The sequence below is a fragment of the Bradyrhizobium sp. SZCCHNR1098 genome (genome assembly GCF_032489375.1).
GTDB lineage: Bacteria > Pseudomonadota > Alphaproteobacteria > Rhizobiales > Xanthobacteraceae > Bradyrhizobium.
In genome coordinates this window covers 1-55,000 of sequence record NZ_JAUEXY010000004.1, presented here as the reverse complement: position 1 = coordinate 55,000, position 55,000 = coordinate 1, and the positions used below count along the sequence as shown (strand labels likewise).

The following is a 55,000-nucleotide window of genomic DNA, read 5'->3' as shown; positions in this document are numbered from 1 at the left end:
CGACAAGCAGATCGAAAACGTGCTGGCGTCGCAGAAGGACATGGATGCCGTCACCGATAAGCTTCCCGAGAACGCGCCACCGGACCAGAAGGTGGTGACGCAGCTCGATGGCGTCGCCAAGAAATACGGTTTCGCCAGCTATGACGATTTCAACATCGTCGTCGACAACATCAGCCTGGTCATGGGCGGCATCGATCCGAAGACGAAAAAGTACGTCGGTCCCGAAGCCGTCATCAAACAGCAGATCGATCAGGTCCAGGCCGATAACAAGATGAAGCCCGACGACAAGAAGCAGGTCCTCAACGATCTGAACGCGGCGCTGAAGGCGAAGCCGCCGGAGGTCGAGAACAAGGGCAACATCGATCTCGTCGTCAAATATTACGACAAGCTCGCAGCTGCCTTCGGCGAGGATGACAACTGAGCCCCGGACGTCACGTGATCTCAGAGCCCCGGCCGTCGGTCGGGGCTTTTTATTGACCGCGAGAGGGGTGAGGCTCGGGAGTGAATCAGCGCGCGAACGCCATTTCCATCCCTTTGCGGGTCGCGACGATATCGCTGTCCATGTTGTCCACGTCGACGTCGCCCCACCGCACGACTGCACCATGAGCAACGTCGTCTTTGAGCTTCACGCGATGCGCCAATCCGATCGGCAGCGCCCCAAGCTGGAGGCTTGTACGCGCCGGAATCACCTTACCCCAGACCGTGTAGCCGCCCTCACCATCGAGCATCTCGCCGGCGCGCAGGTCCTTCTTGGCGACGGCGACGACGTCGCCGCGGAAACCGAGCGGCTGTCCGGTCGGCTCGCGCCGCAGCGCCGCCGACAGCACCGAGACGTTCAGCTCCAACCCGATCAGGTGATAGGGCTTGTACATCGCCGCATAGCGGCCGCTGGAGTCCGTCTTCAGGCCGTATTGGCGGAAGCAGTCCGCTGCGTAGTCGTTCGGCGCCTCCAGCACGACATAGACGCCCCAGCGCAGATCGCGAAACACCGGCCGTCCGTCGCGTTCCAGCGATGACACCACTTCGACCATGCCCGATCGTTCCAGCACGCCGCCGCGGTCGCGCGGGCGCAGGACATGGGGCAGATCATCGACACCGCAGGGTGGAAACAGCAGTCCGTCCGTGGGCACGTCGAGCCCGGTCGCGTTGGCGATCGCGGCCATCTCGATGGCCGACTTGGTGCCGTCGAGGAAGGAATTGAACATCTGCGGATTCATGCCGGCAGACTGTGCTTCGCCCGCCGTCAGCCCGTAATGCTGCCAGACGCCGTCCGGCGTCACGTCGTGATAGGCCGGCAGATATTTCGTGCCCTTGCCGGCCGCGACCACGTGGAAGCCGGTCGCGCGTGCCCAGTCGACGAGCTCGGCTGTCAGCGCCGGCTGGTCGCCATAGGCCAGCGAATAGACCACGCCCGCCTTGCGCGCCTCTTCCGCAAGAAGCGGCCCGGCCAGCACGTCGGCCTCGACATTGACCATCACGATGTGCTTGCCAGCCTTGATCGCGGCGCGCGCATGGCGGATGCCGGCAGCAGGATTGCCGGTCGCTTCGACAACGACATCAACGCCGCCACCCGTCGCCTTCGAACCATCGGGGCTGAAATTCGTGCGCGCGATCAGCTCGGCGCTCCAGCCGACCGTCCGGCACGCGTCGCGGGCGCGCTCGGGATCGAGGTCGATGATGACGGGGACCTCGAGGCCCGCGACATGCGGTACCTGCGCCAGAAACATCGAGCCGAATTTGCCGGCGCCGATCAGTGCCACGCGGACGGGCTTGCCGGAGGCATTGCGCGCTTGGAGGAGGGCGTGGAGGTTCATTGGAGAATTCCAGCGTTTCTTGGAGGCGCGGTAGGGCGGCTATCAGTTTCCCCGTCATGGCCGGGTCAAGCCCGGGCATGACGACATTTTTCGTGGCGAGTGCTGTGCTCTACTCCGCCGCTTCGCGATGCGCCCGCGCCAGTTGTAGCAGCGCATCGTCCGGCAGCGTCACAATCGGCGTGAAGTCGCGATGCGCGATGTAGTCGGGCCGCGTGGGCGTGCGGATATGGTTCGAGACGGCATTGAGCGTGAGGTACACGATCTTGCGCGGGTAGGGCGTGATGTTGCCGGCCGAGCCGTGCACCAAATTGCCGTGGAACATCAGCATGCCGCCCGGCTTTCCGGTTGGCGCGACGATGCCGCCTTCCGCGACCAGCCGCGTCACCGTCGCCTCGTCCAAGGTCCACAATGGATAGGACGTCGTCGCGAGATCGTGCGACGCCTCGAGGTCGCCGGCATGCTGGCTGCGCGGCACCAGCATCAAGGGGCCGTTGATCGGCATGACCTCGTCGAGGAAGATCGCGATGTTCATCGCGCGCGGTTCCGGCATGCCGTCGTCGCGCTTCCAGGTGCCGTAGTCCTGGTGCCATTGCCAGACATCGCCGGTGAAGGCCGATTTGGCGTTGATCTTGAACTGATGCATGTAGACCTTCTCGCCGAAGATCTGCTCGATCGGCTCGATCATGCGCGGATGCGCCGCAAGCACGCGGAAGGCGTCGTTGTAGAGATGGGCGGCAAACGCCGTGCGCGGCGCGCCGCTCCTTTCGCGCCAGACCTCGGGCCTGTTGGCGGCGTAGATCGCCTCCGCCTCGTGGGCGAGGAACGCGGTCTCCTCCGGGCTGAACAGCTCGGGCAGGAACAGCCAGCCCTCGCGGTTGAAGAATGCAATCTGCTCCGGCGTCAGCTTCATGGCCTTCTCCCTCGCCTTGGTTTCCTCGGATGAGGCGCCCGCTCTTTGCGCCGGGCTGCCCCTGCGCCGTGCTCCCATCCTTTCGGCCTGCCGATGGGCATCACGGTGCTTCCGCTGTCGACATTGGCAGAATCCGGGTGGATCGCAACATTCTCCAAGCCTAATTTGACTGGCAGATGATACGGGGCAGATCGACGATGGAGCCCACCATGTCTGACCACTTCTACGCACTTTTCGAGACCGCGATCGGCACTTGCGCGATCGCCTGGGGACCGCGCGGAATCAACGCGGTGCAACTGCCGATGGGCGGCGTCGCGCAGACCCGGACCCGGATGCAGCAGCGCCACCCGGGCATCGCCGAGGATGAGCCGCCGGCGCATGTGCAGCGCGTCATCACCCGCGTCAAGGCGCTACTGGCCGGAGAGCCGGATGATCTCACCGACGTGGCTCTCGATCTCGACGGCGTCAGCGCATTCCAGCGCGGCGTCTACGACATCGCGCGCCGGATCCCGCCGGGCCGGACCCTGACCTATGGCGACATCGCCAAACAGCTCGGCGGCGTCGAGTTGTCGCGCGAGGTCGGTCAGGCGCTGGGCCGCAACCCGTGTCCCATCGTGGTGCCATGCCATCGCGTGCTCGCGGCCGGCAACAAGCCGGGCGGCTTCTCCGCCAATGGTGGCGTCGACACCAAGCTGAGGATGCTGGCGATCGAGGGCGCCGCGGTGAACCATACGCCCAGCCTGTTCGATTGACGGCAGAACGCTACTGGAAGGCGGGTTTGATCTCCGGCGCGGTTCGCTCTATGCGGTGGCGCGGTCTCGACCCCGCCAACCCATCTCCGAGCTGAGCGCGCCGATGAAAATTCCGACCCTTCCCTTCACCGTGACCGACTGGTCGGCCGTTCCCGTGACCGAGCATCCGGGAGAGCAGGGCACGGCCTATTGGCGGACGCTGATGATCGGCGACATCCGGGTGCGGCAGGTCGAGTACACGCCGGGCTATCTTGCCGATCATTGGTGCGATCGCGGCCACATCCTGCTGGTGCTGGAAGGCGAGCTCGAGAGCGAGCTCAAGGACGGCCGCAGGTTCACTCTGTCGGCGGGCATGAGCTATCAGGTCTCCGACTTCGGCGACGCTGCCCATCGGTCCTTTACGCCGAAAGGCGCCAAGCTGTTCATCGTCGACTGAGATCTGCGAGCGTTACACGGTCTCGCAGGCGAAGCCGTTGCCCTTGCGCCTGATACGCCCGACCGAGGGCGAGGGAAAATGGGCCGTGCAGCACAGCGTCGCCGTGTCGCAATAGCGATCGAGAAAGGTGCGCCGCGTCGCTGCGGCCTGCGCCGGATCGACGTCGAATTTCGGTGACAGCTCGGGAAGCCCAAGCTGCAGCGGCGAGTGCATCAGGTCGCCGGAGAACACCGCGTCGTCCTTGCCCTTGCCGACGGCGACCGCGACATGGCCGGGCGTGTGCCCCGGCGTCGGCAGCAGACGGACGTGATCGCCGATCGCGAATCCATCCTTCACGATGTCGGCGCGCTTGGCCTCGACCACCGGCAGCACGCTGTCGGCGAATGGAGGCACCTCGGTCTTGGCGTTCTGCGCCACCCAGTAATCATATTCGCGCTGCGCGAATACGTAGCGCGCATTCGGAAAGGTCGGCACCCAGCGGCCGTTGTCGAGCCGCGTGTTCCAGCCGACATGATCGGTGTGCAGATGCGTGCACATCACGACGTCGATGTCATCGACCGACACGCCCGCAGTCGCAAGCGCCCGGATGTAGGTGTCGTCGGTCTTCATGTTCCAGACCGGCCGCGCGCGCGGCTTGTCGTTGCCGATGCAGCTGTCGATCAGGATGGTGTGGTGAGGCGTCCTCACCACGTAGGACTGAAAGCACAGGATCAGCGTGTCCTGCGCATCGAGGGCACCGGCCGCCTGCAGCGCGCTGCGTTCCGCTGCCAGCATCTCCGGCGTCAGCTCCGGAAACATCTCGCGCGCCGGCAGGAACGTGGTTTCCTGCTCGATGATGCGATGAATGGTCACGTCTGCAACCGAGAATGTCAGCGTCACGTCAACTCCTGTTCGGTGATCAAGCCGCCGGCGGCACCGAGACCTTCACCGATTCCCGCTCCAGCATCTTGTTGTGGAACGCGTCGAGCGTCGGAAACGCCTTGCGCCAGCCGCAATCCGCAAACCGGAAATCAGCATAGCCGAGCACGCAGATGAGTCCGATCGAGACGATGTCGAACGGGCGCGTCATCAAGTCGGGCTGCGCATTGAAGCGCGCCATGCCCATCCAGGCTCTGTTCCAGTGGTCGTCGGACCACGCCTGCCAGCGCAGGCCCTCCGGGCGCACCATCGCCTCGTAGCGGCACAACAGCATCGAATCGAGCATGCCCTGCAGCATCGAATGCTCGCTCTTCACCTTCCAGCGCGAGGGACCCGATGCCGGAATGAGCTTGTTGCCGCCGGCGAGCTCGTCGAGATACTCGACGATCACATAGGAATCCAGGATCACGTCGCCGTTGTCGAGGATCAGCACCGGCAGCTTCTTCAGCGGCGTGATCTTCGAATACTCCTCATTGGCCTGGCCCGGCGTCACCGCTGCGGCCATGAATTCGATCTTGTCGATCAGCCCGAGCTCGATGGCGGCGATGCGCACCTTGCGGGCGAACGGCGAGGCGGGCGAGAAGGTGAGTTTCATCGACGTATTCCTGTTGGCTCGCGACAGATGGTTCTCCGTCATTGCGAGGAGCGAAGCGACGAAGCAATCCAGAGTCGCGCGTGGCATCCTGGATTGCTTCGCTTCGCTCGCAATGACGGTGGATGGTGTTACGCCTCGATGATTTCCTGGCGCTGCTCGCCGAGGCGCTCGATGCCGAGCGTGACGACGTCGCCGACGTTGAGGAAGGTCGGCGGCTTCATGCCCATGCCGACACCCGGAGGCGTGCCCGTGGTGACGATGTCGCCGGGCAGCAGCGTCATGAACTGCGAGACGTAGGAGATGCACTTCGCCATCGAGAAGATCATCGTCGCGGTGGTGCCGGTCTGGCGGCGCTGGCCGTTGACGTCGAGCCACATCGACAGGTTCTGCACGTCTGGAATCTCGTCCTTGGTGACGAGCCACGGGCCGACCGGGCCGAACGTGTCGTGCGACTTGCCCTTGGTCCACTGGCCAAGCCGCTCGATCTGGAAGTTGCGCTCGGAGACGTCGTTGCAGATCGTGTAGCCGGCGATGTGGTTCAGCGCCTCCGCCTCGGACACGTATTTGGCGCGGGTGCCGATGATGGCGGCGATCTCGACCTCCCAGTCGAGCTTGGTCGAGCCGCGCGGCTTCTCGACCTGATCATAGGGGCCGCACAGCGCGGTGTTGGCCTTGAGGAAGAAGATCGGCTCGGCCGGAATCGGGTTGCCGGTCTCCTTGGCATGGTCGGAGTAATTGAGACCGATCGCCACGAATTTCGAGATGCCGGTGACGGGGGCGCCGAGCCGCGGCTTGCCGGCGACGGCGGGCAGGGAGGCCGGATTGAGCGCGGCGAGCTTCTTCAGGGACTCCGGCGCATAGGCGGCGCCGTCGAGGTCCTCCACATGCGCTGACAGGTCGCGCAACTGGCCGGATGCGTCGATCAGGCCCGGCCTTTCCGCGCCCTTCTCGCCGTAGCGAACAAGCTTCATTGGTTTCTCTCCCTCAATTCGCTGGTATTCCAGAGCCCTGTCATGGAGCATGGCGGGAGGAAATTCAACCTCGCGGGCTATGCGTCGCCGCTGCCCTGTAATGCCTCGAAGCGGAAGGTGGCGCCGTCCCGCCGGATATGGCCGGCATGGAAATGGCCGCCGATCACCAGCGTCTCAGTGTCGGCAAAACGCGAGAACAGCGCCCGCCGGGTCGCGATCGCCTGCGCCGGATCGGAATCGACCGTCGAGCTCCAATCGAGATGCGCCATCTGGCAGGGATGATGGGCGACGTCCCCGGTGAGCAGGGCCTGCGCGCCATCCGAGCGGATGTGCAGGCTGACATGACCAGGGCTGTGGCCCGGCGTCGGGATCAGCGTGATCTCGTCGGTGATCACAGCCTCGCTTCCGACCAGCTCCGCACGTCCGGCCGCAACGATCGGCTGCACGGAATCGGCGAAGGTCGCGGTCTCGTCGGCGGCCTCGCTGTGATCGCGCCAATGCTCATATTCGCTGCGGCCGAAGACGTAGCGCGCATTGGCAAAGGTCGGGACCCAGCGGCCGTCGACCAGCCGCGTATTCCATCCGACATGGTCGACATGGAGGTGGGTGCAGATCACCATGTCGATGCTCTCAGGCGGGAGGCCAGCAGCGCTCATCGTCTCCAGGAACGGTGTCGCGCGGTTGTTCCACATTGGCACGCTGCGGCCCTGCTTGTCGTTGCCGAGCCCGGTGTCGACCACGATCCGCATCGTCGGTGTTTCCAGCACCAGGGTGTGGATCGACATCTTCAGCCGGCCTTCATCGGTCGCAAAATCGGGCGCGAGCCAGGACAGCTCGCGGATCGCCTCGGGCGTTGCCTGCGGCAGGATGAAGCGGGTGCCGCCGACAGTCTCCAGCTCGACGAATTTGGTGATCCTGACCCGGCCGATCGTCCAAGACATGCGCGCTTCCTCGTCGTATTCTTGATGCCGGTCACGATGCCGCGTGGCTTATTCCGGCGCAATGGATCAACTGCCCGGAACAAGCGTTGCTGCATTCCGTCCATGAGGAGAACGCCATGCCAGAGCTGACGATATCGCCCGAGAAGGTCGCCTTCCTGATCGAAAAGGCGCGCGAGTTCGACGTCAAGGAGCAGGCGACCGATGAGGAATCCGGCTCGAATGCCGTCGATGACGACATGGTCGACGTGCTCCAGGATAGCGGCGATGATCCTGTGGTGCGCGAGATCACCGGTTTCATCAACGCGATGACCGAGGACGAGCAGACCGATCTCGTCGCCTTGATGCGGCTCGGCCGCGGCGACGGCGATATCGACGAGTGGGACGATCTGCGCCGCGAGGCCGCCGGCCAGCGCGACCGCCACACCGCGCGCTATCTGCTGGGCGAGCCGATGCTGGGCGATCTGCTTGCGGAAGGTCTCGACGCCTTCGGCATCGACTGGACGGAAGGCCGCACCACGGCGGATTCGTCGAGCCCGAGCCAGCGCGACGAGGACGAGACCACGAAGCGGTAGGTCGTTCGGAAAGGTAGAGTCGCTGTATTCATAGCGCGGATGGCAAACAGAACTCACAGCTTTATTAGTTGGATTCGAATTCCTGTTGCGCCGGCACTGCGCTCCCTCGCCCCGCTTGCGCGGGAGAGGGTTGGGTGAGGAGGACTCTCCACAGACATCCGCGTTCGCGGGAGAGCCCCCCTCACCCGGATTGCATCTTGCCATGCAATCCGACCTCTCCCCGCAAGCGGGGCGAGGTGAAAGCCCGGGATTGGCGTAGCAGGTTTCCGCGCCAGACCGCCCAAGGAAGTCTGTCTTACAGCGTGCCTGGGAAGGCGCCGCCGTCGAGCAGGATGTTCTGGCCGGTGATGTAGCCGGCCTTGGCGCCGCACAGGAAGGCGCAGGCGAGTCCGAATTCCTCGGGATCGCCGAAGCGACCTGCAGGGTTCGTCTTGGCGCGGTCGGCGAGGATCTGCTCCGGCGTGACACCGCGCTTCTCGGCTTCGCCCTTTGCCGTCGAGAGCAGGCGGTCGGTCTCGAACGGCCCCGGCAGCAGCGCGTTGATGGTGACGTTGTTGATCACGGTCTTGCGCGACAGGCCGGCGACGAAGCCGGTGAGGCCGGCGCGGGCGCCGTTGGAGAGGCCGAGGATGTCGATCGGCGCCTTCACCGCGGCCGAGGTGATGTTGACGATGCGGCCGAATTTGCGCGCCATCATGCCGTCGACGGTCGCCTTGATCAGCTCGATCGGCGTCAGCATGTTGGCGTCGAGCGCCTTGATCCAGTCGTCGCGGGTCCAGTTGCGAAAATCGCCGGGCGGCGGGCCGCCGGCATTGTTGATCAGGATGTCCGGATCCGGGCAGGCCTTCAGCACGGCGGCGCGGCCCTCAGGCGTGGTGATGTCGCCCGCCACTTCCGTCACGGTGACGCCAGGATTGGCAGCGCGGATCTCGGCCGCGGTCTTTGCCAGCACCTCGGCGCCGCGCGCCGTGATCGTGACATGCACGCCCTCATTGGCGAGCGCGATGGCGCAGGCGCGACCCAAACCCTTGCTGGAGGCGCAGACGATGGCGCGGCGGCCCTTGATCCCGAGATCCACGATTGATCACTCCGATATGTCAGTGAGGCTGGAAGGACGATGCGCGCATTCTAGCCAACCGCATTGCCGCTGATAAGAGCAGCCGGCCTGTGCCGAATTGCATGGCTCGCCAGGGAGGGGAGAGGCGGCGTCGCCAGGTCGATCAGATGCGCCGTTCCTGCTTCAGCCGATCGATCAGGCTTGCGACCTCCGGAGGCAGCGAGCGGAAGCCGTTTGCGCCTGCGAGCGAGAGCACCGGACGCAGGCGTGAGCCCTCGAGGAAGCGCGGCTGACGCTCGGGTGGAACGATCCTGTCGAACACCAGCACCAGCGTGGTCGCGACCATGCCGGTGCGCACTGCGCCCAGCAGAGCGCCGCCAAGCCGGTCGCCGAAGCCGGCTTCGGAACCGATCGCCTCGTCGAGCAGGATGCGGCCGATCTTGCCCAGCGCCATGCCGATGACGACGAAGGCGGCGAAGAACTGCAGCCAGTTCTGTGCCAGCGGAGTGCCGTGCATGTCGCGCAGTTGCGGGCTCATCGCCGCGACAGCGCCCATCGCCAGCGGCATGGCGAGCAGGTAGGCCAGAATCGTGATGGCGCTGCGCAACAGCCCGGTCGAGAAGCCGCTGTAGACGGCAACCATCAGTGCTGCACAAGCGGCGAGGTCGAAAGCGTTCATGGGTGCTCCGCCGCGGTTGTAGGCCGGTCCGGTAAACGATTCCGGTTTGCGCTGTTTCAAATCGTCTGTATCAATGCGCTGCAACAAATGAGGAAACTGTGGGAGGGACCATGTCCGACCTGTTCGATGTCAGCCGCGAGGTGATCCTGATCACCGGCGCGAGCCAGGGACTCGGGCGGCAGTTCGCGCGGGTTCTATCGGCGCATGGCGCCGCCGTTGCGCTCGCGGCGCGCCAGACCGGCAAGCTCAAGGCGCTGGAGGAGGAGATCAGGGCGAGGGGTGGTCGCGCCGCCGCGGTCGAGATGGACGTGACCAGCACGACGTCGATCGCCAGGGGCATGGATGTCGCCGAAGCCGCGCTCGGGCCCATCACGGTGCTGATCAACAACGCCGGCATCGCGGTGGAGAAGCTCGCGGTCGAGCAGAGCGAGGCGGATTGGGACGCCGTGATCGGCGCCAATCTGAAGGGCGCCTATTTCGCCGCAACCGAAGCGGCGCGGCGCATGACGGCGCGCAAGGCCGGCGGCAACATCATCAACATCGCCTCGGTGCTCGGCTTCAGCGTCGTCAAGTTCATCTCGCCTTATGCGATCTCCAAGGCCGGCGTGGTGCAGGCGACCAAGGCGCTGGCGCTGGAGCTTGCGGCGAGCGGCATCCGCGTCAACGCACTGGCGCCCGGCTATATCGACACCGACATCAATCGCGACGTCTGGGAGACGCCTGCGGGCGAGAAGCTGATCAAGCGCATCCCGCAGCGGCGCGTCGGCCATGAGAGCGATCTCGACGGCGCAATCCTGCTGCTGGCGTCCAGCGCCTCGCGCTACATGACCGGCAGCGTTGTCACGGTGGACGGCGGCTTCCTACTGACGTGAGGCCCGGCTGATCGGCAGGTTGATTTCCTTCGATGGCGAGCGGTCTCAGCCTTTCAGCTCGCCCTTGATCATGTCGGCGGCCTTCTCGCCGATCATGATGGTCGGCGCATTGGTGTTGCCGCCGATCAGGGTCGGCATGATCGAGGCGTCGACCACGCGCAGGCCGGAGAGACCATGCACCTTCAACTTGGGATCGACGACGGCGAGTGGATCGTCGACGCCCATCTTGCAGGTGCCGACAGGATGGTAGACCGTATCGACGCGGGCGCGCATGACGGCGCGAATGTCGTCGTCGGTCCTGACGTCCGGCGTGAACAGGTCGCGCTTGCCGAGGCTGCGCATCGCCGGCGTCTGCATCAGCCGCAGCGTGGTCTTGTAGCCGGCCACCATGGTTTCGAGATCGTCGGCCTCGCCCAGGAAGTTGGGATCGATCAGCGGCGCGGCGAGCGGATCGGCATTCCTCAAACCGACCGTGCCGCGGCTCTTCGGTCGCAGCAGACAGAAATGGCAGGAGAAGCCGTTGCCATGGCGCTTGCGGCCGTGATCGTCGGTGACGGCCATGCCGAAATGCAGCTGGATGTCGGGGATGTCGAGATCGGGCCGCGTCTTCAGGAAGCCGCCGCATTCGGCGAAGTTCGAGGTCAGGACGCCGCGGCGCTCGCGGCGATATTGGCCGATGCCCGCCAGCAGCCGACGCAGGCCTTTCGGCGACAGGGAAGAGAAGTTGGGGTTGTCGGAGGTGTGGGCGAAGATGAAATCCGGATGGTCCTGCAGGTTCTGTCCGACACCCGGCAGATGGTGGACGCTGGCGATGCCGAGCCGCGCCAGTGCAGTTGCGTCGCCGACGCCTGAAAGCATCAGCAATTGCGGGGTCTGGAACGCGCCGGAGGCGAGGATCACTTCGCGCCGGCAGCGGATCTCCTTGAGCTCCTTGCCCTGGCGATACTTCACGCCGACCGCGCGCTTGCCCTCGAACAGGATCATCGAGGCATGCGCCGATGTCTCGACTCGCAGGTTGCTGCGGCTGCCGAGATGCGGCTGGATGTAGGCCCGCGCCGCGCTCCAGCGCTCGCCATTGGCTTGCGTGACTTGATAGAGCCCGAGCCCTTCCTGCGTCTCGGCATTGAAGTCGTCGCGGATCGGAAACTGCGCTTCGCGCGCGGCCTGGAGGAAAATCTCGTGCACGGGATTGTCGGTCCTCAGCCGGTTGACGGGCAGCGGTCCTGATCGGCCATGATACTCGCCGTCGAACTCGGCATTGTTCTCGGAGCGCTTGAAGTATGGCAGTACGTCGTCATACGACCATCCGGTATTGCCGAGTGCAGCCCAATGATCGTAGTCGGCGCGGTGGCCGCGGATGTAGACCATGGCGTTGATCGCCGAGGAGCCGCCGAGCCCGCGGCCGCGCGGCTGATAGCCGATGCGCCCGTCGAGGCCCTTCTGCGGCACCGTGGTGAACGACCAGTTGTTCACGGGCCCCGCGACCATCAGGAACAGCATGTAGGGCGTGGTCACGATCCAGTTGTCGTTGCGTCCCCCGGCGTCGAGCAGCGCCACGGATGTCGCCGGATCTTCCGACAAGCGGCCAGCAACCGTTGCGCCGCCGCTGCCGCCGCCCACGACGATGAAATCGACCTCGTCCGTCACGCGTCTCTCCCTGATGTTGTCTTGCTTGTTGTTTGAATGTCATTCCAAGGGCGGCGCCGCGCACAGCTGGCGAAACCATTGGGTTAGGCTTGCACCCCATCATCTCGGGGTTCCGGGTTCGCACTTTGCGCGCCCCGGAATGACGATTGGTGTGGCTAGGACAGGAATCGCAGCAGCTTTTCGATTCGGGCGATGCTGGCGCCGTAGGGAGGATAGAGATCCTTCATGCGGTTGAAGGGCGAGCGGTAGAATACCGGCTTCAGCTTGCTGAAGCTGTTGAAGCCCCATTCGCCGTGATAGTGGCCGATGCCGGAGGCGCCGACGCCGCCCATCGGCTGGTTCATCTGCGCAAAATGCAGCAGGCAGTCGTTGATGGTGACGCCGCCGGAGACGGTGCGCGCCAGCACCGTATCACGGGCCGCAGCGTCAGTGCCGAACCAGTACAGCGCGAGCGGCCGGTCGTGGGCGCTGATGTGGCGGATCACCTCGTCGGACTGGCGATAGGTCATGATGGGCAGCAGGGGACCGAAGATCTCCTCCTGCATGATCGCCATGTCCGGGGTTGCACCGACCACGACGGTCGGTGGAAATTTCCGCAGCTTCTTCCAGGCCGGATCTTCCGGACTGGTCGTGCTCAGCGTCTTGGCGCCGCGCGCGATCGCGTCGCGCAGCAATCCTTCCAGCCGGGCATAGTGCCGCTCGGAGATGATCGACGTGTAGTCGGCATTGGCCGGGTTGGTGCCGAACATCTGCAGCATCTGCCGGTGCAGCTTGCCCGCGAATGCGTCCGCGTGCTGTTCGGGCACGAACACGTAGTCCGGCGCGATGCAGGTCTGGCCGGCGTTGAGCAGCTTGGCATAGGCGATCCGCTCCGCGGCTTCGTCGATGTCGGCGGAGACGTCGACGATGGTCGGTGACTTGCCGCCGAGCTCGAGCGTCACCGGGGTCAGGTTGCGCCCGGCGGCCTCAGCGACGATGCGGCCGACGCGGGTCGAGCCGGTGAAGACCAGATGATCGAACGGCAACGCGGCAAAGGTCTCCGCGACGCCGTCGTCGATGCCGGTGACGATGAGCTGGGTCGGGTCGAAATTCGCCGCGATCAGCTCCTTGAGCAGCGCGGAGAAGTGCGGCGTCAGCTCGCTCGGCTTGATCATGACCCGGTTGCCGGCGGCGAGCGCGCCGATTGCCGGCGCCAGCGTGAGCTGCAACGGGTAATTCCACGGCGCGATGATGCCGACCACGCCGAGCGGCTGCGGAATCAGGCGGTTGCGCGCCGGCCAGAACTGCAGCGCGGTGGCGATGCGCCGCGGCGCCATCCAGCGCGGCAGCACCTTGAGCGTGTGCCTGATCTCGGCCTGCAGGAACAGCGTTTCGGCAATCGTGGTCTCGACGGCGCAGCGGTGGCCGAAATCGGCCGAGATCGCCTGCTCCAGGCGCTTCTCGTTGTCCGACAGCATCGCTCGCAGCCGCTTCAGGCCGTCGAGCCGCGCCGCGAGGGCGGGTGGAGGCGCATTGCGGGAGGCCTCGACCTGCGCCTGGAACGCGTCGTCGAGCGCCGAGAGGGCTGGGCTCTTCAGGGACTGGTCCATGGACGTCTCCTCGCGTGTACCGCGGCCGCGTGCAGGGCCGTCATTCTGGTTGGCCTAAAGCTGCCGCGTTGCGGAACCCTTGGCAAGCACGGCATCGGTTTTGCGCCGCCTGGCGGTAGTGTAGAGCCAAGCCGTTTGGCGGGTGTGTGGTTCGTCGATCCCTGCCGCCGCCCTTCGAGGAACTTTGTCGTTGTTCCCAGCCTGGGCCGTGCGCCTCATGCTGGCGGGCAAACAGGCCGATCTCATAAGAGATTGGATTATCGATGTAATTCGAGCAACGAGGCTCGTAGCAGGCGGTGTCACAATCCGGCAAAAAAACTTGCGGAAAGCCCTTTCCAAACCGGCCTCGCATTGGTACATACCGCCCGCACCCGATGGCCGACCCGGCCGGCGGGCTCAAGCCTTCTCAGGAAGCCTTTGGGATGGATCGGCAGCGCCTCAGGCGTCTGCCAGGACCGCCCCGTGCTTCTCTGAAGGTGACGCACAAGTTAACGCGGGGTGGAGCAGCCCGGTAGCTCGTCAGGCTCATAACCTGAAGGTCATAGGTTCAAATCCTATCCCCGCAACCATTGAGACCGAAACTCCCGTAGCCGATGAGGCTGCGGGAGTTTTGGTTTGTGCCGCTTCCTCCCTGTGAGCTGCTGTGCAGCTGAGGACAGTACCGTCTCCCCATGAAGCGTGGCATCGGAAGATCCGGGAATGATCACCAGGACGGCGGGCACACGACCATGTGAGCCGGCAGACAATCTGCGAAGCTCGCGTTGAACTGAAGTATTGAGGCAACGGCGAAATCCACAATCCGTCTGCCTGCGGTACAACGCCATTGCCCTGGCGTGGGGGCAAGCTTGCGCATTGCGAGAGCGCAGCCACCGTCACGATGTCAGACGCAACAGATTGCGCACGGCGGGGCGCCATTCTCCGGTCATGGTGTATTCGAGGCCGAGCCGTGCGCCGCAGGTGATCGCCAGCATCGTCAGCGGCGCCGAGACCGCCAGCGTCGAGAATGCCGACAGGCCCTGTCCGATGGTGCAGCCCATCGACATGATGCCGCCGGTGCCCATCAGCAGCGCGCCGGTCATGTGACGCTTCAGCTCGCGCGCGTCATCGCAGGCTTCCCAGCGGAAGACGCGCGAAAACATTGCCGCGACGAACGAGCCCAGGATCACGCCGGCGACGGAGCCGATCGCAAAGTCGGCCCGGCTGCCGGACAGCGTGGCGATGTAGAGCACGGTATTGCCGAGCGGGGCAACGAAGGTCAGGGATGCCACGCGCGCCGGATCGAAATCGTCATTGCCGAGCCAGCTGGTAGCGAACCAGCCGAACGCCACCGCACAGCCTACGGCGAGGCCGGAGAGCAGCAGGCGCGGCGATCTCACGAGGCGCCCGTCGGCCAATGCCCAGGCCGCGAGCGCGACCGCTGCGACGGAAACGGTTGCCGGCCGCGCATATGAGCCAAGTGCGGGCGACAGCAGCATATCCATGCCCTGGGTCATCGTTTCGGGCAGGCGTATGGAGAGCGGCTCGATCAGCGAGATGCGCAGGAATCCCGTGAGCCCGCGCATCGCGGCCAGGGCTGACACGCCCAGCACCAGAAACACGACGATGGCGCGCAGATCACCGCCGCCGATACGGACCAGCGTCCCGAAGCCGCAGGTGCCGACCAGGGCCATCCCGATGCCGAACGACAGGCCGCCGAGGATGGCGCCGCCGAGCGGAATGGACGACGTCAAGTAGATCGAGCGCGACAGGTCGATCAGGCCGAAGCTGGCGAGCAACTGGGTTGCGACCAGCGCGACCGCGGCCGCCAGCGCGAAGGATTTGAGTCGTCGGGTATCGGCGCCGAAGAACGCGTCCTCCAGCATCGCGAGCGTACAGAAGCGGCCGGCGCGACCGGCGACGCCGAGAACGGCGCCCGCGAGCAGCCCACACATGAACGTCAGTGCTGATGGGCTGAGCATTCCTCTCCGACATCCTCGTTGGCTTCCCGGCATTGTGCGCCAGGAACGGCGGGGACGCCAGACCTCTCGCGCCGCTACAGGGCGCGCCGATGCGAAGCCCGAGACCGCGAGGGCCAACCTGTCAGCGGCGGCGCTTGCGGACCGGCTCGCAATAGACGTCGTAGATCGCCGTCAGGATCTTGCGGACATCTTCGCTCGCAAGGCTGTAGTAGATCGTCTTGCCGTCGCGCCGCGTCGTGACCAGCCGGTCGAGCCTGAGACGGGCGAGCTGCTGCGAGACGGTCGACTGCCGCTCGCCCAGGAACTGCTCGAGTTCGGTGACGGATTTTTCGCCTTCGGCGAGGATGCAGAGCAGCAAAAGCCGGGACTCGTGGGACAGCGCCTTCAGCATCTCGCTGGCTTCCCGCGCCTTCTCGATCATCTGCTCGAGCTCGGCAGAGGTTTCGATGTCCTTCAACTTCGGCAGCGGCATGAATTCTGAATCCCTCGGTTGGCGTCAGGAGCGGGCCGGAGCCCCGCTTGTAGCATTCATTATGCGGCCGAGCAGCCCAAAGAAGAAGGCATCGCCGGGATAACCGCGGATGCGTCCGATCTCGCGGCCCTGCTCGACCACCACGAAGGTCGGGGTGAACGCTCCCGGATCGATGCCGGAAAGATCCGTCGGCAGCGGCTTGGCAAGGTCGACCCGTCGCAGCGGCAGCGCGCGCCCTTCGTCGGTCTTGTCGTAGATCGGACCGATTTCTGCGTTGAAGCGGGCGCACCAGCCGCAGCCCGGACGTTCGAACATCACGAGCTCGGAGGCGAACGCCGGGGCCGAGAGGCAAATGCCGGTCACCACCGCCCCTGCGAGCGTTGCGAATCCGCGCGATGCACTTCTGCTGGACATGCCGAGATCCTCTCTGGACTTGTCGGTCAATCTATCATTAAATTCGAATATGTACTAGTGCGCGATTTCCGAATCCTGCCCGGCAGGCCGGGCACGCGGCGCTGGCCGACCGGGAGGAAAGATGGATCTCGACGTCACGCTGGGCGCCGCGCTGGCCGCGGGTCTGTTGTCGTTTCTGTCACCGTGCATTCTGCCGCTGGTCCCGCCGTTCCTGTGCTACATGGCCGGTGTCTCGGCGGCCGACGCGATCGGCGAAACCAGCATGGCCCAGCGGCGGCGGACGGTGCTGACGGCGCTGTGCTTCGTCGGCGGTTTTTCGCTGGTGTTCGTCGGTCTTGGTGCCACCGCCTCGGTGTTCGGGCGGTTCATCGCCGGCCATCTCAGCCAGCTCGGCATCCTCGCTGGCCTCGTCATCATCACGATGGGGCTGCATTTCCTCGGGGTGCTCCGGATTCCGCTGCTGTACCGGAGCGCGACGATCGACGTCGGAAGCAAGCCGGCCGGTCTGCTCGGTGCGTTCGTGATGGGACTTGCCTTCGCCTTCGGCTGGACGCCGTGTGCGGGGCCGGTCCTTGCCGCCGTGCTGATGATGGCCGGCGCGGAGGCGACGGTCGGCAAGGGCGCGCTGCTGCTCGCCGCCTACTCGGTCGGGACCGGCATCCCGTTCCTGATCGCCGCGGCCTTCACGGGGCAGTTCATGACCATGCTCAAGAGCATCAAGCCGCATCTCCCCCTGGTCGAGAAGACGATGGGCGGCTTTCTCGTCCTGACCGGCGCGGCCTTTCTCGCCGGCGTGATCCCGCGGATGTCGGAATGGATCTTCGAGCGCTTTCCGTCGCTCGCCACCATCGGCTGATCAGCCGAAGCGGAAGTCCAATAGATTGACGAAGGACTGCAGCTCGATCTCATAGCGATGCACCAGGCCGGCGTCGCTCTCGCGCGCAGCGCGGCCGATTTCGCCGGCGCTCGTCGTGGCGCCGTCGATCAGGCGGCGGAATTCGGCCTGGCGCGCCACATCGGGCGCGGCGAGGCCGTTGCAGCGTTGCAGTCGGTCGCGCAGCGCTGTGCCGGCCTGGACGACCTCGCCAGGCTCGGCCTTGCCCGCTGCGAACCGCGCAGCTGCGTTGCGCAACGCGTCCATGACGGGCGACAGCTCGAACACGCAATCGCTGAGCTCGACCACGCCGGCGTCCTGCCTCAGGGCGTGAAGCGACCGGCGCAACGCGGCAATGGCCGCCGCAGCGCGCGCGCCGTCACCTGCGGTCAGCGCTTCGTCCGCCTGCTTCAGGCGATCGTTTCCGGTGGCGATCAGCTCTGCAAAGGATTTGGCCGAATAGGGCGCATTGGAGCGCTCGGCGAGCCGGCTGAGCCTGGCCCAGGCGATCCGGGCGTCGTCGAGCTCGATCTGCGCCAGACCCACATTGCCGGTGCGGCCATAGCTCGCGGCTGTGCGCAGGCTGGCCATCGCCGAGCGCATGAAGGCAGCAACGTCCGCGTTCTCTTCGGCGTGCCCACGGACGCCATGCGTGAGGCATGACAGCACGAGCGACAGCATGATGACGCGGCGCAGCATCGAATGTCCTTTTCACATTCTGTTATTCGAATATCATGTATCGAAATTCCGTGGACTTGGCAAAGTGGACTTGGCAAAGCGCGCGAGCAGGCTGATGACGACGAACCGGACGATGACGCGGCGCGATCTGGTTGCGCTGCTGCCTGCGGCGGCCGTCGGCCTGGCGTCAGCGCCGGCGCAGGCCGACGCGGCGCTCGGCGACGACGGGCTCTATCACCAGTCCTGGTTTCTCAACAGCTTCCTGGATCTGCGCGAGGATCTCGAAAGCGCGGCGTCGGAAGGCAAGCGGCTTGCGATCATGTGGGAGCTGCGCGGCTGCCCGTATTGCCGCGAGACTCATCTGGTGAACTTTGCCGACCAAGGGATCACGGACTACATCCGTGCCAATTTCGAAGTGCTGCAGCTCAACCTGCTCGGCGCGCGCAAGGTGATCGACTTCGACGGCAAGGAGTTCACCGAGAAGGAGCTCGCCGAGCGTTACGCGATCCGCTTCACGCCGACGTTCCAGTTCTTTCCGCCATCGGCCGAGGGCGTCTCTGCGAAGGAGCCGCTCGCGCGCGAGGTGGCTCGCGCGCCGGGCTATCTCAAGCCGCCGCATTTCCTCGCAATGTTCCGCTTCGTGCGCGACAAGGCCTATGAGCGCGGCACATTCCGCGACTATCTCGCTTCGACCAAGGGTTGAGTGCACTGCGGCATCGAAATACGCTTGACACCAATCACATTATCAAATCATAATTCTTGAATATGATGGATCGTAAGTCCGTCGTGTCATCGTAAGGCGAGGGGACGCCTCGTCGGTCAGGGTGGAAACATGCGCCGTTTGATTCCGGCCGCCTTGCTCTGCGTGTTGCTGTCGGCAGCCGCGCGAGGTGACGAGCCGATCAGGCTCGATGTCGTCGACTATGCCATTCCGAAATCGTTGACGGGCGCGCCCGGCAATGCCGATGCCGGCAAGAAAGTGTTCTTGACGCGGACGCTGGGCAATTGTCTCGCCTGCCATCAGGTGTCGTCGCTGAAGTCGGAAGAGTTTCACGGCGAGTTCGGTCCGTCGCTCGACGGCGTCGTGACCCGCTACAACACGGCGCAGTTGCGCCTGATCGTCGCCGATCCCAAGCGCATCTTCACCGATACGGTGATGCCCGCCTTCTACAAGAACGACGGACTCAATCGCGTCAGGCCTGAGTTCGTCGGCAAATCCGTTCTCACCGCCGCGCAGGTCGAGGACGTCGTCGCCTTTCTCGAAACATTGAAATAACCGCCTCTGGAGGATGATGCATGGGCGCAATCAACAGACGACAGGCGTTCCTTCTCGGCGGCGGTTTCGTCGCCCTGACGGTGCTGCCGATGGCCGCCAACGCCGAGCCGAGCAACGACGCGGCCGAGATGATCAAGAAGTTCACCGGCGGCAAGGAAGCGGCCAAGGGCAAGATCACGCTCGATCTGCCTGAGATCGCCGAGAACGGCAACACGGTGCCGCTCGCGCTCTCGGTCGAAAGCCCGATGACCGCCGAGAACTACGTCAAGGAAGTGCTGTTCGTGGCCGACGGCAATCCGAACGCCGGCGTCGCCACGCTGATGTTCACGCCGATGTCCGGCAAGGCCGAGGCGTCGATCCGCATCCGTCTGGCGCAGACCCAGAACGTGATCGCGGTCGCGAAGATGAGCGACGGCTCGCTCTTCACGGAGCGCAAGACCGTCAAGGTCACCATCGGCGGCTGCGGCGGCTGAGACAGGGGAGAGACGAACATGGCAGACAAGCCGCGCATCAAGCTTCCGAAGGAAGCCAAGAAGGGCGAGATCATCCAGATCAAGACGCTGGTCTCGCATCTGATGGAATCGGGTCAGCGCAAGGATGCGCAGGGCAAGCCGATCCCACGCAAGATCATCAACAAGTTTACCTGCGAGTTCAACGGCAAGCCGGTGTTCTCCTGCGCGCTGGAGCCGGCGATCTCGGCCAACCCGTACATCCAGTTCGACGCAAGGATCGACGAGGAAGGCACGTTCAAGTTCGCCTGGACGGACGATGATGGCTCAGTCGTGACGGCCGAAGAGAAGATCGCGTTGAAGGCCTGATCGGCCGCGTGTGATCGCTAGGAGGAGTGACGGATGTCCATTCGCTACGGTTCTCTCGCCGTCCTGGCTTCGGCCGCGCTGGCTCTGTCGGCAGCCGCGACGTTCGGCCAGGAGGCCGAACGGAAGGGCATTCCGGCGCCTCCCGGTCACGTCTTCAAGACCATCATCTCGGGCTATCAGTTCCGCACCAAGGAAACGCGCGCGCTCCAGGATGACGACCTGGAGAATCCCGGCTTCCTCGCGGTGGAGCGGGCCGCCGACGTCTGGAAGACGGTCGACGGCAGCGAAGGCAAGTCGTGCATGAGCTGCCATGGCGAGGCGGAAAAGACGATGAAGGGCGTCGGCGCCGCCATGCCCAAATGGAGCGATAAGCTCAACAAGCCGGTCAATCTCGAGCAGCAGATCAACATCTGCCGCACCGAGCACATGAAGGCGCAGCCCTGGGCCTTCAAGTCGAAGGAACTGACGGACATGACGGCGTTCGTCCGCTACCAGTCGCGCGGCATGCCGGTGGCGGTGAAGACCGACGGTCCGATGTCGCCATGGTTCGAGAAGGGCAAGGAGATCTACTATACGCGGGTCGGGCAGCTCGATCTTGCCTGCGCGTCCTGCCACGAGAAGAACAACGGCAAGTTCATGCGCGCCGATTTTCTGAGCCAAGGCCAGACCAACGGCTTTCCGACCTACCGGCTGCGCGATCAGCGCCTGATCCCGCTGCATGAACGGTTCGAGGGCTGCATGTTCGACGTTCGCGGCGTGCCCTACAAGCCGCTGTCGGACGAGTTCCTCGCGCTCGAAGTCTACGTCGCCTGGCGCGGCATCGGGCTGCCCGTCGAGACACCGTCGGTCCGCAACTAGCCGCGGACACAAGGAAGATACATCATGATATCGCGTCGCGAATTCGTTCAGGTCGCATTGGCGGCGGCTGCCTTGACGGGTGGCTCCGGTCTTGCGGGTGCGACCCGCGCCTTTGCTCAGCAGAAGCTGACCGAGAAGGAGCTGCTGGCGTTCGATCCGGTCGGCAACGTCACCTTGGTGCATGTCACCGACATCCACGGCCAGCTGATGCCGCTGTATTTCCGCGAGCCGTCGACCAATCTCGGCGTCGGCGACGCCAAGGGCCAGCCGCCGCATGTCACCGGCAAGGATTTCCTCACCCGCTTCGGCATCGCGCCGGGCTCGTCGTCGGCCTATGCGCTGACCTCGGAGGATTTCGAGGCGCTCGCCAAGACCTACGGGCGGATCGGCGGGCTCGACCGCGCCGCCACCGTCATCAAGGCCATCCGCGCCGAGCGCGGCGACAAGGTCGTGCTGCTCGATGGCGGTGATACTTGGCAGGGATCATGGTCGTCGCTGAAGACCCGCGGCCAGGACATGATCGACTGCATGGCGCTGCTGAAGCCGGATGCGATGACGGGGCATTGGGAGTTCACCTACGGCACCGAGCGCGTCAAGCAGGCGGTCGATGGTCTCGGCTTTCCGTTCCTCGGCCTCAACATCCGCGACACCGAATGGAACGAGCCGGCGTTCGAAGCCTCGGCGATGATCGAGCGCGGCGGCGTCAAGATCGCGGTGCTCGGCCAGGCCTTCCCGTATACGCCGGTCGCCAATCCCCGCTGGATGATTCCGAACTGGTCGTTCGGCGTGCGCGAGGAGGATGTTCAGACCCAGGTCGACAAGGCGCGCAAGGACGGCGCCGGCCTCGTGGTGCTGCTGTCACACAACGGCTTCGACGTCGACCGCAAGCTGGCCAGCCGCGTCAAGGGTCTCGACGTCATTCTCACGGGTCACACCCATGATGCGCTGCCCGAGGCCGTGAAGGTCGGCAAGACGCTGCTGATCGCGTCGGGCTCCTCCGGCAAGTTCGTCTCGCGGCTCGATCTCGACGTCAAGGACGGCGAGGTGAAGGGCTATCGTTACAAGCTGATCCCGCTGTTCTCCGACGTGATCACGCCCGATCCGGCGATGGCGGCCAAGATCGCCGAGGTGCGCAAGCCGTTTGCCGCCGATCTCGCCCGCCCGCTGGGCCGGACCGAGACGCTGCTGTATCGCCGCGGCAATTTCAACGGCACGTTCGATGACCTCATCTGCCAGGCGCTGCTGCAGGAGCGCGATGCGGAGATCGCGCTGTCGCCGGGCTTCCGCTGGGGCACCAGCGTGATGCCGGGCCAGGACATCACCTTCGAGGACGTCACCAACGCCACCGCGATCACCTATCCGGCCGTCTATCGCATGGGCATGACCGGCACGCGGCTGAAGGAGATCATCGAGGACGTCGCCGACAACCTGTTCAACGTCGACCCCTACTACCAGCAGGGCGGCGACATGGTCCGCATCGGCGGCATGTCCTACGCCATCGACGTCAACAAGCCGCAGGGGCAGCGGATCTCCGACATGCGCCTGATCAAGACCGGCGCGGCGATCGATCCGTCGCGCGAGTATCAGGTCGCTGGATGGGCCAGCGTCAACGAGGGCACCCAGGGACCGCCGATCTGGGAGGTCGTGTCGAGCTATCTGCAGCGTCAGAAAACCGTTCGTCTCGAGCCCAACCGGGCCGTCAAAGTCTCCGGAGTGTGACGACGATGTCCAAGGACAAACTACTTTCCTCAGCCCCACGCGCGTCGCGCCGTGGTTTCCTGACTGCGGCAGGCGGTCTTGCCGCCACGGCGCTGGCCTCGCAGGCGCGTGCCGGCGCCGGCAATCCCGCCAACCAGCCGCCGAACGTGCCGGAATGGACGCGCACCCTCGGCGAGGGCGTCGCTGTGCGCCCCTACGGCAAGCCGTCGAAGTTCGAGAAGGACGTCGTCCGCCGCGACGTCGAATGGCTGACGGCTTCGCGCGAATCCTCGGTCAGCTTCACGCCGCTGCATGAGCTCGAAGGCATCATCACGCCGAACGGGCTGTGCTTCGAACGCCATCACGGCGGTGTGGCCGACGTCGATCCGGCCGATCACCGGTTGATGATCCATGGCCTGGTCGAGCGACCGCTGCTGCTGACGCTCGACGAGCTCAAGCGCTACCCGCGCGTCAACCGCATCCACTTCATGGAATGCGCCGCCAATTCCGGCATGGAGTGGCGCGGCGCCCAGCTCAATGGCTGCCAGTTCACGCATGGCATGATCCACTGCGTGCAATATACCGGCGTCTCGCTGCGCACCCTGCTGGAGGAGGCCGGCGTCAAGACCAACGGCAAATGGCTGTTGGTGGAGGGCGCCGACTCCGCGTCGATGGATCGCAGCCTGCCGATCGAGAAGGCGCTCGACGACTGCATCATCGCCTACAAGATGAATGGCGAGGCGCTGTATCCCGAGCAGGGCTATCCGATGCGCCTGGTCGTGCCGGGATGGCAGGGCAATCTCTGGGTCAAATGGCTGCGCCGCATCAAGGTCGGCGACCAGCCCTGGCACACCCGCGAGGAAACCTCGAAGTACACGGACCTTTTGCCGAATGGCAAGGCGCGGCGCTTCACCTGGGCGATGGATGCCAAGTCGGTGATCACCAGCCCGAGCCCGCAGGCGCCGATCAAGCATGGCAAGGGCTTTACGATCGTCTCGGGACTGGCGTGGTCGGGCAACGGCAAGGTCAGGCGCGTCGACGTGTCGCTCGATGGCGGTCGCAACTGGTGGCCGGCGCGGATCGACGGCCCGGTGCTCGACAAGGCGCTGACCCGCTTCTACTACGAGTTCGACTGGAACGGCGAGCCGCTGCTGCTGCAGTCGCGGGTGCAGGACGAGACCGGCTACGTCCAGCCGTCCAAGGCCGAGCTGCGCAAGGTCCGCGGCTACAACTCCATCTATCACAACAATGGCATCCAGACCTGGCACGTGCAGGCAAACGGTGAGGTCGAGAATGTCGAGGTCGCCTAAGCTCATCATTGCCGCTGCGGCGCTGGCAACACTTGCGGGCTCGGTGGCATTCGCCGGCGGTCCGAGCGAGAAGACCGAGGCCAAAACCGAGGCCAAGCCGCCGCAGCGCTTCAACATCGGCCGCGCGCCGAGCGCCGAGGAGATCCGCGGCTGGGACATCGACGTGCGTCCGGACGGGCAGGGGCTGCCAGTCGGCAAGGGCACCGTCGCCCAGGGCGAGAAGCTGTTCATGGACAATTGCGCCAGCTGCCATGGCGAATTCGGCGAGGGTGCCGGCCGCTGGCCGGTGCTCGCCGGCGGCAAGGGATCGCTGACATCAGACAATCCGGTCAAGACGGTCGGCTCCTACTGGCCCTACGCCTCGACGCTGTTCGACTACGTCCGCCACGCGATGCCGTTCGGCAGCCCGCAGTCGCTGAAGGTCGACGAGTACTACGCGCTGGTTGCCTATGTGCTCTATCTGAACGACGTGATCACCGATCAGAACTTCGAGTTGAGCAACAGCAATCTCGCCACGATCAAGATGCCGAACGAGGGCGGGTTCATCATGGATGACCGGAGCACGAGCGAGAAGGCGTTCTGGCAGAAGGATCCGTGCATGAAGAACTGCATCGCGCCGGTCAAGATCACCGGACGCGCGACAGCGGTCGACGTCACGCCGGAAGACAAGGACGGCAAGCCGCGAGGCGTCGAGTGAGGATTGCCGGATGCAGCCGCCGCCAGATGCTGTTGGCGGCCGCATCCGTCGCCCTGGCCGGAAGCGGGGTTGCGTCCATCGCCACTGCAGCCGAGCCACACAGGCTCGCGTTGCAGATCAGCGACGAGGATCCGGCCAAGATGCGTGCGGTGCTCGACGTGGCCGCGAATGTCTCCCGCCACTATTCGGGCGAGGGCGCGGAGGTCGAGATCGTGATCGTCGCCTTCAATGGCGGCCTCGACATGTTGCTGGCCGACCGCTCGCCGGTGAAGGAGCGGGTGCTCGGCTTCGCCAAGTCGATGCCCAATGTGAGCTTCATCGCCTGCGGCAACACCTTGGAGACGCTCGCGAGCAAGGAGGGACGGCAGCCGCCTCTGCTCGACGGCGTCACTGTCGTCAAGACCGGGGTCGCGACCCTGCTGGAGCTGTCCGAGAAGAACTGGACGATCGTGCGTCCCTGAAGGAATTTGCGATGCGGTGGTGGCTGGCTCTCGTCCTCTCGTTCATTGCGTCGATCGCCTTCGCGGCCGAGGAGCCGCGCGAGCTCGCGATCGGCGGGCGTACGGCGCTCGGCACGCTCCGGCTGCCGGCGCAGTCGGGACCGGATGTGCCGCTGGTGCTGATGACGCACGGCACGCTCGCGCACAAGGACATGGAGACCATCCAGGGTCTGTCCAAGGCGTTGGCCGAGCGGGGCATCGCCTCGCTCGCGCACAATCTCGTGCTCGGCCTCGATCGCCGCACCGGCATGTACGATTGCGCCAAGCCCCATGACTATGCGCCTGACGATGCGATCGCCGAGATCGCCGCCTGGCTGAGCGAAGCGCGCGAGACCTCGTCGCACGTCTTCGTGCTCGGACATTCGCGCGGCGCCAATCAGCTCGCGCGCTATCTGGTCGCCAATCCCAAGGCCGCGATCGACGGTGTGATCCTGCTGGCGCCGGCGACGGCGAGCATCGAGACCGGCTTGAGAGACGCCTATGCGGAGAGCTACGGTCAGCGATTGGCGCCGCTGCTCGACAAGGCTGAGGCCGCGATCGCCGCCGGGCGCGGCGGTGATTGGATGTCGGTGCCGGGCTTCATCTATTGCCGCGATGCCAAGGTGACGGCGCGCGCATTCGCAGCATTCTATCGCGCCGACCGGCGCCAGGATACGGCGGCGCTGATCGCCGACGTGAGCCTGCCGGTTCTGGTGCTTGCGGCAGCGCAAGACAAGACGGTACCGGACGTGGCAGCGTCGTTCGCGCCGCTGGCGTCACGCGCCGGCAGCCGTGTCCGATTGGAGACGATTGACGACGCAGATCACTTCTTTCGCGATCTCGCCGCCGAGGATGCCGCTGATCGCATCGCAGGATTCATTGCAGCCACGCGTTAGGAGTCACCATGGAACGTCGATCTTTGATGCAAGCTGGTCTTGCCAGTGTGTTTGGAATCTTCGGTGTCAGCCGCGCACGCGCGGCGACGGAGTCTCCGCGCCAGCGCGTCGCCTATCATCTCGCCGATCAGGACCGCGCCCTGTTCGTTCTCGGCAACCTCCAGAATCACGTCGATGGCACCGGAGGACCTGGACGCGCAGACATTCGCCTGGTGATCCACGGTCCGGGCTTGCGGGCCTTTCATGCGATTTCGGCCGACCAGACCATCTCGGCTCTGGCCGAGCGCCTCATGAAGGCCGGCGTCGGCTTCGAGGCCTGTGCCAACACCATGAAGGCGCAAGGCGTGAAGCTCGACGATCTCTTGCCAGGCTTCGCGGTGGCGGAGAAGGGCGGCGTCGTGCGTCTCACCGAGCTGCAGCAGAGTGGATACGCCTATCTGCGCCCGTGACGGGCGCATGCGTCCTTGCCGATGCCGCCCGGTATGTTGAGCGGCAGGCCTGAACGACGGGAGCGCCTGTGCTCACCGCATTGATCGACCTTCTGGGTGAGGAGCTGGTGTCGCTGCTTTGCGGGCTCGCGGCCGGCGGCGCGTTCGGCTTCTTCGCCCAGCGCAGCCGCTTCTGCCTGCGGGCGGCCACGGTCGAGTTCGCGCGCGGGCAGGGCGGTCCGCGGCTGGCGGTATGGCTCCTCACCTTCGCCTCGGCGCTGCTGGGCACCCAGGCACTGGTGGCGATGGGCCTGCTCGACGTCTCCGAAGCGCGCCAGCTGGCGCAGCAGGGCAGCATTTCCGGCGCGATGATCGGCGGCACCCTGTTCGGCTGCGGCATGATCCTGGCGCGCGGCTGTGCCAGCCGTCTGCTGGTGCTCTCGGCCAACGGCAATTTGCGGGCGCTGCTGTCCGGCCTGATCTTCGCGGTGACGGCGCAGTCCGCCTATCGCGGCCTGCTCGCGCCGGCACGCGAGTGGCTCACCAATCTTTGGCTCGTCGACGGCGGACCGTCGCGCGACATCATGAGCCTGTTCGGCGGTGGCACGCCCGAGAAGCTCGGCTTCGGCATGCTGTGGTTCCTGGCCGGGCTCGCCGCCGTGTCGAAGTTTCAGGTCGGCCCGAAGATCCTGCGCGCGGCGGTGGCCGCGGGTGCGGCGGTCGCCGGGGGCTGGCTCCTCACCTATCAGCTCGGCCAGGCCTCGTTCTCGCCGGTGCCGCTGAAGAGCCTCACATTCAGCGGTCCTTCGGCGGAACTGCTGATGCAGGTGCTCGCCAGCCCGCAGCTGAAGCCGGGCTTCGATCTCGGCATCATTCCGGGCGTGTTCATCGGCTCGTTCGTTGCGGCCGCGCTGGCGCGCGAACTCAATCTCGAAGGCTTCTCGGATGGGCGCGGCATGCGCCGCTACATGATCGGCGCCGTCCTGATGGGATTCGGCGCCATGCTGGCGGGCGGCTGCGCCGTCGGCGCCGGCGTGACGGGGGCATCGGTGTTTGCGCTCACAGCGTGGATCGTGCTCGGTGGCATGTGGTTGGGTGCGGCCGTCACCGATTTTGTCGTCGACCGCTGGCTGTTCGCCGCCAAGCCGGCGCAGAGCCCGGTTCAGTCGCCCTCCGTCATGCCTTCATGAGACATCTTGCGGAAGCGAGCCTGCTTCTGCTGAGCGGCATTGAAAATGCAGCGTCAAAGAGCAGCATCCATGAATCTCCGGGACCTGTCTGTCACAGGCTCGTCGACGCCTGGCGTGTCGGCGCACTCCAAGCCTTTGACAAAAACATTGTCTGATCAGATCGGATCGAACCCGAAGACACGTGTCTTTGCGTCGTTCACGCCGGAGCGCAGATCGCGTAGTCCGCGGGTCGACCACAGGAGATGCGCGCCGAACAGGGCATTCGGACCATCGCGCCCGAACATGACGTTGGTAGATCCCAGTCTCGAGATCCCGCTCGTTAACCAATTTGCGAAGGTCGAGTGTTACCGTCGCGAGGGGTACGGCGCAATCATGCGGCGGACCGATACGAATCGCCGGGACTACGAAAGGCACGCGAGATGTCGCAACTCTCCATTCGAGCAAAAATGGCGGCCGTCATTGCGCTGCTGCTGCTGGCGATGACCATCGTCGGATTGCTGGCCGTCCGCGGCATGCAGACAATCAACACGCATACCGAACAGATCGCCAAGAACTGGCTGCCGAGCGTGCGCGTGCTCGGCGAGTTGCGTTCGGCGATCAATCTCAATCGGGCGCAGCTCCGAGCCTACATGACGGCTGATACGACTGAGGAGAAGGACAATCTCGACCGCAACATGAAGGCAACGCTCGCCGTCATTGCGACGGCGCGCCGCTCCTATGAGGCGATGATCTCGTCTTCCGAGGAGCGCAGCCTGTTCGAGAGCTGGTCGCGGGGCTGGGAGCAATATGTCAAGGCTGCCGATGGTGTGCTCGAGGTGCTGCGCGCAGGGAACGGCAATGCGACCAAGCAGGCAAGCGATCTGTTCAACAAGACGGTCCGGGGCGTCGCCAATCAGTCGGACGAATATCTTCGAAAGCTGATTGACCTCAACAATCGTGGCGCCGACGCCGAGACGAAGATCGCCGCGGATGGCTATGCCGAGGCATTTGCATTGATGTCGACGGTCATCGTCCTTGCCGTTCTCGCCGGCATCGGCGTCGGAAGCTGGTTCGTTCGCGATATTTCCCGGTGCATCGCTTCCATCATCAGGCCGATGCAGGCGCTCGGTGAGGGCAACCTGGCGACGGAGATCCCCTATCGCGGCCAGAAGACCGAAGTAGGCATGATGGCCGACGCCCTGGAGGTCTTCAAGACCGCCTTGATTGCGAAGAAGCAAGCCGACGATATCGCTTCGAGAGAGGCAGAGGTGAAACTGGAACGCGGCCGGCGGCTCGACGAGATCACTGGCCGCTTCGAGGCCGTGGTCGGCGAGATCGTCGACACCGTGTCCACGGCATCGAGCACTTTGGAAGGTCACGCCGGCGGGCTCAGCAACACGGCGAGCCGTGCACAGAACCTGGCCACGTCCGTCACCGCGGCTTCCGAGGAAGCCTGCGCAAATGTGCAGTCGGTGGCATCTGCGACCGAGGAGCTCTCCGCGTCCGTCAACGAGATCAGCAGGCAAGTCCAGGATTCGGCCCAGATGGCCAATGAGGCGGTGGCGCAGGCCCGCAAGACCAATGAACAGGTCAGCGAGCTTTCGAAGTCCGCTGCCCGCATCGGCGACGTCGTCGAGCTGATCAATACGATTGCCGGACAGACCAACCTGCTCGCGCTGAATGCAACGATCGAGGCCGCGCGCGCCGGCGAAGCCGGCCGCGGATTTGCCGTGGTCGCATCCGAGGTCAAGGCGCTTGCCGAGCAGACGGCGAAGGCCACCGGCGAGATCGGCCAGCAGATCTCCGGCATCCAGTCCGCCACCCAGCAATCGGTCGGTGCGATCCGCGACATCAGCATCACCATCGAGAAACTGCAGGAGATTTCGTCGACGATCGCATCGGCCGTGGAGCAGCAGGGCGCTGCCACGCAGGAGATCTCGCGCAACGTCCAGCACGCGGCGGCGGGAACGCAGCAGGTCTCAGCCAACGTTGCGGATGTGCAGCGCGGCGCCGTCGATACCGGAACCGCGGCTTCCCAGGTTCTGTCCGCCGCGAAATCGCTGGCCGACGACAGTGCCAGACTGAGCATGGAAGTGAAGAAGTTCATCGCCGGCGTGAGAGCCGCCTAGGGTTCGTAGCGACTGAGAGCCGCGCAGATCCGATCTCGCCGCCATTTCGGCCGGCCCGCGTCGGGTGTGCTGACAGGTGCGCCGGCCACGCTGCCATCGCTTCTGCGGTGGCCTGCGAGCCTCATCTCGAGGATCTTTCGCGCGGCCGCGGCAAGCTGCGTGACCGAGTCGCCTGGTGACGATGGGCTTGCGAGGCCCGCGCCGACATGAACAGAGCGTGGGGTCGCGGCGGATCATGCTCCGCCGCGGCTTGCTTGGGGCTGCCGTCCCCGAGTTCGTCAGTGCCGCTGTTTCCTCGCAGTCAGGCTGCCGCAGAGCCCCGCCTTTTCACCTCACCTGTCGGCATCGGCTGAATTACAATTGCAGAAATTCGAATATATGCATATAGTAACGTAAGTCGGTCGCGGCGCTGGGCCGCGTCAGCAGGGAGGACCCGTCGTGGCAATGATGAACGATGTCATGGTCAAGGATCTGGGCAAGTCCAAGCGCATCGACTGGTCGCCCTATCTGGTCGGCGCCGGCATCGGCGTCCTCAGCTGGGTGGCCTTTGCCGGGTTCGGCGACCCGCTCGGCGTCACGACGGCGTTTTCGCGCATCGCATCGCTGTTTGCCGCTCCGGTGATCGGATCCGACGCCGTCGCCGCCAACAGCTATTGGAAGTCGATGCCGTTGAAATGGGACTATGGCGTCTGGTTCCTGGTCGGCATTCCGTTCGGCGCATTCCTGTCGGCGATCATCTCCGGCACGTGGCGCCTCGAACTGGTACCGGAGGTCTGGAAGGAGCGCTTTGGCCCGTCTGTGGTCAAGCGCTTCGTGGCCGCGTTTCTCGGCGGCATCGTCATCATGTATGGCGCGCGTCTGGCCGGCGGTTGCACCAGCGGACACGGCATCTCCGGCGGTCTGCAATTGGCGCTGTCGAGCTGGCTGTTCCTCGCCGTGATGTTCGCGACCGGCCTTCTGGCGTCGCGCGTCATGTTCCGCAAAGCATAGGAGAATGGCCATGACGTCATTGATGAGCATCGCCGGCCCGCTGCTGATGGGCGCCGTGTTCGGCTATCTGCTGCAGCAGGGCAAGGTCACGAGCTGCAACGTGATCGAGAACCAGTTCCGGCTGCGCGACTTCACCGTGCTGAAGGTGATGGGCACGGCGATCGTGGTCGGCGGCATCGGCGTGCTGCTGCTGGTTGATACCGGCAACACCAAATATTACGTCAAGGACGCCAACATGCTCGCGGTCGCGCTCGGCGCGGCGCTGTTCGGCGTCGGCATGGTGGTCTACGGCTACTGCCCGGGCACCGCGCTCGGCGCCATCGCCAGCGGCAGCGTGCATGCCGCAGTCGGCGCTTTCGGCATGATCGTCGGCGCGATCCTTTATGCGCTGAGCTTCGACTGGGTGAAGGCTCACGTCCTGAATGTTTGGGCGCTCGGCAAGGTGCGGCTGCCCGACATCACCGGCGTGCCGGATGGCGTCTGGTTCGCCGCGCTCGCCATCGGCGCAGGTGCGTTCTTCTTCTGGGTCGAAGCGTCCGAGGCCAAGGCGAAGCGGACACAGCGGTAGGCGGAGTCGCCCGAGTGCCCCCTATGTCAATCAGTGAGAGGTTCCTCCCATGCTATCAGAACTGTTCAGCAAGCTCACCGGATCGACCAGCGTGCCGGCGATCGAGCATGACGAGCTGGTGCGGGCGCATCAGCAGCGGAGCTGCGTCATCGTCGACGTGCGCGAGCCGCATGAGTTCAAGGGCGGACACATTCCCGGCGCCGTCAATCACCCGCTGTCGCGTTTCGACCCGGGCGACCTCGTGCACGACAAGCCGGTGGTTCTGATCTGTCAGGCCGGCGGCCGCTCGGCCACCGCGCTGCGGCGGGCGCTGTCGGCGGGGCGGCAGGATATCCGCCATTATGCCGGCGGCATGAGCCGCTGGCGGGCGCGCGGCGGTCCTGTCGCCTGAACGCGCCCTGTCCGACAGATCGGACGTTCTGCTCTGTCAGGACGGTCCGAACGGATCTGTTCTGGTTGAGATGAAGTGACCCGCAACCAGCGCGTGGGTTGCGGCAGGTTAAGAGCAAAGTGTGCGGCGGAAAGCTTCGATAGCCGTTCTCGCCCGCAGCAGCTAATTTGTTGTTGGTCCAGTCCATTGGTTGACTCGTTCAGGAATAATTAGTTGCAGCGCTGCAATACTCGAACACCGGTCGACGTTCGAGGATTGCATGTTGAAGCTTGTTGGCTTGAGAACCCGGATCACCCTTTCTCTGGTGATCGGCGCGGCCGCGACGGCCCTCTTCGTGCTGCTGGTCGCCATGTGGATCATCGGCGGTATCATCGACCGCGCCAATGAGCGCGAGCTCCACGCCCAATATGACGCCTTCAATTCGCGCCTGCAGCTGGAGTCGACCCGCGCGGAAGCGATGAGCGCGGTGGTTGCCAAGATCCCCGCGGTCCAGGACGCCATGGCGCAGAACGACCGCGACGCCTTGATGCGGCTGTTCGGCGCGGGCATGGCCAGCCTGAAATCCGATTACGGCGTCGACCAGTTTCAGTTTCACACGCCGCCGGCGATGTCCTTCCTGCGGGTGCACCAGCCCGCCAAGTTCGGCGACGATCTGTCGGGATTCCGCAAGACGGTGGTGGCCGCCAACACCGATCGCAAGCCGATCGTCGGGCTGGAGGGCGGCGTTGCCGGCCTCGGCCTGCGCGGCGTCGTACCGATCGTTTCCGCCGGCAAACATCTGGGCTCGGTCGAGTTCGGCCTGACCTTTGGCCAAAACTTCTTCGACGAGTTCAAGCGCAGCCGAAATGTCGAGGTTGCGTTCCGCCTGGCTGGCGACACCGGCTTCAAGCTGTTCGCGACGACGATCGGGGAGACCTCCTTCTTCGCAAGCGGCGACTATCGGGAGGCATCGGCCGGCAGCTTCCTGTCGCGCCAAGGACAGCTCAAGGGTATTCCGGTCGTCGCGCTGCTGGGCCCGATCAAGGATTTCTCCGGCAAGCCGATCGGGGCCGTCGAAATCATCATGGACAACAGCGAGTTTATCCAGGCCCGCAATCGCGCCGGGGCGTTGGCGATCGGGATGACGCTGGCCGGCCTCGTGCTGATCGCGCTCGCCGGGCTGTTGATCGCGCGCAGCATCTCCCGCCCGATCGTCCAGATGACGAGCGCCATGCGCGAGCTCGCCGATGGCAACCTGGACGTTCGCGTCCCGGCCGACTGGCGCAAGGACGAGGTCGGACAGATGGCGCGCGCCGTTTCGGTCTTCAGGGACAACGCCATCCGGATGAGGGATCTGCAGGCGGAGCAGGAGAAGGCCCAGGCTCGTGCCGAGGAGGACCGGCGCCGCGTGCTGATGGAGGTGGCCGATGGCTTCGAGGCCAGCGTCCGCGGCGTCGTCGACGCAGTGTCGGCTGCGGCCATTGAAATGGAGGCGACCGCCCGTTCGATGTCGGTGACGATCGATCAATCGAAGCAGCAGGCCCTGACGGTGTCGCAGGCGTGCGGCTCCGCATCGGATAATGTCAACACCGTTGCCTCGGCGGCCGAAGAGCTGTCATCCTCGATGAACGAGATCAGCAAGACGCTCGAGCGTGCATCGTCCGTGGTTCGCAAGGCCGCGGACGAAGGGCAGCAATCCAACGACAAGGTGCAGCGGCTCAACGTTGCCGCCAGCAAGATCAGCGAGGTCGTCGCACTCATCAACCAGATCGCCAGCCAGACCAATCTGCTGGCGCTGAATGCGACGATCGAGGCCGCGCGCGCCGGCGAGTCGGGCAGGGGATTCGCCGTCGTCGCCAGCGAGGTCAAGACACTGGCGACCCAGACGGCCAAGGCGACCGAAGAGATTGGTGCACAGATCGCCGCGGTTCAGGCCGAAACCGCCGCCGCGGTCCAGAGCATCGGTATGATCTGCACCACGATCCAGGAGGTCGACGAGATATCGACCATCATCGCCTCATCGATCGCGCAGCAGGACGCCGCGACCCGCGAGATCGCCGGCAATGTGAACGTCGTCGCCGGCAAGACCCAGGACGTCACGCGCAACATCGCGGGCGTCACGTCCGGGGTCGTGCAGACCGGCCACGCCGCCAACGAGGTGCTGTCGGCGGCCGGCGAGCTCGCGCAGCAGTCGACCCGGCTGCGCAGCGAGGTCAACCAGTTCCTGGCCCATATCAGAGCGGCCTGACCGGTCGTTGGGTGGCTGAAGTATCAAGCTCGCCGACACGCCCATCGCCCCGGCCGTATCCGCCACCGGGTGATTCCCGTGTCCGACCGGCATGAGCTGTGTCCTGGTGCGGTGGTCTCAAGAGCGCGAGGCGGGGCGGCGCCTCCTGTCCCGTGGCTCACGCCTGCTTCGCGGCCGCCTTCTCGAGCCGCTTCGCCATCACGCGCCAATAGGTGGCCGGCATGAAGCGCTGCAGGAGATCCATGAAGCGCGCATCGCCGCCGATCAGGATGCGGGGCTCATTGCGCTCGATGCCCTCGATGATCCGCAACGCGGCGTCGCGCGGGCTGGTCCTGGCAAGACGCTCGAACCTCTCGATGGCCTGCACGCGGCGCGCATTGTCGGTCATGCCCTGGCCGGCGCGGGCATTGCGCGCAATCGCCGTGGCGATGCCGCCGGGATGCACGACGGACAGCCGCACGGGACTGCCGGCGGCTGTGAGCTCGTGACGCAGGCTCTCGGAAAATCCCCGCACCGCGAACTTTGCCGCGGCGTAGGCCGATTGGCCGGGCGGAGCGATGATGCCGAAGATCGAGGACAGGTTGACGACATGCGCTTCGCGCTGGCGCGAAAGATGCGGCAGGAACGCCCGCGTGCCGTGCACGACGCCCCAGAAATTGATGTTGAACAGCCAGTCCATCTCCGCCTGATCAATCTCTGCGAAGCTGCCGAACAATGCCACGCCGGCATTGTTGACGACGATGTTGAGGCCGGGATGCGCGCGGGTCGCGTCCTCCGCGAACTGGTTGACTGCAGCGACATCGCTGACGTCCAGCCGGTGCGTGGTCACCTTGCGGCCGCTCGCGGCGAGCTCGGCGGCGAGGCTTGCGAGGCCCGCCTCGTCGCGGTCGGCGAGCGCGAGATCGCAACCGCGCGCCGCCAGCTCCTGCGCCAGCGCACGGCCGATGCCGCTGGCTGCGCCTGTCACGGCGGCAGATGCGCCTCGAATGATCGTCATTGTCGCTTCACTCCCCTGATCGACCGGATCTACGTGCCTGTTCCAATTGCAGCTGGGCTTTCTGCCACTTTTTCTGATTGGAACCGAACCATCCGGCCGTTCAGCTTTTAACTCACATTACTTTACGAGCACACATTCGTGGAGGACCTGCATGGGACAGTCGCAACCTTTCCGTGCCACCGCACTGATCGTGGAAGACGATCTGGCGCAGCGCGAGATGATCACGCTGCTGCTCGAAGAGAGCGAGTACGACGTGATCGCGTGTGAGAGCGCGGAGGCCGCCGAACTCGTCCTGAACAAGCCGGGTCATCGCATCGTGCTGCTGATGACCGACGTCAATCTGGCGGGCCGCATGAACGGGGTCGAGCTTGCCCATCTCGCCAAGGCGCGTCACCCCCACATCAATGTGGTCGTCACTTCTGGCCGGCCGTTGTCGCAGCCGCTGCCGGGCGGCACGAAGTTCTGGAGCAAGCCGTGGGCGCCGCTGGACGTGCTGCGCGAAGCCGAGGTGACGCTCGAGCGCGCGCCCGATATCAGGTGAGGCGTGTTGCGTGGCAACCGCCGACCGGTGGAGACGTAGGATCGGCTAGCGGGTCGAGCTGACTGAGAGCCGGGTGGAAGCCGCGCTCCCACCCGGGAAGTGCAACTACTTCTTCTTGGCAGCCTTCTTGGTCTTCTTCGCAGCTTTCTTGGTGGCCTTCGCGGCCTTCTTCGCCTTCTTCGCCATGGCATCCTCGTCAGGAGTTGATGGATTGCAACGCGACTTCGAGGCTTCGCTGGCGCACGCCAGCCATGCATCAGCCTCGGGTGTCGATCCCAGCAGATTCGCGAAGCTCTGCCTCACGCTGTCACCAGCGCGGTTGCGCTTATCCACAGCTCGATGCATTCGCCGGCCAGTTGCGCCGCTGGCGCTCTGGGCGTGACAAGGTTAGCGGATCGTAAAAGGTGTCTTCATTGATTCAAAACCAAGGCGCAACCTTGGTTGCGACCTTGAGGAACCGTTAACTGCGCCGCGCCCATGTTGCCGCGAACAACAGGGTAGCTCATGAGCGCGGCGCTATTGAACATCGAGGACAGGAGCTGCGGCGTCCTGCTGTCGGGATGCTGAACGTTCCGACGCTGTGGACCGCCTTCGTGGTCAATTTCCTCGCGCTGGGCCTGATCTGGGCCTACGTGATGCGCAGCTATCCCAATCTGGATTCGGCGCGGTACTGGACGGCGTCTGCGTTCATGTGCGCGCCGGCGGCGACGTTCGCGCTGACGCGGTTCTATTTCGGCTCGTTCGTTCCGCTGCTGGCCGGCGGCTCGCTGATGACCTTCGCGATCTGCCTCGCGGCGATGGGCGTCGAGCGCTTCTATGGCTACAGGGCGTCGTGGCGCCTGAGCTTGATCGTCGTCGCGATGACCTGCGCGTCGATCGCATTCTTTCAATACGTGTACGACCACGGCCCGCTGAGGATCCTATGCTACTCGATCGGGCAGGCGGTCCCCATGGCGATCATCGCGCGGCTGGTGCTGGATGCGAGGCGCGGGCCCGTCAATCCGGGAGCGCGGCTGGCCGGCCTGCTGTCCGTTCTGATCATCGCGGTGTTTGCCGCGCGGTCGATCGGGGCGTTCGTCGGCGCCGATTTCAATTTCAGCCACTCCACCAGCGGCCAGGCAGCCGCGGTGCTGCTGCTGATCTTCCTGTCGATGTCGCTCAATTTCGGCTTCCTGCTGATGGCGGTGGACCGGCTGCGCAACGAGGTCGCCGATCTCGCGCTGCTCGACGATCTCACCGGCGTCGCCAACCGCCGTCACCTGATGCAGCGCCTGAGCGAGGAATGCGCGCGCGCCGAGCGCTCGCGGCGGCCGTTCGCGCTGCTGGTGATCGACCTCGACGGCTTCAAGATCATCAACGACACCCATGGCCATGCCGCGGGCGATGCCTGCCTGCAGCACTTCACGCTGATGGCCCAGACCCGGCTGCGCCCCGGCGACATGCTGGCGCGCACCGGCGGCGACGAATTCTGCATCGTGCTGCCGGCGTCCGCCTTGCGCGAAGGCGCGATGATCGCGCGGCGCATCCTGCAGGTTTGCCGCGACGATGCGGAGGCCTGTGCCGGCGCCGAGGTGCCGATCGAGGTCTCGATCGGCATCGCCGAATGGACCGAGGATGTCGGCGCCTTCCCCGACCGGCTGATGGCGCGGGCGGACCAGGCGCTCTATGCCGCCAAGAAGGAGGGCAAGAACCGCTATGCCGTCTTCGCCGGTGACCATGAGACGCCGGCATTGGCGCCGGACCAGATCGAGCCGATGATGGCGCCGCCGCGCCGGCAGGATGCCACCGCCGGGTAGCCGGTGCTATCGTTGCCGGCCATGAGGCCGGTTCTGTTCTTCCTCCGCGCAGCGCTCGCGCTGCTTCTTCTTCCTGCGCCGGTCTCGGCCGAGGATCTCACGTCGCTCGCCCGCTCGTCCGGCACGCCGGTCATCCCCGGGCTGAAGATGGTCTGGCTGGCGCCGTGGGGCGATCCCGCCCAGGCCCATCCCTGGACCAACATCATCGTCCACCAGACCGAAGGGCCGGCGGGATCGGCGCGATCAGGGGCGCTGGCGCAAGCCAAGAACCCGAAACGGCGCGGCGTCACCGTGTGGGTGGAAACCGACGGCACGGTGTATTGGGCGGTGCCGGAAACCCTGGTGACGCTGCATGGCGACGGCGCCAACCGCAACGACAACCGCTATATCGACAACGGCCCGACCTATCGCAAGGTCGTCCGCGATAATTCCATCGGCGTGGAGTTCGCCGGCAACTATCCCGACGTCACCCGGCCCGCCACCGAAGCCCAGATCGCCGCGTGGCGCATTCTCTCGAAGCTGCTCCAGCTGCGCTATCAGATCCCGCGGGAGCGGATCTATGCGCACAACTGGATCGACTACAAGGATGCCCGCTATTGCGAGGGCTGTGCGCTCGCCGGGCTCGCCCGCGCTGCGCCGGACTGATCACATAACAAACTGATCACATAACAAGAAGCCGGCGTCTCCGCCGGCTCCGATCGCATCCAAAGACCACCTTCAAGCCGCAAGCCGCGCCGCTAATGCGCGGCCTCCAGGGCCGCCGCCTCCTGCTTGGCGATGGCGCCCTTGACGGCGGACTGCACCTTCTCGAACGCGCGCACCTCGATCTGGCGCACGCGCTCGCGCGACACGCCGAACTCGGCCGCCAGGTCCTCGAGCGTCATCGGCTCGTCGGCCAGGCGCCGCGCCTCGAAGATGCGGCGCTCGCGCGCGTTGAGCACGCCGATCGCGCCGTTCAGCGCCTGCCTGCGGTGGTCATATTCCTCGTGCTCGGCCATGATGGCTTCCTGGTTGGGCGAGGTATCGACCAGCCAGTCCTGCCATTCGCCCGCTTCGCCGTCGTCGCGGATCGGCGCGTTCAGCGAGGCGTCGCCGCCGAGGCGGCGGTTCATGTCGACCACGTCCTGATCGGTCACGCCGAGGCGCTTCGCGATCAGCTTGACCTGATCCGGATGCAGATCGCCTTCATCCAGCGCGGAGATCTTGCTCTTGGCCTTGCGCAGGTTGAAGAACAGCTTCTTCTGGTTCGCGGTGGTGCCCATCTTCACGAGCGACCAGGAACGCAGGATGTACTCTTGTATCGACGCCTTGATCCACCACATGGCGTAGGTGGCGAGGCGAAAGCCCTTCTCGGGCTCGAACCTTTTCACCGCCTGCATCAGGCCGACATTGCCTTCCGAAACGACTTCGGATATCGGCAGGCCATAGCCGCGATAGCCCATGGCGATCTTGGCCACGAGCCTGAGGTGGCTGGTCACGAGTTTATGCGCTGCGTCGCTGTCGTCATGCTCGCGCCAACGCTTGGCGAGCATGTACTCCTCCTGCGGTTCCAGCATCGGGAACTTGCGGATCTCGGCGAGGTAGCGTGAAAGTCCGGATTCTCCATTGAGAACCGGCAGTGTAGCTGTACGGGCCATCGAGCGCCCTCCAGTTGGTTCAGGCCCCCGATAGCGGCGGGCCAGGCAAAGCGGTCGCTTGGTTAAAGCCGGCCGGTTTGCGACGTTCCATGCGTCGACCATTCGACGCAGGCGCAACATACACCATTTTCGCCCCCCGGTGGAAGGATTCCGGGGGTCACGTCCCCGTGTGGCTGCCATAACCTGCTGGCATGCTTGCGTTTTTCTGAAGGCGCTGCGTCATAGCGCCGCTCGCAGGGCGCTCCTCAACAGCATGAGATCCTCCGGCAGCTCCGATTCCCAGTGCATTGTTTCTCCCGTCCGCGGGTGCTCGATGACCAGCAGATAGGCGTGCAGCGCCTGCCGTCCGAGCGCCTCGAGCGCGTCCCGCGCGGCCGGCGCGAGCTGGTTCGCCTTGGTCTTGAAATGCGGGCCATAGACGGCATCGCCGAGCAGCGGATGGCCGAGGTGAGACAGATGCACCCGGATCTGGTGGGTGCGCCCGGTCTCGAGATGGCAGGCGATCAGCGACGCCACCGGCTTGCCGTCGCGGCCGACGAAGCTCTCCTGCACCTCGTAATGCGTGATGGCCTCGCGCCCCCGCGGGCGCACCGCCATCTTGTCGCGCGCATGCGGATGCCGGTCGATGGCTGCGTTGATGGTGCCATGCGGCCGGTGCGGCACGCCCCAGGCGAACGCCAGATAGCCGCGCTCCATCGCGCCGGTGCGGCCGTGATCGGCGAACTGCGCGCTGAGCGAGGCGTGCGCCCGATCGTTCTTCGCGACCACCATCAGCCCGGTGGTGTCCTTGTCCAGCCGGTGCACGATGCCGGGCCGCTTCACCCCGCCGATCCCGGAAAGACTGGCGCCGCAATGCGCGATCAGCGCGTTCACCAGGGTGCCGGTCTCGTGCCCGGCCGCGGGATGCACCACGAGGCCGGCCGGCTTGTCGATGACGACGATGTCGTCGTCCTCGTAGATGATTTTCAGCGGGATCGCCTCGGCCGCGGGCTCCGCCGGCACCGCTTCCGGCACGTCGATTGTGATCGTGTCGCCGGCGGCGACGTGATAAGCGGGGTCCCGCACCGCCTCCGCGCGGAGGCTGACCTGACCGGCCAGGATCAGCGCCTTCAGCCGCGACCGCGACAGCTCCGGCAGCCGGACCGCGAGCACGCGATCGAGCCGCGGCGAGCCTTCGTCGCCGGCGACCGTCACCGTCATCACGCCGCTAGGATTTGAAGTCGAGATGTCCATGAATTCCACCGTTGCGCCCGAGCCGTCATCGCCCGAGCAGGCCCAGCTGATGGCGCGGCTGCGGCGCATGATGATGATCGCGGGCGTGACCACCTCGATCGCGATCGCAGTGCTTCTGGTCGCCATCGGCTACCGCCTTTTCCGCGGCGATGGAAGCACAGCTTCGGGCCCCGACCTCACCGCCATGCTGCCCAAGGGCGCCCGCATCGTCGCCACCGGCACCGCCGGCGACCGCTTGGCCGTGACGCTGGACATCTCCGGCATCACCGAGATCCGCACTTTCGACGCCAAGACCCTCAAACCCACCGGCCGCCTCCGCTTCGCGGTGGAGCCGTAAGGGGCGGGGGCGGTTTCGCCCGGACGCCAGCCATTATTGCGTTGCTGCCCCATCTCTGCCGACTCGGGCGGTCAGCGCCTCCCCCGCCTGCGGGGGAGGTCGCATCGCATCGAAGATGCGATGCGGGTGGGGGAACTCTCTCCACACGCACCGCCGCCGCGGCGCCCCCACCCCAACCCTCCCCCGCAAGCGGGAGAGGGCGCCCACCGCCGCCTTGGCCGGCTGTTTCCATCCTATGATGGCCGATCCCTTCGCCGCCCGGGCAGTCCACTCCCCTCCCCCTTGCGGGGAGGGGTCGGGGGTGGGGGTCCCCACGGGGAAAGACCCTCGAGGCACTCACCCCACAAAATTCCCATCCCCGTCTTGCGGCGCGGCGATTTCGAGGCTATGCGGTTCACCTCACGCTCCCTTCGTCTAGCGGTTAGGACGCGGCCCTCTCAAGGCTGAAACAGGGGTTCGATTCCCCTAGGGAGCGCCATTTACAGATTATGCCATTGAATTCTCGTGTTTTTTAACCTGATTTGTCCCACTCCAGGAATTAGTGGGACAGTATATGTTCTTTGTTTGTGCAGGATCATCCTATTAGGATAGGTTGAGAAACAATGGTTCACTCAACCGGAGATTCTCATGCTTCCCAACGGCCTTTATGTTGCTCGATTCACCACACCGCTCGGGTCGGGCGCCGGCGTCCTGGTGTTGAACGACGGCCGGCTTCGCGGCGGGGATTCCGCCATCGTGTACACCGGCACATACTCCCAGGACGCAAACAAGTTCACAGCCGAGGTGTCGACGAAAAGGCATACGGCAGGTTTGAACTCAGTGTTTGGGGTCGATGCGATCACAATCTCCCTTACAGGCACATCCTCGGACACGACAGCTTCGTGCACCGGATCAGCGGCCGGCGTGAGCTTCAAAGCCGAGCTAATCCGGATTGGTGATTAACATCCTCTCGATGGAGTGGTGATAGTGCCAAAGTATCAAGTAGCTCATATCCGCGAACAGGGGCAGGATATGATCATTTTCCCGCTTGAAGCGCGCTTTGGTTACCTGAGCGATGCGGACAAAAACCACGAGTTAGGAATACTCGAATCCCGAGCCAATGCAGCGGGCCTACGCGGTGCTGCGGTTGCGGTTTGGGATGCTGGCGGCGGAAGGATGGGCTTCATGGGACCGCAGCCATGGCATTCCTTTCTCCGGAGCATAAGCCTTCAGTTCGTGGCTGCGAACTTGAACAAGGAGGTTTTCTGGTAGCGTTTCTCGCCCTAAGCTTTCTCTAACCCCTGAGCTTCGCCATAGCCGCATCGGCAGTTTTCTTTCGGCTCGCCGCCTTGGTGTAGCGCTCCACCTCTTCCAAGGTTTGGTGACCCGTGATCGCCATGATCTCGTGAGGCGTTGCGCCAGATTCCGCAAGCGCGGTCGAGGTAGCCTTTCGTACTCCGTGTGCGGAGCAATGCGGCAGATTGGCTTGGCGGCACCAATCCTTGAACTTATTTCCAAATCCGTTCGCAGTGAACGGCTTGCCGAATTCGGTGAGTAGAAATGTCATGTTGGTACTAACGCTCGCTGCTGCAATGCTGTCGGCAAGCGCCGGGTGCAGCGGAATGTCGATGTCGATCGGGTTTCGGTGCTCATTCTTTGCTTGGCGAAAGCGAATGCGACCATCCCGAATATGCTGGCGCCCGAGGCGCGGCGCATCCTCTCGCCGGCCGGTCGTGTAGCGCAGCAAATCGAGCGCGAGGCGCGGCTTGGACCCGAGCGGGTGACGCTCGTAATACTGCAGGATTTCCCCATCTGTCCAAGTGTGGTGACCGTCCGATCGATACTTTAGCTTTTTCACGTCCGTCGTCGGATTGACTGTGGTTTCCTCGGCCTCGTTTGCCCAAGAGAACAACGCACGTAAAGCTTTCAGAAGCTGGTTGGCTGCGGCCGGTGTGGCGGCCTTTGCATCGCGCATTTTGCGGACGTGCCGAGACTGCATCATCGCGACCGGCTTAGCGCCGTGCTCTCCGGCGATTCCATCCAGTGCCCGACGCTGCCAATTACGTGTGCTGATGTCCAAAGCTTTGTAAGCCGCGCTCGCGTAGTAGCGAATACAGAGATAGCGGAACGATCCCTTTTTCGTTTCGTCAGCCTGCCGCAGCGGCGCCTCGGAAGCCGTCACGATAGCCGCTTGATATTCTTCCATGAAAGCCGGCGTGCCCGGCAAAGCGCGAATGCGCACCTTCCGTTTTCCGGGCACCCGAACGTAGCACCGGACATTGCCATGCCGATCAACATCCTCGCAAATGTACTTAAGTGGCACGCGCATGTTTGGAGCCGGATTCAATCCCATGGATTTTCCCCGCTATCGTCGAATGCGTCAAAAGCGCAGTCAAGCGCCTTACGGTCCCAAATCGTCCTGGCGCCGACCCTTTTGGGGGACGGCATCTCGCCCGACGCGACCATTTTATCGAACGTCGATGCGCTGACGCCGATGTATTCTGCGGCTTGAACACGCGACAAGCCCCGCGGCGGCAGCGACAGCGGCAATGTGCTGCTGCGGCGCGCTGATGATTTCTCGTCGAGCATGCTGATCTAGCCTAAAAAGGAAGTGCGGCCTTGCCGTCCTTGACCCCCAAGGAAGCCCCACGCGCGCCGGACTAGGCGCGCATGGCCGCAAGCAAGCGGGGGAGGACGGCTGTCGCTGTTGGATGGGCCGCAACACCCTCAATCCTGCGAGGCCTCACGGCGCCCGCTAGCTTGCTTACGGTTGGTAGCGTTTAGGTGCCGGGGTTCAGGTAGCTGCCACGGAAATCGTTGATGCCGCAGCCGAAGTCGAGCACCGCTCGCACTTCGACGCCAAGCACGTCCCAACCTGGGCGCACCTCGACCATCGGCCCGTCGGCGCCGTTGAGATACGCAACCATGATCGTTGGCACCTCGGCCGGATCGGCAAACAGCCGCCACGAATTATCGGCGAACCTCGGTTCGACGTGGAGCTCCAGGGCGCCGGCGAATGGATTCACCTTCGTCGAGTCGACCGCAGAGATCGTATGCAGGAACTGTTCTGCCGTCGTCTCAAGGGATGGCCCAACAACCAGGTGGCGAGGCGTTGATTTGATCGGCGTCGCGCCGTCGATGTCCTTCATGTTGCGAAGTGCCTGCCTGCCAGCGGAAAGGCCGGTGACATCGATGCCGCTACCCGCCGCAGCCTTGTTCGCCCGGCTGGCGCCAGTGCCATAGAGCGGACTTCCGTCCGCGAGGTTCACGCCATTGCCGCCGTTCGCGGTGAACAGCGAGACGAGCAAATCCGCCTCGGTCTGCGCCGCAGCGCGACCAAATGCAGCGTTGGAGTCCGCGAACGCGTTAAGGTCATCATTGATGATAGCCTGACGCGAGATCGAGAACATGCGCGCATAAGTCTTGAGCTTGAACGACTCGACCGATTCCGACCGCGCACCATGTTTGACTTCGCTGCCCTCGCCGAGTTCAAGCAGTCGCGGCGCCTCGCTCAACTTGATCTGGTAGAGCGTCCTGAAGTCGGCGGCATCGCGCCGCTTGGCGATCCTCAAGAGAGGAGTCTGCGCCACCTGATAGGCCTGATTCAGAACGCGGTTGCCCGTGCTCAACAACAGATTTGGAAAGTCTGTGGTCGCGAGCATGCCACCGGAACGTGCCATGATCTGCCCGGCAAGCTGCTCGCGGTTCTTCCAATTTGGCCGCTCGCCGCGCTGTTCGAGCATCATCGCGCCGAGCTCGAGCACAGTCTTGCCCATCAACTCGGCCGCAGCACCTTCAGGCCGGCCGCCAGTCATGCGGGCGTACAAAGCCCCCTCGATCGCGCGAGCGAGGAAGTCCGGATTGTCGAGCGTATCCCCATCGCCGCCGGTGCGACTTGAGATTTGGATGCGCGCAGCAGAGTGCGCCATCTGATCCAGGACGGCCACACGAAATTGCTCGACGGTCGATCCCGACCTGATGTGCCCCTGCGCGAACTCGGCCGGAAGATGATGGCGGGCCGCGAGCTCGTAAAACTCGATCGAACGCCGTTCATTTGCCGGGCTGTCATTCTGAGACCGAGTGACGATCACGGTGTCGTCGGGCTGGTTTGCGTTCTGGTCGTTAGCGTTCTGGTTCTTCATTGCATTGTTGCCTTTCGAGAGGTTTCGCACATGAGCTTTCGGATCGGCCGGAATCGCGACCAAGCTGACTTCCATTGGCTGCCAATCCGTATGGGTGATGACGACGTTGCCGCTTTCGTCGCGGCTTTCGACGCTGGCGAAAACGCGGTACCCGACGGAGACGGCAGGAGCCGTGCCGGCGGCCAAGTCGATCGCGATCGGCTTCACATCGTCACGCGGCGACAATCTTGCGTCGGCGACAAGCTCGCCATTTTCGATCCTGGCATCGGTGATGATGCCGATTTGATCCTTTGCCGAACCGGACCGATGAGAATCCAGCAAAGGTGCCGCACCCGACTTCAATCGTTCGAGGCGGATGGATTGAGGCGCGATGGACAGCACCTCGAAATAGTCGCCGTAGGTCGAATCGCGCCGCTGCACTGGCGTGCCGGTCGCGATAACCGCGGAGAATGATCCGCTTTCGGGATCAAAAGAAGTTGCCCGAACGGGAGCTCGGCGGACGTGCAAATCCGTTCGCGCCGGCGAGCGCCGGTGCGTTACGTCAATTGTCATGGATTTCCCTTGGTGGAGTGTATGGCCTAGTGGAGCGGCCGAGGTGGCGAAAGGTCAACCAGCGCCAACGCGCCCAAACTGGCTGCATGGGCGGCGAGTGCGCCGGCAAAAAACTCGTACGGCAAGCCCAATTGATCGGCGAGATATTCAACCGTCATCGGCTCGCCGGCTTGCAAACGCGCGTAGACGGCTGTGCACCGGCTCTCGAAATCAGCCGGAAGTGTGAAGGAAAGGTCTTTCGCTGACATGGCGCGGCGTGCCTTGTTGCTGTTAGTACGCACGGACCTAAGCCGTCGGCGCGCCATCATCCCATTTATCGAAGGTGTCGAGACGCTCCAAAACCGAACGGATCAATTTTGAAACGTTCAACTGCAACGCGGCAGTCGGGTCAGCCAAAAACTTGATATGCCCGATCGGCGCGCCGGTGATGCTCACCGGAAAGCTGGTGTCCGGCTCGATCACAAACGTCAGAAAGCGGTCATCGGTTGCTTCCGGCGCGCTTCGTTCATGGGCGGCGATAGCGTCAATCAGACCTCCGCGTCGACCAACGATTTCGAATGCGTTACGAAGGCCGGCTCCATTACGAGCGATGAATGCGGCGACAGCGATCCGCGCCACGTCGGACAAGGTGAACAAGTGGCCCTTGCCTTTGCGCTCACCGAGGCCCTCGAAGAAGCCCAGGCGACGCCAGTCGCGCAGCGTGTCCGGCTTGCAGTGCGCCGCATAAGCGGTCGCGCTAGGCGAATATTCTTTCAGCATGGTCTTGTTTCCCTTTCTCTCATGTGTGGTTGGTCCGCCCGGCTGGGCAAAAAAAAGCCCCGACGCAACAGCCGTTGCGCGGAGCGGTTCGGTAAAACAAAACCCGCCTTTGCGGGCGGGTTCAAAAACACTGAAGTTAGGTAAGCAAACCCGCACGGACCGGGTTTCTTTGTATCGCGATCTTACATCAACTTCTGTGTTATAGGCTGGCACTTTCCTTCCGGTCAATGCACCCGGTCACTGATTGCGCGGAAACCCCTTAAACTGCAGCGGGTTTGCGCATCTTTTGCCGGCTCGCCCGCACATAGCTTTGGACGGTCTCGGCCTCGATTGGCGACTCCACCGGCTTGCCGGCGACGGCGTTGCGCCTGGGCGCGACGCCGAGCTCGACATCCGCCAGGGTGAGTTTGCGGCCAGCGAGCACGCGCGCGACGGCGAGGATCCGTCGCACCACGGCATGAGCGCACGGTGCGCGGGTGCACCTCGATCGTTGCCAGCCTGCCGGCGAGCGTGCGCGCGAGATCGTCGAGCGCGTTGCACCACGTCACCCATTCGGTGCGGCACTCGCCGATGTGCAGCGGCGCCGGCTCGTGCCAATCGAGCGGCGAGAGCGGCGACATCGCGAGCGTGTATTCGCCGTCACGCTTGCGCGCGCGGCCCTCGTTCTTGCGCAACTCGACAGTCACGCCGCCGTCGTCGGTGCCATAGACAATCGGGCGCGGACGCCCTTTCAGTGTGGGCGCAAACATCTGGTACGGTGTTGGTTGATCAAACTTCCATTTCGTCCGCGAGCCGAGCGTTGCATGGGAGATGACGAGCTGTTGTGGATCGAAAACGAGCCGAGGATCAAGCGCGGCGCTTCGCCGGCGATGCCCGCAAGCGCGCCGAATAACGATAACACCTCCTCGACATCTGCAAAGCGCGCCTCCTGTGCAAGCTCGCGCACAGACTGCGCCACAATCAGAGCGTCATCGCGCGGCTCGCCCGGCACAAAGCCGAACCCGTCGCCGTAACCGCCCGTTTGCACGATGGTGCCCAGGATGCCGTATTGCGTAATAACATCCCAGGGCGTCGCCGTCACAGCCCGGCGCTTAGGCAATTCATCGCGAATCGTCCATTGCAAAATCGAGATCAAGAAACGCGAAACCCGCCTTGCGGGCGGGCTTCTTTGTTCGCCTTTTGGAACGCTCCGGGTGTATGTCAAGCGGCGCGGTCCGGCAAGCCACCCCCATCAAGAAGGCCGGCAACCCCTATGCCGCGCGGAAGCAATCTCTCAATCTCGATTTTCTTTTTCACGCCCTACAGTCTCCGCTTAAGCCTGCGCTTATCACCGCCCGTAATTATTGAGCACCTTGTGCCACTTGGCTCGCGTTGCCTCGTGCCGCGTAGCCAGTTCCGGGAAGCAACGAATGCGCCGATCGATCGCGGCATCGATTTCTTCGTGTGAGTGGAGATAAAGCGGAGTCGTCTCGCCCGTATCTTCGTCGCAGTAAGTCGCAAACCGCACGCATGGCGGCTCGCGGCCGCTGCCAACAGTCGAATTAGTTCGACGCTTGATCCCCGTGAGATGATCTGCACGCGCATGCCGAATTGCGAGCGCCTTTGCGATCCGAATAATATCTTCGTGCACGGCATCGGCCATGCCGGCCGAAACGCCGGATGCGCCATTGTTTGTCATGAGAATTGCCTTTCGAGCTTGGCTTTCTAGAGCCTTCGCCGGCGTCGGGCCGGGCGGCCGGGAGCTAGAAACCTGCTCGAAACAGGTGGACGCGCCTTTAAGCTTTCGCTCTGGACATTGCGCGGCCCTCCCGGCCAACGGCTAAATCGATCCGCTGAAACCGAATACGCGTAGTCGAGTCGGGCTTCTAGACCCGACGCGACCATTCGTCATTCTAAGAAGGTCCACAACATAGCGCATGATGCGCTATGTAGCGCATGATGCGCTAGTTTTTGCTGCTAAGCCCATGTTTGAGAAATGTTTCGTCTTGGCGACCTTGCGTTAGCTTGCTCGCGTTAGGCATCGATCGCTCCGTCGATCCTGAGATACCTGTTGCCGAGGCGCCACTCGATCATGTCTAAGCTTACTTTCGTACGAAACAAAAACGGCGGCCCGGATCGGCCGCCGCGTGAACACCTGAGGCGGCCGAACTACGGCCGCGATATTTTAACGCGCCATGGTCCGGCGCTGCGCTACCTAGCGGCCTTTTAAAGTCAGGGCGCTGGCGCCGCGTCGGATGCCGATTGCCCGGTTGAGCCCATCGAGCCCTTGGCCGTGGTTCCGGTTGATCGAAGTGCCATGACGGCGGTTGCCACCTTCTGCTCGATCGAGGCGAGCAGACTCGGCGACGCTTCAACCTTCACCGCAACGTCAACCTTGGCTTGCCCCTCAACCTCGGCCTTGACCGGCTAGGCGGAACCTATGCCCGGCCCGGTGATGTCGTCGCCGGGGCCGGTTGGTTCGCCGGCATGCTCGGTCCGTTGAGCTTTGACAAGGCGATGGAGTTGGGATCGAGGTGGACCGGCGGCTCAAGCTGGATGGCGAGCAAGGTCGCGGCCTTGCTCCGTCCGGCACTCGGCCTGCCACAGATTGCCGGTGCCGGCTCGGTGATGTTGGCGAGCACGTTGTCGAGCTGCGCGCCGACCGACTTGCCGATCACCTTGGGGATCACTGCGCTGGAGATCCTCGGCCGCCGCACCGCCCTTGGCGCCCGACACCGGCCGCCGACATCTGTGCATGTGCTCGATCTGCCGACACTTTGGCCGTGCGCGCGGCGATCGCCCGCACTGCCTGGTGCCGGTATAGATGGCGGCAGATCCGGCCGCCATTTTTGCGGTAGAGGCGTGTGCCCGGTTTGCTTTGTCGATTTGCTTTTCGGCGCCGGCGGCGCATTTGATTCAGTCGTCGCGAAAATTAGCCCGTACGGCGACTATTTCGAGGTGATGTCCATCGCCTCTCAATCCATCCGCCTCGATCGATTGAAGTCGGGTGCGGCACCTTTGATGGTCGAATTGATGCGTGCGGGCGCCAGAACAGCTCGCCGTATCTGACCGGGCGCAATCAGGTTGGGATCAATTAATCAGAACGCCGGCGCCGAGATCGTTTGGCTGCCATCAATTGGGCAACCCTTGCGAATTCTGAAGCCTCGGAACGATAGGCGATTGTCTCTGGTTGGCGTGTTGCTTGATTGCTCGATCCGGATTCCATCGCTTCATACAGATGCGCGATATCTTGATCAGTGAACAGTTTCGCGCGGCCTATCGTTCGATAGAACGGCTTGTCGACGATGAACTGCGCAAACACCCGTTTGCTTACTCGAAAGATCGCCGCAGCTTCAGCCATGGTATAAAGCTTTAGAGGCATGATCGGCCTACCTTATTGATCGGAATGGCGCCCTATGGCGGCGTCAACCTGTCAACCCTGTCAACCCAAGTTTCGATTTTTGCCGCTGGCGAGATTTCGGGGCGCGCTTGTGCCGTAGGGGGGAGGGGCCGGGGAAGGACCCGCCGTCTAATAGGCGCCCTTCGCCTGCCGTTCCGCGATCCGTTTGCCGAAGTCGGTCACACCCCAGGCTGGAAGGCCACCACCGGCGCAGACGTGATGGCATTGGACCAGGCGATGTGTGAATAGCTCGCGCAGTTCCGGGTCTGCGCGCTCGCTCGCGCTCATGAACCATCCGCTTGGATAGATCGAGAGCGCGGACAACACGCGGCGCTGCTTGATGGTCATCGCTTTCGCAAATTCGATTTGGTCTTTGGTCAACTTGCTCATTGGTTGCTCTTAGGACATGTCCAAGCAGTCCAAGAGGCCCGATGGGCCTTGGACTGCATGAAACCGCTTTGATTATGGGGTTGGTCTAGGGTGTCCAAGGTGTCCAAGGACATTGAGAGGTTGAGGCAAAAAAACAAAAACCGGGCTCAAGAGCTTGAGACCCGGTTTGCTTGCCTACACGCGCGCGACCTGGACGCCCTAGACACCCTGGACGCGCACTTGATTTTGTTGACTAATCTGAATTTCGCCCAGCTTGGACGCGCTTGGACGCCCTAGACCGGAGCGACATCATCCGCGTCCGAGCCCGATTGCATCGCCCGCTCGCCCTCTCCCGGGGAAAGCGCCGGCCAGTCCACGGGCTGGCCAAGCAACTCATCGAATGCTGCGCGGCACTCATCAAGCGGCGGCATCTCATAGCACCATACACGCTGTGTTACGCCAGGATCAACTGCGATCGCAGGCCGGGTCTTGCGCAGGCCCGGCACAAGCTTGGCGAGCCGCTTACCAAACTCGGCAGGACCGCGCTTGCGGCCCACACCCACTTGCGATGAGGCTTTGAGGTATTCTGAATAAAGGTGATCGCAAGGGACTCGCTCTGGCCACTCGGCACCCTCGTGAAGGCGGTTGAACCAAAAGTCATCGATCGTATCGAGAGACCGAACCTTTTGCTCAAGCAAGGCTTTGGTTTGCGGCAGATGCCACAAGTCCACCTGAGTCAAGTCGAATGTCAGCAAGTCATGGAGAAGCCGCTCGCGCCCGCCGTTGTTCATTTCATCATCCATCTCGGCGAAGTAGGCACGATTCTGGGCGCACCGAGGGTTAACGTCGAGAACGACAAACCGGCGCTCATCCATGCCGGCGGGCACGACCCACCCCTCGTTAGAGGACATGATCACGCGCACGAAATTGCGAAGGCGGATCGGGTCGACTCCCTTGGACTCAATCATCTGCATTTCGCTCGTGATCAGGCCCTTGAGCCGTCCTTCGGCCGCCTTGTCCCCCGCCCAAACGGCCTCGTCCGCCTGCAACAGCAAGCAACTCGCCATGTGAGCATTGAACTGCCCAGTGATATACCGGGCATCATCCACCTGGAAGTAATGCGACGAAAACAGCGATCCGAGGATCTCGCCAACCTTGCTCTTGCCCGTGCCCCGTCGACCGCGCAGCACGATCGCGGTGCCAAGCCGCTCGCGTGGCTTTTGCACGATGTGAGCCATCCAGCCGAAAACATATTTGAAGAGCTCCGGATCGCCATCGCAGACGTTCGTAAGCAGATGGTCGCGGAAGATATTGCACGATCCAGCCGGCGAGGGCGCCACGTCGAAACCCCGCCAGAAATTCAGATAGCCCGGCGTCCCTGCGGCGCCATCCGGGTTCGGGAAAAACTCGATGCCTGCGTATGACCGGCGGTCGGGATGCGAGTGCCAGGCCCTCGCCCAAGTGACCGGGCGAATCTTGCCGTCCGATCCAACAATTTCCGTGTGCCGGTTGGCGAACCACGAGTTCATCGATTCGACCGACATCACGCGCACCCGGTCATTCACCGGACCCGAGGGCTGTTCGTTCACTACCACAGCTTTGCCGCCCCAAATCGCCAGGGCGTAGCTGCGATTGATTTCGGCGACATCGAAGCCCCAAGCGCGCGGCGACGCGTTTGACGCGTCCACGGGGCTCCTATCGCCGGTCTGCCCCCCCTCGGGACAAACGGCCGACGGGAGGGAACCGTTCAAGTCGGATTCGTCGTCGCTTTCGATCAGGCGCACAATGCGCTCATGCGGCGGCATGTCGCCGTGTTCGACAAGATCAGCGATGCGAGCAGCGACGCGGGCCGGATCGGCGGCGCCGCCAAGCATGTCGTTAAAGTCCTGTCCCGCGCGGCCGTTGGCGCAAACGGGTTTCGCGGCGGCCTCCGGGAGGCCACCGTTTGCAAGCTCAGTCATGTCGGATTCTACCTCTCCGGCGGCCCTATTGGGCGCCAGTGGTGAGACGTTCGCTCTAGAAACGATAACGATTCCGTAGAGCCGTTCTCTGTCCCACCGGCCAGTAAGTGTTTGATTCCGCGAGAGACATAAAGTCCCCTAGGGAGCGCCATTCCCGGCGCTCAACCCTTCATCTCTAACCTGTACGCGCGGCTCCTCAGCCTCGCGGCGCATTTTCGCGTCCGAGCTTTGCTCTTCGGGACGCCCTTCCGAGAGAAGGGCGCAGGGAAGGCCGGGTGCAGGCCGCACCCATGGCCCGCCTGCAGAAAGAAAAGCAGGCGGCAGTCACCACAGGATTGGCCGAACAACCGGCCTTCCCTGCGCGATGGGTTGAACGGCTGCTCCGTGCTCTCCCAGGGGACCGGGCTTGCTTGCCCCCGTCATCGGGATGTCGCCGACCAAGACACCAGCGTCGGGGTGTCGGGACCACACGGCTTGACCGTCCGCCTCGGGCTCGTTCGTCCGCACGCGAAACGCGCACTGCGACCCCAGGCGGCCACCGCATCTCCCGCTCCACGGTCCGTGACGATCGCGAAACGCCCCTTCAGTGAGCGCGAGACGGCGAGGAGCATCGATCTGATTTGCCCGACGACACAAGCGGAGATTTGCCCGGCGGAATGCGGCAGATTGGCACGACGGGCAGTTTGGGCATGGTGGGATGCAAAGAAGGTACGAGCCCTTAGTTCGAACAAGGCGCAATTTGGAATCGGCGATCCCCCTTCCAGTCTTGAAGGGGAGACCACTAGCTCGGCTCTCGGCTTTGCATCACTCCTCGTCGAGGAGCGAGGAAAACCTCTGCGCGTAGCATCGTTGGTCTTCTCTGGGGCGAATAGGAACGTTAAAGCTGAAGGGGTTGAGTCGGGGGTTAGCCGTGTCGTCTCTTTATTCGAAGCTAAAGAAAGACAGCGCAAACTGGGCAAACGAAGAGGAGCTGCGGAAGAGCTGGCTTAAGCATATCGAGAATGAACTCGGTATCGTCTTCCACGCAGAGCGTGAGAGGAACGATGCTTCATATAATCAAGTCATCATTGAATTTAAAGGCAAAGGTCTCTTCAAAGGAAACACTAAAAGCAATGCCTTTAAGGAAGCGGTCAACGATCGATTAGACAAGTATATTGTTCGTCGAGCAAAATCGGAGGGGCTTGCGCCCGAAGACTACATCGGCATCGCTACCGATGGAGAGCACATTTGCTTCGCCTTCCATAAGGATGGCGTCATATCTCACCGCAATCTTCTTCCTTTCAATGAATCGTCCGTTGAGCTTGTTGCCCAAGCGTGCCGGGACGCAAAGCGTCGGGCCGTAACTGCAGGAAATCTTATTGAGGACTTTGGTCACGGATCAGTGGTCGGTACCGAAATGATGGCAGCGCTCGCAAGCGAGCTGGAGCGCAACATCAAGAGTCCCTCAAACAACAAGATCAAGATGCTATTCGAAGAATGGCGGGCGCTGTTCGGGCAAGTCGCCGATTTGTCGGCAGCTCAAGCCCAGGAAATTCGTCGATTGATACCCGTCAAGCTCGCGTTGCCAAAAGCAGATGCTGTTGCGGCGCTTCTATTTGTGATACACACATACAACGCGTTCGTAATGAAGTTGCTCGCCGCAGAGATTGTGGCTGAGTACGATCTAACCTCATACCCAGACTTCTGTGAACAGCTTCTTGGGTACGATGACGACGCGCTATTAAAGCGGCTGAACGACGAAGTTGAAAGAGCAGCTTACTTCGAAGGCGCGTTGATCAAGGGATTCGTCGAGGAGGCAGTTTTCTCCTGGTATTCCGACGCTTCTCTGACAAGAGGCGGGCGAGTGCACATTTGCACGGGGATTCGGTCGCTCCTGAGGCAGATGTCCCTATATCGCATGGATGATCTGAGCGCTGCTCGTTCTAAGGACGTGCTAAAATCTTTCTATCAGGCCCTCGTTCCAGAGCCACTTCGTAAGGCGCTCGGCGAATTCTATACACCTGATTGGCTTGTGGAAGTCGCATGCGACCGTCTAGAAGCGAAGGGATGGTTGGAGATCAGAGCGTTAGACCCGACATGTGGTTCTGGGTCGTTTCTCCTAGAGATTATCCGCAGAAAGCGCGCGCAGGCGAATAAGAGCAAGCTCCCCGCTGGCAAGACATTGCAGAACATCTTGGAGAATGTTTGGGGTTTCGACCTGAACCCTCTGGCTGTTCAGGCCTCTCGAGTGAATTTCCTCATTGCAATCGCGGACTTGATCGCTGAAGCAAAGATGGAAATCGAGCTGCCGGTACTGCTCGCCGATGCAGTATACTCCCCGGCACCTCCTCCAGCCGGCGGAAACGGTTTTGTCGAATACCATATAGGCAGCGCAGTCTCGGATCTGAAGGTGATCTTGCCCCCTGAGCTCGCATTCGATCGGGCTAGGCTCGATAAGACTTTTGTCATAATGTGCGCTGCCGTCGACTCGGAGCTCAAGTACTCGGTCGTAGCAAAGCAGCTCGAAGCCCAGGGCTTTTTGTCCGCTGAAGAATTGGAGAGCTGGGCGAGTGCACTGGAGCACACTTACAATCAAGTTCTCGCTCTCCACCAGAAAGCATGGAATGGTATTTGGTTTCGGATCGTTAGAAACTTCTTCTGGTCGGCAGTGGCAGGAGAGTTCGACGTAGTAGTCGGGAATCCGCCTTGGGTCAGATGGTCCAATTTGCCGGAAATCTACCGTAAACGCGTCAAACCCACGTGCGAGAAGTACGCGATATTCTCGGAAACTCCATTTCATGGAGGTAATGAACTGGATATCTCGGGGATGATTACCTACACGGTCGGCGACAAGTGGCTGAAGCAGGGGGGCTCACTGGTCTTCGTTATCACTCAAACACACTTCCAGTCGCCCTCATCGCAGGGCTTCCGTAGCTTCAGCATCAATAAGAAGGCAAATCTCATTCCGGTTGGGGTTGATGATCTAAAGAAGCTTAAGCCATTCGCCAAGGTCGCAAATAAAACTGCAATTATGCGCCTCCAAAAAGTTCCCGCATCAGTCAAACCCCAGTACCCAGTCGAATATCGGGTGTGGGAAAAAGGCGACGGAGCGTCTGCTGCCATCCCGGAAAGCTTAAACAAGTCGCAAGTGCTCGCTCGTGTGAATGTGAAGGACTGGGTGAGCTGCTGCCGGTTTGATGGACACCCGGTCAAGCTAATCCCACCTTGCGCTCGAACTCAACCGGGCTGACGTAGC

59 protein-coding genes and 2 tRNA genes (1 of these 61 cut by a window edge) are annotated in these 55,000 nt (G+C 63.6%); 31 read left to right on the top strand and 30 right to left on the bottom strand.

All coding sequences use genetic code 11. The features are described 5' to 3' along the window. A protein-coding gene (locus QX135_RS10665; protein WP_315736253.1) for a hypothetical protein crosses the window boundary here: on the top strand, positions 1–421 show its 3' portion. 173 nt of this gene lie to the left of the window's left edge; only the last 421 of its 594 coding nucleotides appear in the window; the start codon falls outside the window, past its left edge; its stop codon occupies positions 419–421. A gap of 85 nt (positions 422–506) precedes the next feature. Here QX135_RS10665 and QX135_RS10660 read toward each other — a convergent pair whose 3' ends face one another. Beyond that, positions 507–1,814, bottom strand: a complete 1,308-nt coding sequence (locus tag QX135_RS10660) for an NAD(P)H-dependent oxidoreductase (RefSeq protein WP_316179613.1) — start codon at positions 1,812–1,814, stop codon at positions 507–509. 109 nt (positions 1,815–1,923) lie between these two features. After that, complete coding sequence (locus QX135_RS10655) at positions 1,924–2,724, bottom strand: phytanoyl-CoA dioxygenase family protein (protein WP_315736255.1); 801 nt, start codon at positions 2,722–2,724, stop codon at positions 1,924–1,926. Positions 2,725–2,933: 209 nt separating this feature from the next. Between QX135_RS10655 and QX135_RS10650 the strand changes: the two genes are divergently transcribed. Both QX135_RS10650 and QX135_RS10645 read left to right on the top strand, forming a co-directional pair. Continuing rightward, positions 2,934–3,476 carry a methylated-DNA--[protein]-cysteine S-methyltransferase gene (locus tag QX135_RS10650; protein WP_315755982.1) on the top strand — a complete coding sequence of 181 codons (543 nt, stop codon included), beginning with the start codon at positions 2,934–2,936 and terminating at the stop codon, positions 3,474–3,476. Positions 3,477–3,579: 103 nt separating this feature from the next. Further along, positions 3,580–3,912: a DHCW motif cupin fold protein gene (locus QX135_RS10645; RefSeq protein ID WP_315736257.1), complete on the top strand. Its 333-nt coding sequence runs from the start codon at positions 3,580–3,582 to the stop codon at positions 3,910–3,912. Between the two features lie 12 nt (positions 3,913–3,924). Here the strand turns inward: QX135_RS10645 and QX135_RS10640 are convergent, their stop codons facing one another. The 4 genes from QX135_RS10640 to QX135_RS10625 form a co-directional block, all read right to left on the bottom strand. Further along, the gene (locus tag QX135_RS10640; protein ID WP_316179615.1) at positions 3,925–4,791 is read right to left on the bottom strand and encodes an MBL fold metallo-hydrolase; all 867 of its coding nucleotides are present in this window, start codon (positions 4,789–4,791) and stop codon (positions 3,925–3,927) included. A 19-nt stretch (positions 4,792–4,810) separates the two neighbouring features. Then, positions 4,811–5,425 carry a glutathione S-transferase family protein gene (locus QX135_RS10635; RefSeq protein WP_315778313.1) on the bottom strand — a complete coding sequence of 205 codons (615 nt, stop codon included), beginning with the start codon at positions 5,423–5,425 and terminating at the stop codon, positions 4,811–4,813. A 128-nt stretch (positions 5,426–5,553) separates the two neighbouring features. Continuing rightward, on the bottom strand, positions 5,554–6,396 hold the full coding sequence (locus QX135_RS10630) for a fumarylacetoacetate hydrolase family protein (RefSeq protein ID WP_316179617.1): 843 nt from the start codon (positions 6,394–6,396) through the stop codon (positions 5,554–5,556). A 77-nt stretch (positions 6,397–6,473) separates the two neighbouring features. Next, the gene (locus QX135_RS10625; RefSeq protein ID WP_316179619.1) at positions 6,474–7,337 is read right to left on the bottom strand and encodes an MBL fold metallo-hydrolase; all 864 of its coding nucleotides are present in this window, start codon (positions 7,335–7,337) and stop codon (positions 6,474–6,476) included. A 116-nt stretch (positions 7,338–7,453) separates the two neighbouring features. Between QX135_RS10625 and QX135_RS10620 the strand changes: the two genes are divergently transcribed. Further along, positions 7,454–7,909 (top strand): DUF3775 domain-containing protein, encoded by a 456-nt coding sequence (locus QX135_RS10620; RefSeq protein WP_315736261.1) that lies wholly within the window; start codon positions 7,454–7,456, stop codon positions 7,907–7,909. Positions 7,910–8,204: 295 nt separating this feature from the next. Here QX135_RS10620 and QX135_RS10615 read toward each other — a convergent pair whose 3' ends face one another. After that, the gene (locus QX135_RS10615) at positions 8,205–8,987 is read right to left on the bottom strand and encodes an SDR family oxidoreductase (RefSeq protein WP_315753786.1); all 783 of its coding nucleotides are present in this window, start codon (positions 8,985–8,987) and stop codon (positions 8,205–8,207) included. A 142-nt stretch (positions 8,988–9,129) separates the two neighbouring features. Continuing rightward, positions 9,130–9,645: a CvpA family protein gene (locus QX135_RS10610; RefSeq protein ID WP_316179621.1), complete on the bottom strand. Its 516-nt coding sequence runs from the start codon at positions 9,643–9,645 to the stop codon at positions 9,130–9,132. A 110-nt stretch (positions 9,646–9,755) separates the two neighbouring features. Between QX135_RS10610 and QX135_RS10605 the strand changes: the two genes are divergently transcribed. After that, on the top strand, positions 9,756–10,517 hold the full coding sequence (locus tag QX135_RS10605; protein ID WP_316179623.1) for an SDR family oxidoreductase: 762 nt from the start codon (positions 9,756–9,758) through the stop codon (positions 10,515–10,517). A gap of 45 nt (positions 10,518–10,562) precedes the next feature. Here the strand turns inward: QX135_RS10605 and QX135_RS10600 are convergent, their stop codons facing one another. Both QX135_RS10600 and QX135_RS10595 read right to left on the bottom strand, forming a co-directional pair. Further along, complete coding sequence (locus QX135_RS10600; RefSeq protein WP_316179625.1) at positions 10,563–12,164, bottom strand: GMC family oxidoreductase; 1,602 nt, start codon at positions 12,162–12,164, stop codon at positions 10,563–10,565. Positions 12,165–12,319: 155 nt separating this feature from the next. After that, entirely contained in the window at positions 12,320–13,753 is a 1,434-nt protein-coding gene (locus QX135_RS10595; RefSeq protein WP_316179627.1) for a coniferyl aldehyde dehydrogenase, read from the bottom strand. A gap of 492 nt (positions 13,754–14,245) precedes the next feature. On the opposite strand from QX135_RS10595, the gene QX135_RS10590 reads away from it, so the two are divergent. Continuing rightward, positions 14,246–14,322, top strand: a tRNA-Met gene (locus tag QX135_RS10590). A gap of 303 nt (positions 14,323–14,625) precedes the next feature. On the opposite strand, the gene QX135_RS10585 is transcribed toward QX135_RS10590, so the two are convergent. From QX135_RS10585 to QX135_RS10575, 3 genes are all read right to left on the bottom strand, one after another. Beyond that, positions 14,626–15,711 (bottom strand): YeeE/YedE family protein, encoded by a 1,086-nt coding sequence (locus QX135_RS10585; RefSeq protein WP_315736267.1) that lies wholly within the window; start codon positions 15,709–15,711, stop codon positions 14,626–14,628. 121 nt (positions 15,712–15,832) lie between these two features. Further along, entirely contained in the window at positions 15,833–16,183 is a 351-nt protein-coding gene (locus QX135_RS10580; protein ID WP_315755991.1) for a metalloregulator ArsR/SmtB family transcription factor, read from the bottom strand. A gap of 24 nt (positions 16,184–16,207) precedes the next feature. Further along, on the bottom strand, positions 16,208–16,597 hold the full coding sequence (locus QX135_RS10575) for a thioredoxin (RefSeq protein ID WP_315737028.1): 390 nt from the start codon (positions 16,595–16,597) through the stop codon (positions 16,208–16,210). 121 nt (positions 16,598–16,718) lie between these two features. Here QX135_RS10575 and QX135_RS10570 point away from each other — a divergent pair, with 121 nt between their 5' ends. Then, a complete protein-coding gene (locus QX135_RS10570; protein ID WP_315736268.1) occupies positions 16,719–17,453 on the top strand; it encodes a cytochrome c biogenesis CcdA family protein in 735 nt (244 codons plus the stop codon). Here the strand turns inward: QX135_RS10570 and QX135_RS10565 are convergent, their stop codons facing one another. Then, positions 17,454–18,170 carry a hypothetical protein gene (locus QX135_RS10565; protein WP_315736269.1) on the bottom strand — a complete coding sequence of 239 codons (717 nt, stop codon included), beginning with the start codon at positions 18,168–18,170 and terminating at the stop codon, positions 17,454–17,456. A gap of 94 nt (positions 18,171–18,264) precedes the next feature. Between QX135_RS10565 and QX135_RS10560 the strand changes: the two genes are divergently transcribed. The 12 genes from QX135_RS10560 (at position 18,265) to QX135_RS10505 (ending at position 27,799) form a co-directional block, all read left to right on the top strand. After that, positions 18,265–18,852 carry a thioredoxin family protein gene (locus QX135_RS10560; protein ID WP_315736270.1) on the top strand — a complete coding sequence of 196 codons (588 nt, stop codon included), beginning with the start codon at positions 18,265–18,267 and terminating at the stop codon, positions 18,850–18,852. 129 nt (positions 18,853–18,981) lie between these two features. Further along, the gene (gene soxX, locus QX135_RS10555; RefSeq protein ID WP_316179629.1) at positions 18,982–19,425 is read left to right on the top strand and encodes a sulfur oxidation c-type cytochrome SoxX; all 444 of its coding nucleotides are present in this window, start codon (positions 18,982–18,984) and stop codon (positions 19,423–19,425) included. Between the two features lie 20 nt (positions 19,426–19,445). Further along, entirely contained in the window at positions 19,446–19,898 is a 453-nt protein-coding gene (gene soxY / locus QX135_RS10550; RefSeq protein WP_315718310.1) for a thiosulfate oxidation carrier protein SoxY, read from the top strand. Positions 19,899–19,916: 18 nt separating this feature from the next. Next, complete coding sequence (soxZ, locus tag QX135_RS10545; RefSeq protein WP_315718309.1) at positions 19,917–20,243, top strand: thiosulfate oxidation carrier complex protein SoxZ; 327 nt, start codon at positions 19,917–19,919, stop codon at positions 20,241–20,243. Positions 20,244–20,276: 33 nt separating this feature from the next. Then, entirely contained in the window at positions 20,277–21,101 is an 825-nt protein-coding gene (gene soxA / locus QX135_RS10540) for a sulfur oxidation c-type cytochrome SoxA (protein ID WP_315755997.1), read from the top strand. Positions 21,102–21,125: 24 nt separating this feature from the next. Beyond that, positions 21,126–22,820, top strand: coding sequence for a thiosulfohydrolase SoxB (gene soxB, locus QX135_RS10535; RefSeq protein ID WP_316179632.1), 1,695 nt, complete (start codon positions 21,126–21,128; stop codon positions 22,818–22,820). Between the two features lie 5 nt (positions 22,821–22,825). Continuing rightward, positions 22,826–24,109, top strand: a complete 1,284-nt coding sequence (gene soxC, locus QX135_RS10530) for a sulfite dehydrogenase (protein WP_316179635.1) — start codon at positions 22,826–22,828, stop codon at positions 24,107–24,109. Further along, positions 24,048–24,806, top strand: a complete 759-nt coding sequence (locus QX135_RS10525) for a cytochrome c (protein ID WP_315778329.1) — start codon at positions 24,048–24,050, stop codon at positions 24,804–24,806. The genes soxC and QX135_RS10525 overlap by 62 nt, the downstream gene beginning before the upstream one ends. Before the next feature lie 26 nt (positions 24,807–24,832). Continuing rightward, positions 24,833–25,267 carry a hypothetical protein gene (locus QX135_RS10520; protein WP_315718331.1) on the top strand — a complete coding sequence of 145 codons (435 nt, stop codon included), beginning with the start codon at positions 24,833–24,835 and terminating at the stop codon, positions 25,265–25,267. An 11-nt stretch (positions 25,268–25,278) separates the two neighbouring features. After that, entirely contained in the window at positions 25,279–26,181 is a 903-nt protein-coding gene (locus QX135_RS10515) for an alpha/beta hydrolase (RefSeq protein WP_315783129.1), read from the top strand. An 8-nt stretch (positions 26,182–26,189) separates the two neighbouring features. Beyond that, the gene (locus QX135_RS10510) at positions 26,190–26,630 is read left to right on the top strand and encodes a DsrE family protein (RefSeq protein WP_409997641.1); all 441 of its coding nucleotides are present in this window, start codon (positions 26,190–26,192) and stop codon (positions 26,628–26,630) included. Positions 26,631–26,698: 68 nt separating this feature from the next. Beyond that, a complete protein-coding gene (locus tag QX135_RS10505) occupies positions 26,699–27,799 on the top strand; it encodes a YeeE/YedE family protein (RefSeq protein ID WP_315783131.1) in 1,101 nt (366 codons plus the stop codon). Positions 27,800–27,954: 155 nt separating this feature from the next. On the opposite strand, the gene QX135_RS10500 is transcribed toward QX135_RS10505, so the two are convergent. Beyond that, the gene (locus QX135_RS10500) at positions 27,955–28,083 is read right to left on the bottom strand and encodes a hypothetical protein (RefSeq protein ID WP_316160749.1); all 129 of its coding nucleotides are present in this window, start codon (positions 28,081–28,083) and stop codon (positions 27,955–27,957) included. 135 nt (positions 28,084–28,218) lie between these two features. Between QX135_RS10500 and QX135_RS10495 the strand changes: the two genes are divergently transcribed. From QX135_RS10495 to QX135_RS10475, 5 genes are all read left to right on the top strand, one after another. Continuing rightward, positions 28,219–29,907: a methyl-accepting chemotaxis protein gene (locus QX135_RS10495; RefSeq protein ID WP_316179638.1), complete on the top strand. Its 1,689-nt coding sequence runs from the start codon at positions 28,219–28,221 to the stop codon at positions 29,905–29,907. A gap of 447 nt (positions 29,908–30,354) precedes the next feature. After that, positions 30,355–30,897: a YeeE/YedE thiosulfate transporter family protein gene (locus QX135_RS10490; protein ID WP_315756100.1), complete on the top strand. Its 543-nt coding sequence runs from the start codon at positions 30,355–30,357 to the stop codon at positions 30,895–30,897. A 10-nt stretch (positions 30,898–30,907) separates the two neighbouring features. Next, positions 30,908–31,465 (top strand): YeeE/YedE thiosulfate transporter family protein, encoded by a 558-nt coding sequence (locus tag QX135_RS10485; RefSeq protein ID WP_316179639.1) that lies wholly within the window; start codon positions 30,908–30,910, stop codon positions 31,463–31,465. Between the two features lie 49 nt (positions 31,466–31,514). Further along, the gene (locus QX135_RS10480) at positions 31,515–31,856 is read left to right on the top strand and encodes a rhodanese-like domain-containing protein (protein ID WP_316179641.1); all 342 of its coding nucleotides are present in this window, start codon (positions 31,515–31,517) and stop codon (positions 31,854–31,856) included. A gap of 259 nt (positions 31,857–32,115) precedes the next feature. After that, positions 32,116–34,083 (top strand): methyl-accepting chemotaxis protein, encoded by a 1,968-nt coding sequence (locus tag QX135_RS10475; protein WP_316179643.1) that lies wholly within the window; start codon positions 32,116–32,118, stop codon positions 34,081–34,083. Positions 34,084–34,240: 157 nt separating this feature from the next. Here QX135_RS10475 and QX135_RS10470 read toward each other — a convergent pair whose 3' ends face one another. Then, positions 34,241–35,080, bottom strand: coding sequence for an SDR family oxidoreductase (locus QX135_RS10470; protein WP_316179645.1), 840 nt, complete (start codon positions 35,078–35,080; stop codon positions 34,241–34,243). Between the two features lie 151 nt (positions 35,081–35,231). Here QX135_RS10470 and QX135_RS10465 point away from each other — a divergent pair, with 151 nt between their 5' ends. Next, positions 35,232–35,621 (top strand): response regulator, encoded by a 390-nt coding sequence (locus tag QX135_RS10465; RefSeq protein WP_315778335.1) that lies wholly within the window; start codon positions 35,232–35,234, stop codon positions 35,619–35,621. Between the two features lie 105 nt (positions 35,622–35,726). On the opposite strand, the gene QX135_RS10460 is transcribed toward QX135_RS10465, so the two are convergent. Next, entirely contained in the window at positions 35,727–35,954 is a 228-nt protein-coding gene (locus QX135_RS10460) for a hypothetical protein (RefSeq protein ID WP_315772285.1), read from the bottom strand. Between the two features lie 227 nt (positions 35,955–36,181). Here QX135_RS10460 and QX135_RS10455 point away from each other — a divergent pair, with 227 nt between their 5' ends. Both QX135_RS10455 and QX135_RS10450 read left to right on the top strand, forming a co-directional pair. Beyond that, entirely contained in the window at positions 36,182–37,417 is a 1,236-nt protein-coding gene (locus QX135_RS10455) for a GGDEF domain-containing protein (RefSeq protein WP_316179647.1), read from the top strand. A 21-nt stretch (positions 37,418–37,438) separates the two neighbouring features. Continuing rightward, on the top strand, positions 37,439–38,062 hold the full coding sequence (locus tag QX135_RS10450) for a peptidoglycan recognition family protein (protein WP_316179649.1): 624 nt from the start codon (positions 37,439–37,441) through the stop codon (positions 38,060–38,062). A 92-nt stretch (positions 38,063–38,154) separates the two neighbouring features. Here QX135_RS10450 and rpoH read toward each other — a convergent pair whose 3' ends face one another. Together rpoH and QX135_RS10440 are read right to left on the bottom strand one after the other, a co-directional pair. After that, positions 38,155–39,054: an RNA polymerase sigma factor RpoH gene (rpoH, locus tag QX135_RS10445; RefSeq protein ID WP_315737032.1), complete on the bottom strand. Its 900-nt coding sequence runs from the start codon at positions 39,052–39,054 to the stop codon at positions 38,155–38,157. A gap of 219 nt (positions 39,055–39,273) precedes the next feature. Continuing rightward, the gene (locus QX135_RS10440; protein WP_316179693.1) at positions 39,274–40,254 is read right to left on the bottom strand and encodes an RluA family pseudouridine synthase; all 981 of its coding nucleotides are present in this window, start codon (positions 40,252–40,254) and stop codon (positions 39,274–39,276) included. Positions 40,255–40,285: 31 nt separating this feature from the next. Between QX135_RS10440 and QX135_RS10435 the strand changes: the two genes are divergently transcribed. Both QX135_RS10435 and QX135_RS10430 read left to right on the top strand, forming a co-directional pair. Beyond that, on the top strand, positions 40,286–40,624 hold the full coding sequence (locus QX135_RS10435) for a hypothetical protein (RefSeq protein ID WP_315783142.1): 339 nt from the start codon (positions 40,286–40,288) through the stop codon (positions 40,622–40,624). A gap of 403 nt (positions 40,625–41,027) precedes the next feature. Beyond that, a tRNA-Glu gene (locus QX135_RS10430) sits at positions 41,028–41,102 on the top strand. A 795-nt stretch (positions 41,103–41,897) separates the two neighbouring features. On the opposite strand, the gene QX135_RS10425 is transcribed toward QX135_RS10430, so the two are convergent. From QX135_RS10425 to QX135_RS10390, 8 genes are all read right to left on the bottom strand, one after another. Continuing rightward, positions 41,898–42,956 (bottom strand): tyrosine-type recombinase/integrase, encoded by a 1,059-nt coding sequence (locus QX135_RS10425; RefSeq protein WP_316179653.1) that lies wholly within the window; start codon positions 42,954–42,956, stop codon positions 41,898–41,900. Then, positions 42,947–43,192, bottom strand: a complete 246-nt coding sequence (locus tag QX135_RS10420; protein WP_316179655.1) for a hypothetical protein — start codon at positions 43,190–43,192, stop codon at positions 42,947–42,949. Before QX135_RS10420 ends, QX135_RS10425 begins: the two co-directional genes overlap by 10 nt. Positions 43,193–43,383: 191 nt before the next feature. Next, the gene (locus QX135_RS10415) at positions 43,384–45,297 is read right to left on the bottom strand and encodes a prohead protease/major capsid protein fusion protein (RefSeq protein ID WP_316179657.1); all 1,914 of its coding nucleotides are present in this window, start codon (positions 45,295–45,297) and stop codon (positions 43,384–43,386) included. 26 nt (positions 45,298–45,323) lie between these two features. After that, complete coding sequence (locus QX135_RS10410; RefSeq protein ID WP_316179658.1) at positions 45,324–45,545, bottom strand: hypothetical protein; 222 nt, start codon at positions 45,543–45,545, stop codon at positions 45,324–45,326. A 37-nt stretch (positions 45,546–45,582) separates the two neighbouring features. Beyond that, a complete protein-coding gene (locus QX135_RS10405) occupies positions 45,583–46,056 on the bottom strand; it encodes a hypothetical protein (RefSeq protein ID WP_316179660.1) in 474 nt (157 codons plus the stop codon). Between the two features lie 224 nt (positions 46,057–46,280). Continuing rightward, positions 46,281–46,805 (bottom strand): hypothetical protein, encoded by a 525-nt coding sequence (locus QX135_RS10400; RefSeq protein WP_316179662.1) that lies wholly within the window; start codon positions 46,803–46,805, stop codon positions 46,281–46,283. Beyond that, complete coding sequence (locus QX135_RS10395; RefSeq protein WP_316179663.1) at positions 46,787–47,191, bottom strand: hypothetical protein; 405 nt, start codon at positions 47,189–47,191, stop codon at positions 46,787–46,789. Before QX135_RS10395 ends, QX135_RS10400 begins: the two co-directional genes overlap by 19 nt. Positions 47,192–47,383: 192 nt before the next feature. After that, entirely contained in the window at positions 47,384–47,734 is a 351-nt protein-coding gene (locus QX135_RS10390) for a hypothetical protein (RefSeq protein ID WP_316179665.1), read from the bottom strand. A gap of 788 nt (positions 47,735–48,522) precedes the next feature. Between QX135_RS10390 and QX135_RS10385 the strand changes: the two genes are divergently transcribed. Beyond that, positions 48,523–49,104, top strand: a complete 582-nt coding sequence (locus QX135_RS10385) for a hypothetical protein (protein ID WP_316179667.1) — start codon at positions 48,523–48,525, stop codon at positions 49,102–49,104. Between the two features lie 25 nt (positions 49,105–49,129). Here the strand turns inward: QX135_RS10385 and QX135_RS10380 are convergent, their stop codons facing one another. From QX135_RS10380 to QX135_RS10370, 3 genes are all read right to left on the bottom strand, one after another. After that, on the bottom strand, positions 49,130–49,396 hold the full coding sequence (locus QX135_RS10380) for a hypothetical protein (protein WP_316179668.1): 267 nt from the start codon (positions 49,394–49,396) through the stop codon (positions 49,130–49,132). A 168-nt stretch (positions 49,397–49,564) separates the two neighbouring features. Then, positions 49,565–49,825 (bottom strand): hypothetical protein, encoded by a 261-nt coding sequence (locus tag QX135_RS10375; protein WP_316179670.1) that lies wholly within the window; start codon positions 49,823–49,825, stop codon positions 49,565–49,567. Between the two features lie 272 nt (positions 49,826–50,097). Then, complete coding sequence (locus QX135_RS10370; RefSeq protein ID WP_316179672.1) at positions 50,098–51,765, bottom strand: DUF5906 domain-containing protein; 1,668 nt, start codon at positions 51,763–51,765, stop codon at positions 50,098–50,100. Positions 51,766–52,675: 910 nt separating this feature from the next. On the opposite strand from QX135_RS10370, the gene QX135_RS10365 reads away from it, so the two are divergent. Beyond that, entirely contained in the window at positions 52,676–54,994 is a 2,319-nt protein-coding gene (locus tag QX135_RS10365; protein WP_316179674.1) for an Eco57I restriction-modification methylase domain-containing protein, read from the top strand. Positions 54,995–55,000 lie beyond the last annotated feature (6 nt).

Coding starts and splice junctions, on each gene's coding strand:
- QX135_RS10660 (WP_316179613.1), bottom strand. CDS start 1,814: ATGAACCTCCACGCCCTCCTCCAAGCGCGCAATGCCTCCGGCAAGCCC.
- QX135_RS10655 (WP_315736255.1), bottom strand. CDS start 2,724: ATGAAGCTGACGCCGGAGCAGATTGCATTCTTCAACCGCGAGGGCTGG.
- QX135_RS10650 (WP_315755982.1), top strand. CDS start 2,934: ATGTCTGACCACTTCTACGCACTTTTCGAGACCGCGATCGGCACTTGC.
- QX135_RS10645 (WP_315736257.1), top strand. CDS start 3,580: ATGAAAATTCCGACCCTTCCCTTCACCGTGACCGACTGGTCGGCCGTT.
- QX135_RS10635 (WP_315778313.1), bottom strand. CDS start 5,425: ATGAAACTCACCTTCTCGCCCGCCTCGCCGTTCGCCCGCAAGGTGCGC.
- QX135_RS10630 (WP_316179617.1), bottom strand. CDS start 6,396: ATGAAGCTTGTTCGCTACGGCGAGAAGGGCGCGGAAAGGCCGGGCCTG.
- QX135_RS10625 (WP_316179619.1), bottom strand. CDS start 7,337: ATGTCTTGGACGATCGGCCGGGTCAGGATCACCAAATTCGTCGAGCTG.
- QX135_RS10620 (WP_315736261.1), top strand. CDS start 7,454: ATGCCAGAGCTGACGATATCGCCCGAGAAGGTCGCCTTCCTGATCGAA.
- QX135_RS10610 (WP_316179621.1), bottom strand. CDS start 9,645: ATGAACGCTTTCGACCTCGCCGCTTGTGCAGCACTGATGGTTGCCGTC.
- QX135_RS10605 (WP_316179623.1), top strand. CDS start 9,756: ATGTCCGACCTGTTCGATGTCAGCCGCGAGGTGATCCTGATCACCGGC.
- QX135_RS10595 (WP_316179627.1), bottom strand. CDS start 13,753: ATGGACCAGTCCCTGAAGAGCCCAGCCCTCTCGGCGCTCGACGACGCG.
- QX135_RS10585 (WP_315736267.1), bottom strand. CDS start 15,711: ATGCTCAGCCCATCAGCACTGACGTTCATGTGTGGGCTGCTCGCGGGC.
- QX135_RS10580 (WP_315755991.1), bottom strand. CDS start 16,183: ATGCCGCTGCCGAAGTTGAAGGACATCGAAACCTCTGCCGAGCTCGAG.
- QX135_RS10575 (WP_315737028.1), bottom strand. CDS start 16,597: ATGTCCAGCAGAAGTGCATCGCGCGGATTCGCAACGCTCGCAGGGGCG.
- QX135_RS10570 (WP_315736268.1), top strand. CDS start 16,719: ATGGATCTCGACGTCACGCTGGGCGCCGCGCTGGCCGCGGGTCTGTTG.
- QX135_RS10565 (WP_315736269.1), bottom strand. CDS start 18,170: ATGCTGCGCCGCGTCATCATGCTGTCGCTCGTGCTGTCATGCCTCACG.
- QX135_RS10560 (WP_315736270.1), top strand. CDS start 18,265: ATGACGACGAACCGGACGATGACGCGGCGCGATCTGGTTGCGCTGCTG.
- soxX (WP_316179629.1), top strand. CDS start 18,982: ATGCGCCGTTTGATTCCGGCCGCCTTGCTCTGCGTGTTGCTGTCGGCA.
- soxY (WP_315718310.1), top strand. CDS start 19,446: ATGGGCGCAATCAACAGACGACAGGCGTTCCTTCTCGGCGGCGGTTTC.
- soxZ (WP_315718309.1), top strand. CDS start 19,917: ATGGCAGACAAGCCGCGCATCAAGCTTCCGAAGGAAGCCAAGAAGGGC.
- soxA (WP_315755997.1), top strand. CDS start 20,277: ATGTCCATTCGCTACGGTTCTCTCGCCGTCCTGGCTTCGGCCGCGCTG.
- soxB (WP_316179632.1), top strand. CDS start 21,126: ATGATATCGCGTCGCGAATTCGTTCAGGTCGCATTGGCGGCGGCTGCC.
- soxC (WP_316179635.1), top strand. CDS start 22,826: ATGTCCAAGGACAAACTACTTTCCTCAGCCCCACGCGCGTCGCGCCGT.
- QX135_RS10525 (WP_315778329.1), top strand. CDS start 24,048: ATGGCATCCAGACCTGGCACGTGCAGGCAAACGGTGAGGTCGAGAATG.
- QX135_RS10520 (WP_315718331.1), top strand. CDS start 24,833: ATGCTGTTGGCGGCCGCATCCGTCGCCCTGGCCGGAAGCGGGGTTGCG.
- QX135_RS10515 (WP_315783129.1), top strand. CDS start 25,279: ATGCGGTGGTGGCTGGCTCTCGTCCTCTCGTTCATTGCGTCGATCGCC.
- QX135_RS10510 (WP_409997641.1), top strand. CDS start 26,190: ATGGAACGTCGATCTTTGATGCAAGCTGGTCTTGCCAGTGTGTTTGGA.
- QX135_RS10500 (WP_316160749.1), bottom strand. CDS start 28,083: ATGTTCGGGCGCGATGGTCCGAATGCCCTGTTCGGCGCGCATCTCCTG.
- QX135_RS10495 (WP_316179638.1), top strand. CDS start 28,219: ATGTCGCAACTCTCCATTCGAGCAAAAATGGCGGCCGTCATTGCGCTG.
- QX135_RS10490 (WP_315756100.1), top strand. CDS start 30,355: ATGAACGATGTCATGGTCAAGGATCTGGGCAAGTCCAAGCGCATCGAC.
- QX135_RS10485 (WP_316179639.1), top strand. CDS start 30,908: ATGACGTCATTGATGAGCATCGCCGGCCCGCTGCTGATGGGCGCCGTG.
- QX135_RS10480 (WP_316179641.1), top strand. CDS start 31,515: ATGCTATCAGAACTGTTCAGCAAGCTCACCGGATCGACCAGCGTGCCG.
- QX135_RS10475 (WP_316179643.1), top strand. CDS start 32,116: ATGTTGAAGCTTGTTGGCTTGAGAACCCGGATCACCCTTTCTCTGGTG.
- QX135_RS10470 (WP_316179645.1), bottom strand. CDS start 35,080: ATGACGATCATTCGAGGCGCATCTGCCGCCGTGACAGGCGCAGCCAGC.
- QX135_RS10465 (WP_315778335.1), top strand. CDS start 35,232: ATGGGACAGTCGCAACCTTTCCGTGCCACCGCACTGATCGTGGAAGAC.
- QX135_RS10455 (WP_316179647.1), top strand. CDS start 36,182: ATGCTGAACGTTCCGACGCTGTGGACCGCCTTCGTGGTCAATTTCCTC.
- QX135_RS10450 (WP_316179649.1), top strand. CDS start 37,439: ATGAGGCCGGTTCTGTTCTTCCTCCGCGCAGCGCTCGCGCTGCTTCTT.
- rpoH (WP_315737032.1), bottom strand. CDS start 39,054: ATGGCCCGTACAGCTACACTGCCGGTTCTCAATGGAGAATCCGGACTT.
- QX135_RS10440 (WP_316179693.1), bottom strand. CDS start 40,254: ATGACGGTGACGGTCGCCGGCGACGAAGGCTCGCCGCGGCTCGATCGC.
- QX135_RS10435 (WP_315783142.1), top strand. CDS start 40,286: ATGAATTCCACCGTTGCGCCCGAGCCGTCATCGCCCGAGCAGGCCCAG.
- QX135_RS10425 (WP_316179653.1), bottom strand. CDS start 42,956: ATGGGATTGAATCCGGCTCCAAACATGCGCGTGCCACTTAAGTACATT.
- QX135_RS10420 (WP_316179655.1), bottom strand. CDS start 43,192: ATGCTCGACGAGAAATCATCAGCGCGCCGCAGCAGCACATTGCCGCTG.
- QX135_RS10415 (WP_316179657.1), bottom strand. CDS start 45,297: ATGACAATTGACGTAACGCACCGGCGCTCGCCGGCGCGAACGGATTTG.
- QX135_RS10410 (WP_316179658.1), bottom strand. CDS start 45,545: ATGTCAGCGAAAGACCTTTCCTTCACACTTCCGGCTGATTTCGAGAGC.
- QX135_RS10405 (WP_316179660.1), bottom strand. CDS start 46,056: ATGCTGAAAGAATATTCGCCTAGCGCGACCGCTTATGCGGCGCACTGC.
- QX135_RS10400 (WP_316179662.1), bottom strand. CDS start 46,805: ATGTTTGCGCCCACACTGAAAGGGCGTCCGCGCCCGATTGTCTATGGC.
- QX135_RS10390 (WP_316179665.1), bottom strand. CDS start 47,734: ATGACAAACAATGGCGCATCCGGCGTTTCGGCCGGCATGGCCGATGCC.
- QX135_RS10385 (WP_316179667.1), top strand. CDS start 48,523: ATGCTCGGTCCGTTGAGCTTTGACAAGGCGATGGAGTTGGGATCGAGG.
- QX135_RS10380 (WP_316179668.1), bottom strand. CDS start 49,396: ATGGCTGAAGCTGCGGCGATCTTTCGAGTAAGCAAACGGGTGTTTGCG.
- QX135_RS10375 (WP_316179670.1), bottom strand. CDS start 49,825: ATGAGCAAGTTGACCAAAGACCAAATCGAATTTGCGAAAGCGATGACC.
- QX135_RS10370 (WP_316179672.1), bottom strand. CDS start 51,765: ATGACTGAGCTTGCAAACGGTGGCCTCCCGGAGGCCGCCGCGAAACCC.